We start from the raw sequence: 53,426 nt of genomic DNA on the forward strand, positions 1-53,426 counted from the left end.
GACCCTTATGCACAGGCGCTCCCGGAGTTGAACCCATGCCTGATTGGTTCGTCAATTTTTAATATGCCCGAATATGTTTTCTCTAACAAAATTATGGCCATCCATCAATGTAAGGACTCACTTACCGGATGAACCATGTTTTTTTATACTCACTGGCGGAGGGACGCATCGCCAATGTGAAACGCCGATCAGGGCTTGGGAGCGTTCAGGATGTTAAATGCCCACCTACTGATACTATCCATCCGCCTGATTCTGTCAATCGTGTGTTCTTCGAGGCCTCTATTATTACGCAAAAACAAACACGTTGCCGTCTGTGCAAGGCGCGTATAACCGTCCGTCCGGGCTGATGGCGGGCTGCGTTTCAAAGGCGCGAGTCCCTTCGAAGATGACAGTTCGTTGAAATTCTGAATCAAAGCGATAGAGGTTACCTTGGGGCGATCCCAAGTAGGCGTTGCCGCTCGCGTCGCAGACAGGGCTGGCTAAGTAGTATTCTCCATTGGCGGGGCTAGCGGTTGAATAATTGTTTATGTCTCCCTGGTCGCGATAAATCGGCAGCGCCGCGATGTCGCCGTTCATGGTTGCGACGAAGAGTTTGTCGATCCCATCTCTGAAAACGGCGGGGGTTGCGTGGATGCAGCAGTCTAAGTCCATCAGTTTTTTTGGCTCTGATTTTTTCTGATAGATGTATTTCAGGCTACAAGTGGTATTTCCATTGATGGGAACGATGACGCCATCATGCCATACCACGGGAGACGCGAAAGCGTTGACCGTGCCTTTGACGGCTTGCTGATAGAGGAGCGTTTCATCAAAACCGAGAACGGCGTTGAACACTTCGATTTGATTGCCTCGGTTTGAACTGGCAACTCGGATGCCGTAAAGGCCTCCATCCGGCGAGGCGGACATGGCCGTACGCGGATTGTCGCCTGCGTTCCATTCTTGGGTTTTGGTTCCGTTTTTTCCTGATAACGCGACGAATTTTCCGCCCCAGCTGCTGGTGATGACGGCGTCATGTTCATCAAGATAAAGCAGGTCGGATTGAATTCTCCGGTCGCGTCTCGCGGGCAGCATGACCTCCCAAACCGGTTGTCCTGTTTTGGCGTCGAGCGCATGAACGCGCCCCAACAACGAGCCGACATAGAGGACGGACGCGTCATTATTAATGGCGGGGGAGGCTTGGAAGCCGCCCGGCAGATCGCGCCGCCAGAGTAGTTTGCCATCGCTGTTATAGGCTTGAACGCCGCCCGCGCGGTCTGCAATAAACACCGAACCGCTTTGCGAAAATACGGGAGAGCCCACGACCGAGCCGCTGGCTTTCAGCGTATCGGTAAGTTTCGGTTCTTTTGAAAGCGACTGGGCGGAAAGCCCGCAACGCGACGGGTCGCCGCCCGCCATGCGCCATACGGTTACGCCTTGTGTATTTGACATGACAGCCCCCTAGCGTTGGTATGTCGGTTGAAAGTGATAACGAGCGGTTTCGATGGGGACGCCGACAACGTCCAGCATCGAGAGCCGGTTTTCGCCCAGACCCATTTCACGCGCCAGTTTCAGGCAGTTGATTCCATTGGCGAACGGCGGGGTGCGGTCGGCGGCGTCGGGGTCGAAGCCCATCACGGATGCGCCGACGGCGTCGGTGCAAACCGGGTTGCGCCCGACGAGTAACAAATTGGGACGACACACTTCGACCAGCGATCCGTTCCAGGTTCCTTCTGCGTTTGAGATGGTGCTGACGCCGTCAATGATTGTTAATTCCACAGGAAAGGCCGCGTTGAGATCGACGATAAACTGCGGCACGTTGAAGCCATGGTCTTGTTCGATGGATTTCCCGTTAAAAGTATCAATCGACGTCGAGGGCTTTTTTGTGCAATTGTGCATGGTCTGCCCACGGTAGCCGGTGGCGTTTTCGTTTGGAGCGTCAACGCCGTCTTCGCCGTACATGCTGCTGGGGGGGACGCCGAACATATTTTTCATCCCCAGGGTCACCCCGCCGGAGATATGGCTTTTCATTTTGGTCAACGAGACGATGACATCTGTCTTGGTATAACTCTGGTTGACTTCCCAGGCTGAGGCGAGCAAGCCGCCGTATGGAACTTTTGCGAGGTCGTAGGCGCCGTGGCGGCCTTTGTTGCGGGTGTTCTCAAACACGCATTTGCCGTCCATCGCCTTGTTGAAGTCGTCAATGTTATAGTCATAGTGCGCGAAGTCGGCGTCGTGATTTTCGCCAAAGGGCAACTGGTCGCAGAAGGTCACCTGTTTCGCGCCGTATTCAACCAACAGGCTGCCCGCCGCTTTGGCGACGATTGGGTGAACCACCGTCGTCATCCAGTAGGGGACGCCGCTCCAGACGTTGGCGGGCGAATTGACCAGATTGACTTTGATGGTGACGAACTGGTTCTTGACCAAACTGCGGACGCCGCCCACTTCATCAAACATATTGCCCAACAATTCGCGAACTTTTGCGTAGTCATATTGGTTGCAGATTTGGATCGAGGTCAGGGTGCGCGGAACCTGGGCGGGTTTGCTCCAACCTGGAACGGAAATGGCGGCGAGCGCTGCGGTTTGTAAAAACCGCCGCCTCGGCAGGGTGAAGGTTGGGGCCTTCGGAACTGATGTGTGCATTTGTTTTTTCATTGGCCTATCCTCTCTACATCTCTATCTATTATAACGGATGTTGGCCTCTACCCGTTAGAGTTGTTTGAGGGTTTGCCTGAATGTCTCGATCATGACGTGAAAATGCGCCTTGAAACAATTTTGCGCTTTTTTTGTGTTTGTTGGCGAAAAAGGGAAGACGAAGAGGGACGGAATACGTTACAATGGTAGACAACTGACGGGAAACGTAAAAACCCTATGGATTCGTTTCGAATACTGCATCCATATTACCTGTTGTTATTGCTGGCGGTCCCGCTGCTGTGGTACACCGCCCGGCAGGTGCGCGTGTTGGGGCGCGGGCGCAAGTCTCTCACCCTGTTTTTGCGCACATTGGTGATTTTGTTCTTCATTCTGGCGTTGTCCGAAGTCGAGATGCTGGACCGCGGCGATACGCTGTCGATCTTTTTTGCCATTGACCGCTCCTCCAGCGTTCCCCAAGACCAACAACAATATGCGCTGGCCTATGTGCAGGAGCAACTCAATCAATTGCCGCCCGAAGACCTCGCGGGTATTTTGTTCTTCGGCAAAGAAGCCGCGATCCAGGAAAACCCCGGCGAAAGCGTGACCCTGCCTGAATATCAGGCGCTGGTTGATGCGGAAGGCACCGATATTGAATCCGCCGTGGGGTTGGCGATGGCGGCGTTTCAAGAGGGGATGCAAAAGCGCATCGTCTTGCTGACCGACGGCAACCAGACCCAGGGCGATGCGGCGTCCGCCGTCCAACGCGCCAAAGCGGCGGGCATTGACGTTTGGGTGTTGCCGCTGGAATACGTGTATACCCAGGAAGTATTGCTCGAAGACGTGGTCTTGCCGTCGCGGATTCGAGAGAAAGAGCCGTTCACCGTTAAGGCGTTGGTCAACGCGCAAGAACAAGGCCCCGGCAAGTTGCGCTTATATGAAAACGGCGAACTCATCGCCGAAGAAGACGTTGAATTGGAACCCGGCAAAAACGCATTTCAATTCACCCGCGAAATTGAATACAGCGGCGTTTATAATTACGAAGCCCAAATCGAAGCCGAAAACGACAAGCGCCCCTCAAACAACCGCGCCCAAAACTCGGCCTTAATCAAGGGAATGCCCCGCATTTTGTTGCTGGAAGCCGAGCCGGATTTGGGGCAGTTTCTGGTTGCGGCGCTGCTTTCAGAAGGCATCCAAGTGGATATGCGCGCGCCCGAAGAGACGCCGCTGTCGATCCGTGAACTGCAAGCCTACGACAGCATAATCTTGTCGAACGTTTCGGCGGAGCGCATCCCGCCCTCGCAACAGCGCATGATCGAAACCGCTGTGCGCGACTTGGGCATTGGGCTAATCATGCTGGGCGGGCCGGACAGTTTCGGCGCGGGCGGCTGGCAAGGCTCGCCGATTGAAGAGGCGCTGCCGGTTGCGATGGATGTGAAGCAGCGCAAGGTTATCCCCAGCGGCGCTCTGGCGCTGATTATGCACTCGTGCGAAATTCCTCAAGGCAATTACTGGTCGCAAGAAATTTCGGTCGCCGCGCTCAACGTGTTGGGACGTAACGATTACATGGGCTTTTTGCGTTTCAGTATGCAAGCGGGCGGGCCTGCCTGGCTGTTTCCTCTGACGAAGGTCGGCAGCAAGCGCGATATGAAAAACAAGATTCAAAATTTGCGGTTTAACGACATTGGCGACATGCCGTCGTTTGATAATACCTTGCAAAAGGCGTATGACTCGCTGGTTGAAGTCGAGGCTAACGTCAAGCATATCGTTATCCTCTCTGACGGCGATCCGGCGCAACCCAGCCAAGGCTTGGTAGATGATATTATCGACGCGGGCATCACCATTTCGACGGTGTGCATCGCCCCGCACGGCATCAACGGCACTGCGGTCATGGAAGAACTGGCCGAGTATTGCAACGGCAAGTTTTATCATGTGAAGAACAACAAGAACCTGCCTAAGATTTTTATCAAAGAAGCCTCAACCATTCGCCGCAATATGTTGGTGGAAGAAACCTTTACGCCGCGTTTGCGTCAAATGAGCGAAATGCTGTTGGGGTTTGAGAGCGGGTTCCCGTCGCTGGACGGATATGTCGTCGCCGGGTTCAAAGACCAGGCCGAAACGGTGTTGACCTCAGACAAAGAAGACCCGCTGTTGGCGCACTGGCGCTATGGGCTTGGCAAGACGGCTGCGTTTACCAGCGGCCCCAAAGCGCGTTGGGCGAACACTTGGCTGAGTTGGGAGCAATACGCCAAGTTCTGGGGACAATTGGTGCGTTGGACGCTGCGCAGCACCGAAGACGATAACTTCGTCGTGCAGACCTCGGTCGAAGGCGACCGGGTGCGCATCGCCATTGATGCCATGACCGAAGACGGCGAATTTCTCAATGATCTCGATTTTAGCGGCGCTGTGTTGAACCCTTCGCTGGAACCGGTCGAGGTGGATATTCGCCAGACCCAGCCGGGGCGGTATGAAGCGGAACTGTCGGCCAAAGAAGCAGGCAGTTATTTGATGAACCTAGCGTACGAACAAAAAGGCGAACAACTCGAGGGGCGTTTGACGGCGGGAATCTCCGTCCCCTATTCGCCCGAACACAGCACGACCAAACAAAATGACGTGATCCTGAAACAATTGCAGGAACTGTCCGCCAATCCATTTTTGGAGCCGGACCAATCCATCTTTGAGCATAATTTAATCGCTACGGGCGATATTAAACCGCTATGGCCGCTGATGATTGCTTTGGCGATAATCTTTTTCTTTTTGGATATCGCCGTGCGGCGCGTCTTCTTTGAACTCACCCAGTTAGAGGCTTTGTTGGGGAGAGTGAAGGCCTGGCTGTTGTATCCCTTCACGAGGCAATTGGCGCCGGTTGGCCCTGCGACCGAACAACTGGGCAACCTGATGCAGGCCAAGCAGCGCGCGGGGGAACAGTCGTTGGCCCAGGCGGGACAAAAGGAAGCGCTGCTGCAAAAATTAGAATCGCAGGGCGACATTGACGGTGCGCCTGAGGTCGCTGGCGCAAAAGACGAAGCGCCGTGGCAGGAAGTTAAACCCGGACAAGACGCCCCGCAGTTTGAAGAAGAGAAAAACGAATATACCAGCGCTTTGTTCCGCGCCAAACAGCGAGCGTCGTCGCAGATGAAAGATCGGAAATGATTCAGGGCAATCAAGCGCATTTGGGTTTTATCAATCGGCGCCAAGCGCTCTTTGGCGTTGCGTCTGCATTGTTGGGCGCGGGGTGCAACACGGTTTCAAAAAAAAAACCGGAAGATGACCATGAACTCGACGCCGCGCCGCCGCCGTTTGAAATGGGGCTTTCGTACCATTACGACCATGTCGGCCCGCGTCCATTTGGTGAGGGCGACCGCGATTGCACCGGGGGGCGCGTGGTCAGCGTGTTGGGGCGCGACCCCGATTACCAGAACTTGTGGGTCGTCCAAGACCGCTTTGAATGCGAGCAGGGAATCGAGATCGGCTTGTATGACGACAAATACCGCCGTCATCGCCAGGGTCTGACAAGCGCGGCGGGCGTGATTCAAATCGAAGAAAAACCGCCTGCGCCAATTCGCTATCTCGAATTAAAAAAGAAAGACAAAAAGACCTTTGAGACCGAACAGGTTTTTATGACCGCCGCAGGAGAAGTCGTCGGCGCCGCGCACATGACCGAGAATGTTGAACGCCGATTTGACTATCGCATCATAAACCCGATTGGCGCGATCTTGTGCCGGTATTTTATCGTCGATGTTTCGATTGAGGCCGACCTGAACGGCGCCCCGGTGACGGTCGCTGCCAAAGTTGAATCCTACTGGTCGGACAAACTGCACTGGTTCGTCCAGATGGAATATGAGTTCAAACCGATGCAGCGCGGCGGTAAGGCCGTCGGCCCCGCTTATCGCGCCAAGAGCGTTCTTAAAGACATTCAAGAAGCCGAGGCTTAGTCCGCTTTGTTCCGTAATAGCAGCAGCGAGTTACTGACGACGCAGACCGAACTCATCGCCATCGCGCCCGCTGCGAGCATGGGCGTTAAAAAGCCGAGAGCCGCCGCTGGAACCGCACAGACGTTGTAAAAGAACGCCCAGAATAAATTCTGTTTGATCTTACGCAATGCGAGCCGACTGAGCTGAATGGCGCGTACGGCTTTGAGCGGGTCGTCGCCGATCAACACAATGTCGCCGCTTTCTTTGGCGACGTCCGTACCGCCGCCCATGGCGACGCCGATGTCGGCTTGCGCTAATGCGGGGGCATCATTGACGCCGTCGCCCGCCATGGCGACGATGCCGCCCTGCTTCTGTAATGTTTGGATAACGTCCGCTTTTTGTGTAGGGCGTACTTCCGCAAAAACGCTTTTAATTCCCAATTTATTTGCAACCGCCTCGGCGGTTTCTTGTTTATCGCCTGATAATAAATGGACGGTCAGCCCCATGGCTTGCAACTGCTGGATCGCTGGTTTTGACGACGTTCGTATCTGGTCGCGGAGCGCGAATGCGCCAGCGGCTTGTTTGTCGTTTGCACATGCAACGACGGTCTGTCCGCGTTGCGCCGCTTGTTGCGTCCATTCGGTCAGGGCGGACGTATCAATGTCGTTCTCGTTTAGGAACGCAATCGAGCCGATGTGGATTTGCGCGCCGCCCGCATCGGCGATGACGCCGCCGCCGCTTTGTTCGTTGACGGCGTGTGGTTCCTGAATGTGGAGTTGCTTTTCCTGCGCATGTCTCACAATCGCTTGCGCGAGCGGATGCCGCGAGGCGGACTCAACGGACGCAGCCAGCGCAAGCCAATCATCATTATGAAGCGAGGTCGAGTCAGAGACGGCGGGCCTGCCTTCGGTCAGAGTTCCTGTTTTATCGAACACGAAATCGGTGAGTTGTCCGGCTTGTTCGAGGGTATGGGCTTCTTTGATGAGGATGCCTTCGCGCGCGCCCTTGGCGGTTCCGGCCATGACGGCGGTGGGAGTGGCGAGTCCTAACGCGCAGGGGCAGGCGATAATCAACACCGCTACCGCATTCACCATCGCGGTGGTGATCTCATGCGGTTGCGCCCAGGCCCATCCGGCGAATGTGAGTGCCGCGACAACGATAATCACCGGGACGAACACGGCGGATACGCGGTCGGCGAGGCGTTGTACGTCGGCCTTCGATTCTTGGGCGCGACGCACGAAATCGACGATGCGTTGCAGGGCGGCGTCGGAACCGGTGTGGGTGACTTCGAGTTCGATCACGCCAGTTAGGTTTAATGTGCCGCCGACGGTTTCATCGCCGACGCTTTTCTCAACCGGCATGCTCTCGCCAGTCAGCATGGACTCATCAATGGTCGATTGGCCCTTGATGATGGTTCCGTCTAGTGGGATTGACTCGCTGGGGCGAACGCGGATGCGCGCTCCGGGTTGGATTTCTTCGACTGCGACCGTGCGTTCTTCTCCGTCTTCGAGTAGATGGGCAGTCGGCGGCGACAGGTCAAGCAAGGATTCGACCGCTGACGCCGCCGCGCCGCGTGCGCGGGTTTCGAGATATTTGCCGATAGAGATCAACGTCAAAATCATCGCGGCGCCGTCGAAATAGAGCGGCGCATCCGGCAAAAATAAACTGACGACGCTGAATCCATAGGCGGCGCTTGCGCCCAATACGATCAGGGTGTCCATTGTGGTCGCGCCGTGGCGCGCCGCTTTGAACGCCGCTTTGTAAAACGGGAACCCGACATACGCTTGAACAATCGTCGCCAGAATAAAAATGACAAATTCCGATCCGGGAAATGAGACGCCCATGCTCAACGCCATGATTGGAACGCAGAGCGCCGAGCCGACGATCATCCGCCGCAGCCATCCGCGTAATGCGCGTTTGCGTTCGGAGTCTTTCGCGTTGCGGGATTGTTGCTCTATGGGCGCGGCGTCATACCCGGCGTTTTTCACCGCTTGGACGAAATCGCTCTCGGAGACCGCGTCGTCTGGCGTGACAATTGAGGCTTGTTCGGTGGCGAGATTGACGCGCACTTGTGCGTTGGGCGCGGCGGATTGCAGCGCTTTTTCTACGCGGCTGACGCAGGAGGCGCAAGTCATGCCCTGGATCGATAAGCGTATGGTCGCGTTAGCGTCAATTGCTTGCGTTTCAGGCGGGCAATCAGAGGGCGCGTCTACGGTTTTTTTTTAACGGGGGTGAAATCGGCCTGCTGGACGGCGTCAAACAGCGCGTCCTCATTGGTCTGGCCGGAGTCATATTCAACAACGGCTTGTTTGCTGTCTAACTCAACCTGGACGGACGAAACGCCCGGGATAGATTCTAAGGCTTTGGTTGCGGATTTAACGCAATGCCCGCAAGTCATGCCTTCGATCAAGAATGTCGTGGAAGTCATAGAAAATCCTTAAAAAATCGAACCAGCAATTAAAAAGGCGGATATCGAAAGTATACCTGATACGCTCGATACCCGCCAAAAGTTTTTCGATGATAGAAGCAAAGGCTTCTTGTATTATCCTCCCGCCGTCTCCGCGTCCCAATCAGGGCCGTTGGTGACTTGGTCTTTTGCATTGCGCCGCAAATCTTCCTGGAACTCGAAGTTCGCATTTTTCTCGATGTACTCTTGTTGTTCCTTGGGAACTTCATCTTCCGGAAAAATTGCGTTGACCGGACACACCGGAGCGCAGGCGTCGCAATCAATACACTCATCAGGGTTGATTAAAAGTTGATCTTCGCCTTCATAAAAACATTCGACCGGACAGACTTCTGCGCAGTCGCCGTATTTGCACTTCACGCAGGGTTCGCCAACCACATACGTCATAATGGTTCTCCTTAAAGTTACGAGCTACCCAAGGCAAACGTCGCCGCTTCCCCCAGGCGTCGTATGGGTTTATACCGCGTTCCGATTCGACCTGCAACCCCGATATGCAAGTCTCTGCTCTTCCAATAGAACTACTAAAAGGCGCTTGTCAAGCAGTCTATCCCCCACAGCAGTTCGATCTGTTCATGCCTTCGAGGCGGTGAAGCGTTGTTTGTGTTGATCGAATCCTCTGTGGGGATTACACTTATTGAAGAGCGTCTTGGGGGATTTCATTTCTCTTTTATATTGTTTATTGGACAAACGTAGGGTCGTTTTTTACAGAACAAGCAATGGCAGCGTGAAACCAGCCGATTTCCGGGAGAAGCGAATGATTGCCCGTTACTGATTGGCGTGATTTGCGTTATGCACTACGGAGCGTAAATTCGAGCGGCGTTTTGATTGAGGAGCGCATCCCGTTGCGTCGGGCCTCAAACGCCGCAATAGAAATGAAGTAGGTTAGAATGATGAACCGATGGTTGTTTGTACTTTGCGCGACGTGGCTTGTTCTGAATGGTGCGGTAAACGCCCAGTTTGATTCTGCGGTGTATGAAACTTTTAATCGAAATGCGCCCGCCGTCTATTCGATTGAAGTCCAGGTCCCCAAAAATCTCATCCTGCAAGAATATGATAAATCCATTTCGCGTCTGCGGGAATTTCATGACCGCTACAGCGATATGGTGATGTCCGGTACACAGCCGATGGCGTCATTTTTTACGCTCAATAGCCTGATTGGGCGTTGGGAGCGTCAACTCGATTTTCTCAAAGAACAAATGTTGATGAACAACAGTATGCGCGGGACGGGGTTCGCGATTGATCCCCACCACATCGTCACGCTGAGTTCCGTTGTGAAAAGCGCAACGATGGGCGGCGAGATTACGGTGACCGATCACCAAAAAATTCAACACCGCGCTTTGTTGCAAGGCGTTGACCGCTTGACGGGCGTTGCGGTGTTGCGCATTCCAGACGCGACGTTTGAGCATTACGTTGACTTAGGCCGCTTATCGACCACCTTGCCCGTGTCGTCTTATATTATGACCATTCAATGTCCGTATGATTTGCCGCCGTCTCCCTATACCGGTATGATTGGCGGCTATCACCGCCAGTTAAAAAAATTTGAACTCGAACGCTATATTCAAACCAATTTGCCGTTATATCCAGGCAATGAAGGGGCGCCGGTGTTAAGCCCGTCGGGTCAATTGGTGGGGATGATGGCGGCGGAATTTAGTATTGGCGCGGCGCCGGGCGTTTCGTTTGCGATTCCTGCTGATTTCGTGGCGGAGTCGGCGAACCAGATTATCCAAAAAGGCGATTTGGTGCACGGCTGGCTGCCGGGAATCGAACTGCAACAGTCCGCGCAGGGTATCTTGATTCGTAATGTAGACCCCAATAGCCATGCGGCGAATTCGGGCTTAAAGCCCGGCGACGTGATTATCGGCTTTGACGGTCGGCAAGAGACGGAACTTTGGGACCTGTTGTCGCGCATTGTCAACGCAAACCCTGAACAATTTGTCCGCGTCGAAATTCTTCGCGGCCCAAACCGGATGCAGTTTCAAATTCAATTGCTCCAAAGACGCTAACCTTCAATCTGTTGGGGCGGCGCTAAAGCCTAGGATCATCCATCCTCTCATCTGTATACTATTTTTGCGTTATGGTGAATCAGAACTCGCGTTCGGTGTTTTCTGTTCGTCAGAACCGAATGATATGTGCAGCCGACAAGTATTTTGTTAGGGACCAAAGATGAGACACGTTTTGTTGATCGCGGCGCTGTTTGCTGCGTGTTCTTCCTGGGCGTTTTCCGCCGATGAAACGATTGGCTTTTCGGATTTATTAAATCAGTTAGTCGATCTTGAGACGGTGTATCAGCCGCCAATTTTTCATACGGGCATGGCGTCGAGTTTTGACCGTTCCGGCGGCGACCAGGACGACGTGGGATTTATTCGCAAAGAAGGCGACTGGTTCGTGGTCGCCGAATTGCCCGGCCCCGGCGCGATTACCCGCATCTGGTCGGCTAATCCGCAAGGCATGGTTCGGATATATGTGGATGACGGCGGGCAGCCGCTCATTCAGCGAAATTTTCGTGATTTGTTTCTCGATAAGATCGAGCCGTTTAAAAAACCGTTTGTGCGGGGCGCCCCGCGGATTTGGGGCGCTCATTGGTCGTATGCGCCGGTTCCTTTCGAGCAGTTTTGTAAGATTACGTTATCGGCCCAATGTTTCTATCAAATTGATTACATTACCTACCCGATTGACCAAAAAGTGAAATCGTTAACGCTGCCGCTTTCTAAAAGTGAGAAGTCAACGCTTACGTCCGTGGGGAAACAATTCGTCACGGCAAAGGCGGCGCCGTATAAAATCAGCAAGACAATCAAGCGCGAAAAATTTAGCGCTTCGCTCCCGGCGGGCGACCGCATTCAACTCGCAACCTTTGAAGGCCCCGCTGTGTTTCGTGGGATGAGAGCGCGGTGGAGCGGTGAAAAAGACGAGACCGGGCGCGAACTGATGTTGTATTGCGCGTGGGACGATGAAGACAGCCCCAGCGTTCAATCGCCGTTGTATGATTTTTTTGGCGGGCGGGTCAAGTCGCTGGCCATCGGACGGGATGAAGACGGTTGGCGCTATTGTTATCTGCCCATGCCGTTTGCCCGCAACGCCCGCGTTTGGATTGAGAACGGCGCGGAGAGCGCGACGCGGCGGATTGACGTCGAAATTGATTGGCAGCCGGACGCCGAATTGCCGGACAATTTGCGTACGTTTCATGCGTTATGGAAACGTGATAACGACACGCAACTGGAGCCAATCAAAACGAACCTCGAGACGGCGACTGTTGAGGCAGACCCTCGCCGCAATTACGCCGCCCTGTCCACAATGGGCGCGGGGCATTTTGTTGGCGTCACCTTGCATCGACTGCCCGCGCCGGAAAGCGACGCCATGTTGTTTGTCGATGACGACGAATGGCCGCCGGACGGCCCCGGCACAGGCAATGCCGGGTTTTTTAATCAAGCGGGAGATGCGCAGACCGTCAGCTGGCCGCTCAGCGCTGCTGCGTTAAAGCTTCACGGCATGAATGGCTTTCTGCGCTTGATGTTTCCGTATCCGGTTGATTTTCGCGAACGCTTGGTCTTGAGTTTTGAACAGGGCCATGCAAACGCTATGCGGCAGGATTATTCGAGTACGGTCTATTGGTATCAAGAAGAACCTCACCCGCCGTTCCCTTATCCCGTTCCCGCCGCCGCCCGGCAGTTTCGCACGGAAGTTTTGACGCAGCCTGAGTGGATTCTGCAAGAAGACCAGGCCGTGCCTGTTGTTCCGTATGAAGGCGAAGATGTGATGGCGTTGGCGGTGGGCGGGCTGTATGAACCGCAAGACATGCGCCCGTTTGGCCCGGATTGGAGTGGAAATAAGCAATTGCGTTTTGAAGCCGAAGCGCCCGGCGCCTACATTGAATTTCAGGGCGAACGCCTGGCGTATTCGGGATATTACAATGTCGAGTGCGGCGTCACCCAAGCGCCTGACGCGGCCATCGCTGAAATCTCATTGAACAACCGGGTGTTGTTTCCCTATGTGGATTTGTATGGAAACGAAACCAAACCCGCGCGGATGAAAACAACGCAGCCGGAATTTTTTCACGCGTCCGAACCGCCGATTTTGCGCTATGAGGTGTCGGGCCAAAATAATGCGTCGAAAGGATACGTCATCGGCGTCGACTCGTTCTATTGGGAAGAAACCCGAACGGTTCCAACAAGTATAACTATTCAAGGCCCCTATTGGTCTACGCCTGAGAGCGACCAGGATGTGTTTCAGGAGCGTGAAGCGCAGGGCGGCGATTCGATTGCGCTGGGCTATGAACCGTCGGGCGGCGTGTCGATCATACCGCTCAAGGCAAACGACGAGGGCTATTTTCAATTGCCTGAATCGGAGCGTCAGGACGGCGCGTATGTCGTGTTATGGAATGTGGACGCGCCGGAGAGCGGCATTTATCGGTTTGAAGCGGCGCCCTTCGAGGCGACCCCGTATTTATTCAAAAAAGACTCTGATATGATTGAGACAATGACGGGCTGGGTTGTGATTAATGGGATTCCGTTGCAAGGCGAAACTGAACTTCGAATGGACCCACGCGCACAACAACGCGCCGCTGTTCGGTTTTCGCTGCCTTTGCGAAAAGGCGCCAATGAATTGATGTGGATGGTCAATCAAAAATTAGAGCGCGGGTTTCAGCCTGTCATGTATGGGATATCACGATACTGAACTTGATTCGGGAGAAAAATGATGATGATGTCGCGATGGATTTATGCAACGGTATGCGTTGTTGTGTTCTCGTTGTCCGTCCCAGCCGAAACGGTCAAAATCAGCGAGGATGAATTGCTGAATAAAATCAAAGGCGGTTGGTTGGGGCAGATCATCGGAGTGGTCGTTGGCGGTCCGACCGAGTTTCGCGCACAAGCGAAACTGTATGAACAACCGTTAAACTGGGACGCGAAAGAAGTCAAAGACGCGATCAATCAAGATGACCTCTATGTCGAAATGACCTTCGCCCGCGTGATGGACGAGTTGGGGCTGGATGCGCCCATGTCGGCGTATGGCGAAGCGTTTGCCGACAGTGAATATTGGCTCTGGCACGCCAACTTTATGGGGCGCCACAACCTGCGGAATGGAATCACGCCGCCGGATTCCGGCCACCCAAAATACAACAGCCACGCAGATGATATCGACTTTCAAATTGAAGCCGATTTTATCGGACTGATGTGTCCAGGCTTAATTGCGACTTCTAACCGTTTTTGCGATACGGTTGGCCATGTGATGAACTACGGCGACGGCGTCTACGGCGGTATGTTCGTCTGCGCGATGTACGCCGAAGCCTATTATGAGAGTGACCCGCGCAAGTTAGTCGAAGCGGGCGTCGCCGCCCTGCCGCCCCAAAGTGAATACGCCCAAGCCATTCGCGACGTGTTGTCTTGGTCGATGAAGACCCGCGATTGGAAACAAGTCTGGCAACTCTTTGAAGACAAATGGGCCAATACTGACATCTGTTCGGAAGGGACTTTCCGCGATTTTGACATCGACGCCAAAACCAACGGCGCTTACATCGCCATTGGGATGCTGTACGGCGGCGGCGATTTCAAAAAGACCATTGAAATCTCAACCCGCTGCGGGCAAGATTCCGACTGTAACCCCTCCAGCGCGGCGGGCGTGTTGGGCGTGGTGTTTGGCTATGAGAAATTGCCGCAAGACTGGAAAGACGAACTGCAAGGCATCATCGACCAAAAATTCGCTTATACCGATTATTCATTTAATGAGATTGCGCAGAGCACGTTGAAACGCGCCAAACAATTGATTCTGAAAAGCGGCGGCAAACAAAATGGCGGCGTATTTTCCTATGAGCGCGAGGCGCCCGTCGCCGCGAAGTTAGAGCAATGGAAACAAGAACGCCCAACCAAAATCGTTGAAGTCAACAGTACGGATTTTGTCTGGTCCGGCGAATGGAACAGCGAAGACAATTCAAAATGGTCCGCCGAAAAAGGCGCGCGGGCGACGTTGACGTTTGAGGGGACCGGCGTGATGGTGAGAGGCCGCATCCGTAAAGACGGCTGCATTCTCAACGCATATATCGACGGAAAAAAACAGCGTACCTTTAACCTCTTTAACGCGACGGATGAACGCGGCGGCGAGAGCATCTTTCATGTGTTCGGATTGCCAAAAGGCAAACACACGGTCGCCATCGAACATACTGGAACCAGCGACCCGCAGTCAGAAGGCGCGGTCTTGCAAATTCAAAATGCGTTTCTATTTGACGGGCCTGAACAGCCCCGCGCCGTCAAACAGCAGGATAACTAATATGACTCATCGCGTACAAATCACCCTTGGCGAACTGCAATTCACGGCGCTCTTCGAAGAGAATGACGCCGCGAACGCGATCTATGACGTCTTGCCGTTTGATCTGCCCTATCAGACATGGGGCGATGAAATCTATTGCCATATCCCCGTTGAATTGAAGGCGCGCGGCGGCGTTGAAATTGTCAAAGTCGGCGATCTGGCGTTTTGGCCTCCTGGCAAAGCGTTCTGCATTTTTTTCGGTCCGACGCCCGCCTCCGAAGATGAACGCCCGCGCGCTGCAAGCGAGGTGATCGTCTTTGGCCGCATTGAAGGAGACGCCTCCGCCTTGCGCGGCGTAAAAGCCAATACCATTCGGGTGGAACCGATGCCGGACGAGTAAACCAATTTTGGGAGGATGTTATGCGCCGTTTGTTTTATCTTGTTTGCGTCTATTCGTTGTTGCTGCTGCCTGCATTTGCTCAAGAATCAATCAGTGATTTAACCGCAGGCGAAGTTCAAAAACTCGCAGGCGGCAACCAGTTTATCGAAGGCCCGGTCTGGCACCGCGACGGGTTTCTTTTGTTTAGCGATATCCCCGCTGAGCAAATCAAGAAATGGGACGGCGCCTCGTTAAGCGTTTGGGACAACGACAGCGGCGCCTCCAATGGATTAACCATCGACGAGCAGGGCCGCGTTATTGCTTGCGAACACGGCGGACGGCGCATCTCAGCGCATGAAGCGGACGGTTCGGTGGTTGCGATTGCAGACGCCTATCAGGGCGACGCGTTTAATAGCCCCAATGACGCGGTGGTTCGGTCTGATGGAACCATCTTTTTCACTGATCCTGACTGGGGCTTGTCAGGGCGCCCGCGTGAGATTTCTTTCAATGGAGTTTACCGGGTCAAGCCGGGCGGCGAGGCTGTGTTGCTCGATAATGATTATTCAAAACCCAACGGCATCGCGCTCTCGCCCGACGAAACCAAACTCTACGTCGCCGACGATACCCGCAATTTTATTCGCGTTTACGACCTGGACGCCGAGGGCAATGTCAGCAATGCGTCGCGGTTTGCCAGCGTCTCGAATCCAGACGGCATTAAGGTAGATGTTGACGGGCGGGTGTGGTCGTCGAGTTCTGCGGGGGTGATGGTTTACAGCACCAGCGGCGAGCGCATTGGCGTGGTTGCGTTTCCAGAACAACCAGCGAATCTCGCTTTTGGCGGCGCTGATTTCAAAACCTTGTTCGTCACGGCGCGGACGGGGCTTTACTCTATTGAACTGACGGTCGCGGGTCTTGATCCGTGGCGGATCGTACCGTCGGGAATTCGTTCCCGCTCGTTAGAGTAAGTCGAGGAACATCAAATTCGCTTTGGGAAATGCGTACTGGTCGAACTGCGAGCGCGGCGCCCATTTGAGCGTTTCGTGATACAGCGTTTGCGGTTTGCCCGACAGCCACTCGCATCGGTATAAGTGGATGGTAACTGTCAAATGCGTATAGGCGTGGTCGACGGTAATCACATGCTCGCCGACTTTGACCTCGCCGCCGAGTTCTTCGCGAATCTCGCGGCGTAAGGCTTCCTGGTGGGTCTCGCCGGGTTCGACTTTGCCGCCCGGGAACTCCCACAACCCGCCCAGCATTCCATTGGGCGGGCGCTTGCCTAATAGATAGCGTCCGTTTTTTTTGATCGCCGCCGCGACGACGTGCGCATGAGGCGGCGTCTTTTTTTCTTTGCGGACGGGCAACGTCTTTTCGATGTTTTGCAATCGGGCGGCGCAGCGTTTTGTTAATGGACATTCTCCGCACCGCGGTTGTTTAGGCAGACAAACGCGGGCGCCGAGTTCCATCATGGCCTGGTTGAAATCGCCGGGGCTGCGCGGCGCGACCAGTGCATCGGCGAGTTTCCACATTTGGTTGATCGTTTTTGCGTCGTCGATGGAGGCTTCAATCGCATACAATCGCGCCAACACGCGTTTGACGTTGCCGTCAACGACGGACGCGCGTACGCCAAAGGCGATGCTACACACGGCGCCTGCGCTGTAGCGCCCGATGCCCGGCAGCGTCATCCATTCTTCAACGCTCTTCGGAAAGGCGCCGCCAAATTCGGTCGTGATGATTTTCGCCGCTTTGTGAAGATTGCGCGCGCGGCTGTAATAGCCTAAGCCTTCCCATTGTTTTAACACGCGGTCGATGGATGCTTGCGCTAGCGCTTGTACGGTTGGAAACGCCGCCAGAAAACGGTGGTAATAGTCAATCACCGCTTCGACGCGGGTTTGCTGCAACATGATTTCCGAAATCCAAATGCAGTAGGGATCGTCCGTCCGTCGCCAAGGCAGGTCGCGGGCTTCGCGGCGATACCACGCGAGCAGTCCGCGCCGTATGGCTGTGATCGTGTGAGAAGAGGGCGGTTGTTTCATCGCGGGCTATTGCTTCCAAACGCGCAGCATCTGATTGCCGCCAATTTGAAATTCATAATCGACTTGCGCAATCTCAAACTCTACGTTGCGTTGCGGCAGTTGCTGTTGTAAGTAATTCAGATGCGGCGACGGGCGCCCGTTCAGCGTTAACAATGGAAAGAGGCGAACTTCCGGCGCGATGCGCAGCATCTCCAGCGTTGCGTTCAGGTGAAATTCCGCGTCAAGCAAGTGGCTGTAGGTAAACAGCAAGTGCGAACATAGCGCGAGATCAAATTCATTGTCTGAGAACGGGAGGTCGGGCAAGGTATGATTTTGATAGCGGCCTTGTTGCTTGCCGGTTTCATAATCATCAAGAAATAGAGTGAGCGCTTTGCGTCGCCGTCGGCCCATTTCGTTGGGAGACGCAATACTGTTCCAATGATACTTGTCTTGATTTTCCCGCGCGGCCTCCACCATTTGAGAATAGACTTCTTCGAAGCGCTGGCGGATGTCTTCGCCGGAAAATTCATAAACCGGGTCAACCGAAAGGACGCGCCCGCCTTGCGCGGAGAGTTCAGCGTTAAAACTGGCGGGGCCGTCGCCGCAGCCGACGATGCGTCTGGTTAAATCATCGTCGCTGAGCGCAAACATGCGGCGGTATTCATCCAGAGTGCGCCCCCAGGGGATGACCTCGTTTAACACAATCGGCGACGGCGCTTTGGGCGCTAAACTATCAGACGGCATTTCGGTCCTTGCTCCTGCATTTCAAAGATGAACGAAACGTATGATAGTGACTTGAGGGAGTATTTCCATCCCGGAGAAGGGCGCTATTGCTTGACGAACGGGCGGATTGTCCCGAAACTAGTTTTTTATAGTCAACAACAGATCAGTTTGAATAGAAGCAGGTGAGTTGAATGGACCCGGATACAATCTCAATCTCGGCGGCGGAACTGGCCGACCTCAAAGCGCGGCTCGAAGTCGCTGAAAATCATCGCGTAGGCCTGCTCGAACACGCGCACAATCTTGAGCACCTGCTCAAAGAAAAAGACAGCGATTTAAAACAAAGTAAAGAGATGCTGGATGTTTTAGAGGCGCGTTGTTACCGCTATGAACAAATGCTGCAAGACTACGGCTTTGATCCCGCCGGAAAGAACTGGTCGTGAACGCCCGCAACGCTGAGTATCAGCGTATGCTTGAACGCGAGGGCGAATTGTGGGGCCAGGCCAAACCGGGCGAGCGCACCTCCTGGCTTGAATCGCCGCTGATCTACCGCGCCGTCAATCTGCGCATCAGCGGCAAGCCGGATGTGGATTGCCTCGGGTATATACGGGAGAAATACTTTCGCAAACCTGCAACACTCGGCCTTAACGTCGGCTGCGGACACGGCGAGTTAGAGCAACTGCTGGTAAAGCGCGAACTGGTTGAAACCATGCACGGCTTTGATGTAAGCGCCGGGGCGGTCGAGGCGGCGCGCAAGGCTGCGCAGGAAACCGGGTTAGGCGACCGCGTCGAGTATTTTGTCGCCGACGCCAACCACTTAGATGACGCGCCTCTCGCAGCGCAATACGACGTGGCCTATGGGTTCATGGCGCTGCATCACATTGTTGATCTCGAAGCCTGTCTGGACGGTCTCAGCCGTCGGCTCAAGCCCGGTGGGCTGCTGATCGCCAATGAGTTTGTCGGCCCCTATCGTTTTCAATGGACAGACAAGCAACTCGAGATCGCCAATCAATTGCTCAAGTGTTTTCCGGTTGAATTGACCCGCAATATCCGCGAACCGGAGAAACTAAAGCGTATTGTCGAACGGCCTTCAATCGAATTTATGAAAAAGCACATGGCGTTTGAGTCGGTTTGTTCTGACCGCATCGTCAAGGCGCTGCATGACCGTTTTGATGTGCTCGAACAGCGAGACTACGGCGGGACCATACTTCATATTTTGTTTGAAGCCATTATGGGGAATTTTAAAGAAGAAACCTGCCGTGAACACGCCGCCCTGGTGAGGATGGCGGCTGCATGTGAAGAGACGCTGCTGCGGCATGGCGGGCTGGAACACGACCATACGTTTATGGTTTGTAAAAAGAAATAGAGCCTGAAACCCAGGCTCTATTATTTGTATCATTGATTAGGCGCTGGCTGGAACCGGCGCCTATTTTCGTTTTGCCCAGTCGATGTTGTGGATGGTGATATCCGGTCCGCAAGACTCATGAAGTTGCTTGCCAAATTCATCGGTATTGAATATGTTTTTGGCAATGAAAATACATCGAAAGCGCCCGCGCTCGTTATTGATTCTCTTGCGCTCAACGTGGTATTCGCGTTCTCTGAATATTTTTATACACGCATCATGAACGATTTTGGGGTTGGTCGAGTCGACGCGAATATCCCATTTCGCCAGCCGCGAACCGTTGGGAATGTCCATAATGTAGAGCAAAAGATAAATGAATCCCGTAATGGCTAAAGCGATTGAGTAATACTGCAACCCGCACGCCATGCCGAGGCCGATCAGGATGAAGATCATCGAAAGGTCCATCGGGTTGCTGAGCGCTGTGCGGTAGCGGACGAACCCGCCGAAGCCCGCGAGGCCAAACGCCAGCGCCAAATCGCCCCGAATGAGTGGAAAGATGATTGACCCGGCGACGCAGATCAGGATTTGTGTTTTTTTGACAACGGCGTCACTGACTTCGCTATTCAATTCATGGGCGCGTTTTGGATGATACGCTAACAATGCTCCCAGAATTGAAGCGATAGTCATCGCCAAAAATAATTCGTGAAATGTGTCCGCATATTCGACGGTCCCCTGGTGAGGAGGGGGGTCCGATAGAAATGTGGAGAAAAAATTCCACACTTCTGATTGCGCAACGCTATCGGTGACACTTTTAACGCCTTCTGCTAATCCAGGAGAACTCATGCTTTAAACAAATCCCTTTTAATGGTTGCTTGTACTGTGTGATAACAATTGAACCACGTTTAACAGTATCCTAATAATACGTTTTTGTCTGTAATTTCTCTAAAATTCTACAGTTAGGAGCAATAAAATTTCATTGTTGCTTGAGTCGGGGCCGCCTGTTTCTTCCAGGTTGAGGGCGTATTCGGTACGGAAAGATACGTTATCCGTGAGTTCTGAGATGACGGCGAACATCCATTGTTCACGGTCCCAGGTGAACGAACCGCCGAAGGAGTACGGTCTCGCTGTCAAGTTGGTATCCAGTGAACTGTAGCGCACCAGCGGACGGACGGCCTGAAGGTATTTGATATCATCAATATCAAATTTGTATGAGCCTTCCGCATACCAGGCAAAGCGCTCTAATTCGCCGTCGCGGGCACCAATGGCTTGCGCGAAGAAATCCCAATCGGCGATGTCATATTCGAGATTCACGCCCCACCAGCGGCGGCTATCTCTCTGTGATATTCCATAGCCGGGAACCTGGACGCGCAAAAAGTCGAGGTCGTCTTCGTCTAAATTGCCAAACACGCCGAAGCCGAGAATGTCGAGTTTTCCATAATCGTCGAAGTCTAACTTATATCCTACGCCGACGCTTAATTCTCTTGAACTGTCAAAATCCAACTCATCGACGTCGGTTCCGATAATTTCGTTTGAGTCGTCTTCGCCTAGCGACGTATTGTCGAGGGGAAATCCGTTTGAGACGCCTGCATAGACATTGACCGGGTCCCAGTCGCCTTTCCAGGTCACGCCCAAGTCGCGTTTCGCCCAGAAGGCGCGTCCATTGATGGGATAATATTTGGTGAAACGGTCGGGGCGCCAGAACGCGGGTTGAAGCCCGGCGCGAAGTTCTGATGAAAGAACCAAATCAGAAAAATCAACATAGGCTTCGACCAGTGCGTTTTCGCCTTTACTGTGCGAGGTGTCAAACTTGCTGGAGAAACTGATGTCGTTGGTGAAATCGGCGTCGAGTTTCAATCGAAAGTCATTCAGGGTGAAGCTGCCGCCGGGGTTTTCGGGGATGCCGGAGGGAAGGTCTGTCTCATTTTCTACATCAAAATAGCCGAAGCGCAGACGGCCTCCCAGACGAAAATATTCATTGTTAATTGACTGAAGCCAGGGGGCGTCTTTCTTGCGAATGCCGTCGTCTTCGCTTTTGTCTTTTTTCTTGTCGTCTGCTTTCGGCTCGTTATCGGTATTTTCAGACGCGTCTTTGTCTGCGTCATCTTTTTTCTTTTTTTTCTTATCGCTGTCTTTCTTTTTCTCTTCAGCCTCGCCGCCGCCGTCGAGTGCGTCGAGGCGTTTCTGCATCGATTCAATCAGCGATTTGAGTTGCGCATTTTCGGTTTCTAAGGTTTCAATGCGCTGGTTGACGTCAATATCTTCATCCGCATGGCTGGCGCTGGGTGTTGTAACCAGTGCTGCGCACAAAAGCAAAAATGCGAGCGCCGCAATGTGGATCGTTTGAAATGAGTACATGAGAGTTGTATCCACCCACTGAAGATTCAAGGAAAAAATGGATCGAATCACATCATACGGTTAAAGTTATGACATGCCTTGTTAAAACAAGTGCAATTTACGATTGTATTAGAATTCTGTTAGGAATTCAATAATTAGTACGACAATTCTGTCTATTTTGTTCCTTTTTATTCTTATTCAAGTGACACCGCAGCGATGATACAGTTCAAATAACGTGATTCCGGCATCGAAGCCAAGGCCGGATGGTCTTTGGATTGGCCGCGTACTTCGAGAATCTGCAAGCGTTTGCGTTCGCGGTGGGCGGCTTTTTGCAGCGCTCCGATCAGGTCGTCTTCTTTGACGAAGTACGAGCAGGAACAGGCGCATAGGATGCCCTGGTTTCTAAGCAGATGGATCGCCTGACGGTTGACGTCTTCGTAACCGCGCAGCGCTTTGTTGACTTGTTTGGCGCCCTTGGCGAAGGCGGGCGGGTCGACCACGACCACGTCAAATCGGCGTGAGGCGGCGCGTTCGCTTGAAAGCCATTGGAAGACGTCCGATTTCACGCATTCCATTTTGTCTGAAAAACCGTTGCGTTCGGCGTTTTGTTGGGCGGTTGCGATGGCGGGTTCGGATGAATCAATCGCAATGGCGCTTTCGGCGCCTGCGTGGAGCAAATGCAGCGCCCAGCCGCCGGTGTAGCAGAACAGGTCAAGCGTCTCTTTGCCTTTGGCGAACGGCGCCAGAGCGGCGCGATTTTCGGCTTGGTCGAAAAAGTGCCCGGTTTTTTGGCCGCTGGAAACGTCAACGCCAAAGCGGACGCCGAATTCTTCCATCTCAATGACGCCGGGTTCGTCGCCCAATATGGTTTTCGTATAACTGGGCAGGCCTTCAAGCCCGCGTTTGTCGTGATCGTTGCGCAGGACGATTGTGGTCGGGTTCAATACGACTTTCATCGCCTCAACCAGTTCGTCAATGCAGCGTTCCATGCCTGCGGAGAGAATCTGTACCACATACGCCGACTCGAGGCGGTCAATAATGACGCCGGGCAGCGCGTCCGATTCGCCGTAAACCAGGCGGTAGGAATCACGGCCCGGGTAAATCAATGTGCGCAACGCCAACGCCTGACGAATGGCCTGGGCGAACCAATCAACCGAGACCACCTCTTCTTTGGGTTTACGGGATAAAATACGGATAGCGATTAAACTATGCGGATTATAAATTCCGGTCGCGACAAAACGCCCGGCGTCGTCGATGACGCGCACGATGGATCCGGGTTCGGGCTTCGGGTCGGGATGTTCGATTTCGTTGCTGAACATCCAGGGATGTCCGCTCTTGGCGCGGCGCCCGGCGCGGGGTTTAATCGTAATCGTTATTACTGTTTCTGGTAGATTGGACATGAAATGCCTTTGTTTGAAAAATGGCCGTCGCGCAACGCTGCGCAACTCAGCCCGTATTATGCCGCCCTGGTTGAACCGGGCGGAGACTTGCGCGATGCCGCCCCGCCCAGCCTGGCGAACCTGGCTGAAACGGCGTCGTTGCGTCGCGCTTACATAGAGCAGTATATCGACCGTGGGCGCTTAACCGAATCGCTGCGTGCGTCTCATTTGCGTCGCGGCGCCCCCGGGGCGGTTTTGCAGGCGGTGGAACAGCTGCGCGGCGCCGACGTATTGTTGGTCGTGACCGGGCAGCAACCCGGCTTATTGGGCGGCCCGTTATTCACTCTCTATAAAGCGGCGCAAGCGATTGCGCTCGCCAAACAACTCAGCGCGGAACGCAACGAAATATTTTTGCCCGCCTTTTGGAACGCCAGCGAAGACCACGACTTCGATGAAATCGCTTCGGTGAAATGGCTCAATAAAGATCGCCAGGTCGAATCGTATACCTGGGAACTCGAAACCGGTCACAGGCCGTTATATCATATCGCAATGGATGAGTTGCCGCTGGATGATTTAATCACACGCATCGACGAAACCACGCACCCCTCGGATTTTAAAGACGAATTTTTTGCGATGTTGCGTGAATGCCGCCAGTCGGCGCAAACCTACCCCGACTTTTTTGACGCGATGTTGTGGCGAATGTTCGGCGAGGACGGGCTGATCATTCTGCGCCCGGATGATCGCTTTGCGCGTGAAGATGCGGTGCGCCTGATGGCGGATGAAATCAACCAACCGGGACAATCGTCCGTTGATATTTCTCAACGAGGCGAACGGCTCCAAGCAGCGGGCCTGCCGCAGCAGTTGCACAAGAGCGAAGACCGCGCCGCGTTTTTTCTCATTAGAAATCATAAGCGTGAGGCGCTGCGAATCACGCCGTCGGGTTTCCAAACGGACAGCGGCGAAACCATTGCAATCGATGCAATGCAGCAACTGTTGCAGGATGATCCCGGCGCGTTTTCTCCCTCGGCGATCTTACGGCCTGTGTTGCAAGACGCGGTGTATCCAATCGCGGCGGCGGTGTTGGGGCCGGGCGAAATGGGCTATCACTTTTTATTGGATGCAATCTATGCGCGACACGGCGTCCCGCGTCCGGTGTTGGTCCCGCGTATGGGAATCACCTGGCTGGAACCGCGTGACCGCAAGACGGTGGAGAAATGGAACCTCACGCCCAATGATTTGAAAAAAGACGCGGCGGCGTTGCTCAAACAGTTGGTCAGTGAAGGCGAGGGCGCTGCACCGCCGCGCGGTGATCTCGACCGTGCATTGAGCGCCTGGTTTGAATCAATGAAAGAACGCGCCGCCTCCGTTGACCCGACGATTGCAGGCGTCCTCGATAAAAACGCCGCCAAGATTCAGAAAGAATTAGACAACAGCGAGAACCTTTTGTTGCGCCGCATGGCCAATAAAGAAACTCAGACCCGCGAACAGATTGAAGCGTTGCAAGCGTCGCTCATGCCCGGCGGCGCGTTGCAGGAACGCAATTTGTCATTTATTTCATATTATCTAAAACATGGCACGGCGTTGATTGAGCAGATCAAATTCCTCGCTGAAACCACGTCTCCCGGCGCACATGTCTATGCGGAACTTTGAGGAATTCATTCAAGGCGATTCAATTTGTCGTGGGGAGGGCGAGTCTCCCGACGAGCCGCGAGCTATCGAACTGTTTGCTCTTTATTGCGGCTCACCAGGAGGTTCGCCCTCCCCTCGAATTAATGAGGCTCAATAATTCGATATTGTAGACGGTAGAGTGGTTCATGAAACATTCACTGATCGCTTGATTCATTTGAATCTGGCGGGTTGGGTAAGCGTTATTCGCCGCGCAGGCCGTAGCGTTTCATTTTTCGTTGCAGGGTGCGGCGGTCGATGCCGAGGGCGTCGGAGGCGCGTGAGACGTTGCCGTCCACTTGTTGCAGGGTGTGGTCGATATGCTCGCGTTCGACGTCGTCTAAACTCCGAAGCCCTGATTGCGGCGCAGGGCGCGGCGTCATCGGTTGGGGCGGCGTTGCGGCGGTGGTTTGAAACGTCTTCATCGAAAGCAGCGATTGCACCGTTTGCGCACTGATCATTGGCTCGTGGCTCAGCAAGATGGCGCGTTCGCAAATATTGAACAACTCGCGTACGTTGCCCGGCCAGTTGTAGGTTTGCAGAACGTGCGTTGCTTCAGTGGTGAAATGGGCCCCGCGGCGTCCGGCCGATGAACGCTTGAGATAGGATTCAATCAATTCGGGGATGTCTTCTTTATGCGCCCGCAACGGCGGCGTGGTAATCGCCAACACGTTGAGCCGATAGTAGAGGTCTTCGCGAAAGCGCCCCTTGCTGACTTCGACAGCGAGGTCGCGGTTGGCGGCGGCGATGATGCGCGTCTGGGTGGTGCGCACCTTGGTCGATCCCAAAGGGCGAAACTCGCCGGTCTCGATCACCCGTAATAAACTGGCTTGGACGTTGGGGTCCATGTCGGCGATTTCATCAATAAATAATGAGCCTTGGTCGGCGACTGCGAGCAGGCCTTCCTTCTGGTTGCTGGCGCCGGTGAATGCGCCGGAGACGTGTCCGAACAGCTCGTTTTCGAGCAAGTCGGGCTTGAGCGTGGCGCAATTGAGGTCGATGAACGGGTGAGTGCTGCGCTGGCTCTGGTAATGCAGTGCGCGCGCGACCAATTCTTTTCCGGTGCCGCTTTCGCCCAAAATCAACGCGGGCGCGTCGGAGTTTTTGACGCGGTCGATCAGTTCCAACACCTGCTTGACGGCGGGGCTGTCGCCGACGATGCCGTGTTGTTCCTGGGCGCGGTGCATGGCGTCGCGCAGGTGAATGTTCTCGCGTTGAATCTGGTTTTGCTGCACGGCTTTTTGCAGGTACACGTCCAGTTCTTGAATGTCGCAAGGCTTGGTCATGTAGTGAAAGGCGCCGTTTTTGATGGCTTCAATCGCGGTGGAGATGTCGCCGTGTCCGGTGAGTAAAATGACGGGCAGGTCCGGCGCCGATTCGCCCAGCCGCTGCAGTAGTTCGAGGCCGTCGATGCCGGGCATTTTCAAATCAATGACGGCGGCGAGGCACTCATTGAGGTTGGGCCGGGCAAGCGCCGCTTCGCCGTTTTCTGCTTCGGTTACTTCATAGCCCCTGCGTTGCAGCGCCCGGCAGGCGGTGCGGCGAAAGACGTCGTCGTCGTCAACAAATAAAATCGCGCGCGGGTTATCATTCATGGTTGATTGGCAGCGTGATGGCTGCTTGCGTTCCAACGCCGGGTTCGCTTTCGATTTCGAGGCGCCCCCCCAATTCTCTTAGGGACCCATAGGTAATATACAGCCCCAGGCCGGTTCCCTTGCCGACGGGTTTGGTGGTGAAAAACGGCTCGAAAATGTGCGGCAAATTTTCGTGAGAGATGCCGGGGCCGTTGTCGGTGACGCGAATACTGATTGTATCGTCGACTTGTTGAGTTTCAATCTGCATCTCAGGCTGGCTGGTTTCGTCCATGGCGTCGGCGGCGTTGATGATGAGGTTGCATAAGGCTTGCTGGATGCGGTTGGCGTCGGTGACGATGTCCGGCAAGTCGTCTTGCAGGCGCTGGTGAATTTGGATGCCGTTGATTTTGTGCCGGGTGATTTCCAGCGCTTGGCTGACCAATGGATTGACCGGGCAGGGTTGCAGGGTTGGCTCGGTGATGCGCGAATAATTGAGCAGTCCCTGGGTGATGTTTTTGCAGCGCGTGGTTTGCTCATGAATGGTTTGCAGCGCGTCGTCGAGTTCGGTTGAATCTTTGCCTTGGGGTTCGAGATGAGAAAGAATATCGCGGGCTTCTTCGGCGAGAATGCGAATGGTGCCCAGCGGGGTGTTGATTTCGTGGGCGACCCCGGCGGCGAGTTGGCCGATGGCGGCCAGTTTTTCGGCGCGCGCCCATTGTTCTTTGCGCTTTTTCTGGTCAGTAACGTCGAGGATCAGTTTGATTATCTGCACCAATTCGCCGCTGTCATTGATGATGGGCGTCACCATGGTGTCAAAGTTGCGTACGCCGTCGTTCTGCGTCGGCAGGCGCACCTCACGGTACAGAGTCGATTGTTCTAAATCGTTTTTTGTGGAAATTTCATGGAGCGCCTGAAACGCACCCGCGCAGATGCGGTAGTCGGCGTTGGGCGCGTCCGGTCCGAACCATTCGCGCACTTTATCGTTGGTCCATTCCACCTGACCGTTTGCGCTCATCACTAACATGCCTGCTTCGAGGCGGCGCAGCAGGTTGTCGAGTTTGTTGAATTCCAACTCGACCCGTTGGTGCGCTTGCAGCAGTTCGCCCTCGCGGCGGCGCAGGTCGCCCATAATGACCGAGACGAAATAAGCGGTCATCAATGTGGTCGCGACAAAACTAATGGGCGCGCCCACCACATGAAAGGGGATTTTCCCTAAGCCGAGAATGCCGTCTTCGCTCAGGTTCATATCGACGGAAACCAGGCTGGGCGCGAAGACTTGTATCGCGAAGCAAAAAAAGATAAGCCCGATTATAGCGACGCTCTGGCGCGGCGGCAGCATGATCCAGGCGATGATGACTTGAAAGAAAAAGAAGGTGAAAAATGGATTAATAAACCCGCCGGTCATTAACAAAATCAGCGTTAACGATAACACGTCGAGAACAATCTGCTGCAGCGCCATGCTGCGGCCCCACTTGGGCCGTTTGAGTTGGAACGCATAGTAGGCGTTATAAGCGAACATGAAAAACGCGATGGCGAACAGCGCCGTCAGTGAAAAATGAAGGCCAAAAACGAAATTCCCAATCAGCGCCGAGGCGATTACGCTGGCGGCGCCGTACCAGCGCAGGCCGATCAGCCATTCGAGCCGCTGACGTTGCAGCGTTATGTCTTCCGGCGGTAGTTGCGGCATAAGCGGCGCTGAGGCTCCCAAAAGAATTTAGGGTATTGTATCACATCGGGAGTAATCAGGCTTGCCTTGAGAACTCATGAGTTGCATGGGTCGTCTGGTTGAAGAATCGCGGGTATGCTTAAATGTTATCCTCTTGATCGAAGTCATAAAAGCGAGAAACAGAATGAGTACAGCAACAAAAACCATCGGCGTGTTGGGCGCAGGCTCATGGGGCGCTGCGCTGGCGATGGTGCTCAATGACAATGGACACCGCGTTTTTTTGTGGTCGAATGACGCCAACGAAATTCAGCGGATCGCATCGACGCGGCGCTTGCTGCATAAACTGCCCGATGTTCGTTTGCCGGACGCCATTCAGGCGGTCGCCGACGCCAATGCGTTTGCCGATGAGTGTGAACTTTTGGTGGTTGCGGTCCCGTCCAAAGTGATGAAGCCGTTTGCGGAGGGCTTTGCGCCGTTTCTGCGAGGTCGCCCCAAAATTGCGGTGAGCGCATCAAAAGGGATCCAGGCGCAAACGCTGCATACGCTTAGCGAACAACTGGAAGGTCATTGGCAGCCGTCTCTTCAATCGGGCGCATTACGCGGCGTTGCGGCGTTGTCCGGCCCCAGCCATGCGGAAGAAGTCGCCAATGGATTGCCGACGGCCATCGTCGCCGCTCACGCGGATGAAGCCATTGCACGCGAGATTCAAGATGCGTTTCAAAACCCACGCTTTCGCGTCTATCGCAACCATGACCGCCGAGGCGTTGAAATTGGCGCTGCGTTAAAGAATGTGTTGGCCATTGCGGTCGGCATCTCGGACGGACTCGGCTTCGGCGACAATGCGTGCGCGGCGTTGATTTCACGCGGACTGTTTGAACTCAGCCAAATCGGGCGCTGCCTGGGCGCTCAGCCAGAAACTTTCATTGGTTTGTCCGGCCTCGGCGACTTGGTCGTGACCTGCACCAGCCAACATAGCCGCAACCGGAAATTCGGCGAGATGATCGCCAAAGGCTACAGCCCTCAAGAAGCGGAAGAAGAAATCGGCATGGTGGTCGAAGGGGTGGCGGCGGTGCAAGCCGTTCCGAATTTGGTGCAAATCCATCAGATTGAATTGCCGATTTCGCAAGAAGTGTATTCCGTCGTCATACAAGGCCGCGATCCTAAACAAGCGGTCGAAAACCTCATGCAACGCGAAAGCAAACCCGAGGCGTTATAAGACGGGTTTTCGCTCTGGCGAAACGGGCTGGGTGGCGAGGTAAGTTGACGCGGAGCGACGACAGCCCTTGAGGAAAACCGAATTGTATTGCTGGTGGGTTAAGACCCCCCCCTACAACAATGTCATTGACTTAAGACTTTTAGCCCCCCTTTTTAAGGGGGGACGGCGCGGAAAGCGCCAGGGGGGATTCGGGCGCAGCGCGCTGCGCCCCTACGTTTGCGTGTATATGTATTTTGAGTTTTACGCAGCGAATTCAGCCTTTGATTGATTGTCTGCAAGGGCTGGCTTCGTTTCACTTCGCCTTGCCCTTGCCACCCCTTAAGTCAATGACATTGCACTCTTCAATCTTCTTCTTCCCGTGTGCGCGGGATGGTGAATGAGATGCAGGCGCCGCCTTCGGGGCGGTTCATCGCCTGAATGCGGCCATGATGAAATTCCTCAACAATCGACTTGACCCACGCCAGCCCGAGTCCGCCGCCGCTTGAGCCTTCCTTTGTACTGAACCCGGATTGAAACACGCGCTTGGCTTCTTCTGACGTCATCAGGTTTCCATCGGCGTGACGCAGTCCGGGACCGTTATCGAAAATGGATATCTTTACGGATTCGGCGCCGTTGGGTTCAAGGTGGATGTCAATTTTGCCTTTCACGCCCGAACGCGCAATCGCCTGTGAGGAATTTGCCAGCAGGTTAAATAACGCCATGCGCAACAGGCGCGGCTCGATCATTGCGGGGGTCGCGCCGGGCGTATGCGCGTCTAACTCAAACTCACGCGAAGTCGATAGGCGAAACAGCCCCGCCAGATCGCTCACCAGTTCTGATAGGTCGATTTCTTCATAACGGGGGCGGCGCGCATAGCCAAACGAGCGGTAGATGTTCACCATTTCCTGCAAGAAATAGAGATTGTTTTTTAGGCCGTCGATGGCTTCGACGAAGAAGGAACCGCGCTCGGGATTGAGTTGCACGATGCCCATGCTTTGCGCGCGCTGGATGGTGTCGAGGTCCCATTTGCCGGTGGCGACGATGTTGGTCAGGTCGTGGCCCATGTTGGTGGCGAGGTTGATGCCGAAACGGTTGCGTTCTTCGACTAGCGCCTGGCTGCGGGCGAACGCGCGGGCGAGGCCGTTCTCGCTTTGCTTTTGGATTTCTTGCGCGATTTGTTCCCATTCGCTTTGGGGGAGACTGTCCGGCAAGTCAATTGCGCAACGCAGGCAGCCGGCGAAGCGCTCGCCGATGCGCAACGGAATTTCAACGCAGTTCGCCTGAATCCAGCGGGGGGTGAAATTGTCAAACGGCTGGGGCGTTTCGATTGCGTCGGAAGAAACCGGAGTGAAGATTGCGTCCGCATTGTCGAAGTGAAACGGTTCGACAGTTTGGAACGGATAAACGTTGCCGATTGACGCGCCCGCGCCGCGCAAAAATTCATCGACCACTTCGGCGTCGTCGGCGCGGTCTTGCAGGCGTCCGGCGAGCTGTTCGATCTCGAAGCCGAAATACACTTCGCGCTGCAATCGGGCCAGATGGTTAAAAGCGTGTTCGATGTCGTGCTGGGGTTTTTGAATGAGACAGACCGCGCCGGGACGCGCCATCTGTTGCATGGAACTGCCAATGCGCAGCAATGGGTAAAGTACGTTGCGATAGAGCCAGAGGTAAACCAGCCCTGTCGCGCTAATAAAAAATACCGCAAAAAGCCAATACTGCGCGACCATGGTTTCGATGGATTTCCAACCTTTGGGGGAGGCGTACATCAGCGTGATTCTAAAATCGCTCGACACCATCGGCGCTTGAAAATCCCGCGAGAACAAGCAGTTGGTCCAGTCGTTGTACTCGTTTTGTTTGTCTTTGTTAATGTATTGCGCAACCACGTTTTGATTTTCGTCTTCAAGAATAATTCCAAACCAGGGGTGTTCTTTTTCTAAAAAAGTGTTTGCGTAATTGTCGAGATATTCTTTGGCTTTTTCGAGATAGGCGTCGCGATGGGTTTTTAGAATTAAATTGAGTTGAGCATGAATCGGCGCGACTTCGTCTTTAATTTCAGCAAACTCGACGCGGGAGTCTAAAATCAATGCGCGTTTTTTGTTGGCGAACAGCGTATCCAGCATCGCGAGAAACAACACGTTGATTAAGATCAACGAGGCGAATGGGACGAACTGCAACACAAATAAGCGCAACCTGCGTTGCGAGCGACGGGCGTCATGCCGGGCAGTATTCATTCAGGAACCAGCGCTCCTTTGTCGAGGCGAATTTCAAGCGGCTTCTTCATTTGCGTCTTCCAGTTCATCTTCAAAATCTACGGATTCGTCCGTCAGCGGTTCTGCCGGAAAAATACGATGCAGCCGCAAACAAGTATAGAAGAACATGGCCCCGCCCACGAACAGATACATGTGATAGGTGAAAAAGCGCCAAATCAAAATCACGACGCCAACTAAGTGCGGCGGGATGATTTTGCTTAACACAAAATACGACATCACTTCGACGCCGCCGCCGCCGCCGGGCAGTACGATCATCAACGACAGCGTGAACAACACGCCTTGCAGTAAAAAGAAAAACACCGGTTGGTGATGGATATTAAACGCAAACAAAATCAGCGGCAGCGCGCCGTAACGGCAGGTCCATTGAATGCTGGCGAATACGAAATTCAGAAATAAAACGCCGCGCTTGACTTGGTATAAATGAGTGATGCCTTGCTTCATTTTGATGAACTCTTTAACGAAACGCCATTCATACCAACGCACCCGGGCGGGCATTCGGTGTTTGTCCGCCCACTTCCAGCGCGCCAGTCCGCGAATCATGCGGACCATGAATCCTAAACGGACCGCAAGCGCCAGCCCGCCGATGATCGCCGCGATGATGAACAGCATGACCAGAAAGCGCGGGCCGTCGATGGGCGGTAGTTCGCTGCGCACCACGGGTTCATGCAGCAGCGCGTAAAACGTAAGCGGCAGCAACAATGCGAAAAAGACGCAATCGACCGCAACGTCAATCGCCAACATCGAAGCGCCGTGCGCAATCGGGACGCCGCCGCGATGCAGCAGCGACAGGCGAATGACAGTACCGCCGACGCCCGCCGGGGTGGCGGCGATGCCGAATTCAGTCGAGAGCGAAACCGACAAACTTTGTATGTATGTAAGTGGGTAGCCTAATGAGCGCGAGAGAATATATACGCGGGCGCCGTTGCACAACCACGCGGTGATAATCATTGGAAACAAGAGAAGCAAAAATCCCCAACGGAACGAAGCCAAGTCGGCGAAGGTTTGCGCTTCCTGAGTGTACCAAAACACGCCGCTGGTCGCGAGGACGCCCAACACGGCGCCTTGGATTCCATAACGAAGCATGTCGTTACGCGTCAGTTTTTTTTTGGTGGTCATGGGTTCGTCGAACTCATTGCATCCTTGGCTGAATTGCCTGTTGCCGGACGCCCTGTTTTGCGCGGCGAGCAGCCGTCGGCGACATCCGCGTAGGTCATTGGCTGCCGCGTCAAGAGCGCCTCGCGCGCCAACGCTTTCAGCATATCGCGAACGGCGGGGTATTTCAAATCGCCGGGATGGACCGCAAGGCGCAAGACCGGCGCGTTATGATTATAGAATTTCCAAAACCGCACCCAGGGCTTCGAAATGGTTCGGCGTAAAAGGGTGCGGCAGCTGAAGGTCAGCGTCGGAGCGTTAATGCGAATGTTTTGTTGGAGCGCCTCGACCCTGTTCCAGTATGTCGTGAACTCGAACCCGCTGTCGATCAGTGCGCGACGCGCGTCGGGGCTGAGCAGCCAGGCGGGCGCGACGAACCCGCGCGTCTTGAGGCCCATGCGCTCAAACATGTCTTTACCGCGTTGCAAATTGGCAAGCGCGTCTTCGTAATTGAGTTGATAAAACTCGCCTTCGCGGGCGGTATAGATATTGCCCATAAATTGCTGCAACAACCCGCCGTCGATCGAATCCGCGAGATGGGTGTATCCATGCAGGGTGATCTCGTGGCCTTGCGCGGCGCAGTCTCTCAGCCAGGCGGCGAAGTCGGTGTTCTGATCGGTGTCTTCTCCACCGTGCCATTGAGGCACCACTAGCAACGAGACGCGCTCGACGCCAATCGAATGCATGTCATCCAGAAATAGACGGCAGGCGTCCCACGAATGCGGCGCCAAATCATGAAACGAAACGACGAAGGATAATCGTTGTCCTTGCCAGATCATTTGAGCTCCCGCACAACGGTAGACACATAGACGCGATTGTCGTGAAAGGGGCGAAATTTTGTGATTTCTTTTTTGTCGTAAGTATGAAAGCCGAATTTATTAAATACCCGTTCGGTGCGGCGGTCATCCGTCGTCTGTATTTGTCCGTAGACGCGCTTGAGCCCGTTCTGCTGCGCCCATTTCACAAAGGGAACCAACAAGCGGGCGCCGACGCCGCCTGCGCCGCCTTGTGCGCGATACGCCGGCAGTAAGTTGAAATGCAAATGCCCGCCGTGTTTGGGCGCGTCAGGGGTTTGTTTGGAGCCTTCGGTCATACACCACCAGAGAAAATTGCGGCTGGCCTGATTGTATTGTCCGGTGAGCAAGCGCAGCAAGGCTTTTGGGGCCACCTGGGCGCATAGAATCCACGCCTGCGCCCATTCATGGCGCCGGGGGCGCACGGAACCTAAAAGATATCCGACTACTTCGCCGTCGTCTTCGGCGATGAAGGCCGATTCGGGTTCCCAGTCGGTATAGTAACGAGTGAGATAATCGGCGAATACGTCACGGTCGCAAAACAACGGATCGACCGGAGAGCCGGAAAAACCCGTATCGCAACAGATGCGCCGTACGGTTTCACGGTCGGTTGGAGAATAAGGTCGAATGGTTAGGCTCATGGGTCTCAATTGTATGAGGTTCAGATTTTACGGTGAATTCAGACGCGAGTTTTCCGTCTAATAAATGATGATATAGCATAACCAGACGGTCGATTGTCATTTCGATTGAAAAATTTTCAACCATGCGCTGGCGCCGTTGCTCGGACGGCTGCGAGTGGGGCAAGGCGCGTACCTTGCGCACCGCCTCCGCTAAATCGGCGGGATGAGGCGATTGAGCGGTAATCAGCGGTTCTTCGCCTTCGACGGTGTCTTCCATGCCGCCGCCGTTTACGATAATGACCCGGGTCCCGCAGGCCTGGGCTTCAAGCGAAGTCAGCCCAAAGGTTTCATACACGCCCGCATGGAGAAAAATATCAGCGGCGCTGTAGTACGCCGTCAGGTGTTCGGCGTCAGTGCAATAGCGGAACCACGAAATGGAGTCGTTTTTACTGAGCGCCCGTTCAACGATGCGCCGCAGTTCGCCGTCGCCGACCAGCAATAGATGACAGCGCCCTGGCCCGCCGGGGTTGTTCTTCAATTCGTCCATCATGCGAATCAGCGCCCTTATATTTTTCTCACGCGCTAAGCGTCCGACGAACAATATGAGGGTGTCGTTATCGCTGAGACCAAGTTCTTTACGAATTCGAGGCGCATTCGGGTTCGGGTGAAATTTGGTTACGTCCGTGCCAAGGGGGATATGGGCGACGTTGTTAATGCCGCAGTCCGTCAATATGCCGCGTAGACGCTTGCCCGCGACCACGGTTGCGCTCATTTGGTTATATAAATTAACGACATAGCGGTTAATCGGCGCCGAAAGCAGCGTTTGAATTGAACCTCCGCAAAATCGGCGGATGGTGCGCCCCAATGCACGGGGAAAATCGGAGTGATAAAAGGCGACAACCGGCGCATTCAGCCGTTTTCCACCCTCCAACGCGATCCAGGCGGAACGGTAAGGGTCTCCGACTTCGATAATGTCGGGTCGTTCTTCATCCAAAATCGCGAAGATGCGCTTCTGATTGAGCAACATGCGGTAGCTAATCGAGCCGATGAGAGGTAATGATTTGATATGATAGACTTTAGAGCCAAATTGGTATTCAACCGCATTTTGGTCGGAGGGGATAATGACCAAGTGTTCAATATCGGGCTTGTCTGCAAACCGACGCGATTTGTCTTCAATATATCGGCGAACGCCGCCGCCTAGTGGGCTATAAAATTGTACAATATCGCAAACCTTCATTAAACTCGCCCGATTGCGTGGAGTTGGTCAAGTTGTCGATTGTGTGTGAGATATGTTAAAGTAGAATTAATAGTCATTTCACGTTTTTCAAATTCTATGGTATACTGTTGCCTAGATTAATGCAAAGGTATTTCTTTTCTATATGAAACCACTCTCCATTCTTACGATCATCCTTGCGCTCAGTCTGTCAGCGCTTACCTCGCCATGCCTGGCGCAAGGAAAAGAAGCGCACGCCGCTGGCTTTACCTCAGACAATAAAATTGAACGCGCACAAAAACTCTTCTTCTCAGATCAATACGAAGAAGCAGAGAAAATCTTTAGAGAATCATTGGCCGCGAGCCCCGATGACGCCGAAATTATGGCATGGCTGGCCCAGACCCTGGCCTATAAAATGGGCGAGCAGGCCAAGCGGGGCGCTTCAAAATTATCACTGATTTCAGATGGGGCTGAACTGAAATCGCTCTACACCAAAGCCTATAAATTGGATCCAACAAATGAACGCGCTCAGTTGGGGTACGCCATCTTGCTTCGCGATCTGCCCGGCTTGTTGGGCGGCGACCTCGATCAAGCCGAAAATATCCTGTCAGACTTGATTGAAGCCAACCCCGAAAAAGTGCTGGCCTATCATCACTTGGGCAATTTGTATATTCGTAAGAAAGAAGACTATCAGAAGGGGCTGCATTTTCTAAAACGCGCATTGACGGTCGCCAAAGAAAAAGAGCTCACCGACGAAGAAGCCTATTACCTCAACCACACCTATCACTCCATCGGTAAGACTTACTTAGAAGAACTCGATGAACCCAAGCAAGCGTTGGATTACATCACCAAAGCCTTGGAGTTGAAACCGGAATTTCCACTGGCAATGTTAGACCTGACGGAAACCTACCGCCAATTAGACCAGATTGAAAACGCCAAGAGCGAATTGTTTAAGGCGGTCGCATATTGCAAAGAACACAAATATAAAATGTATTATTCCGATATTAAAAAGTCGGCCCGCCAATTGAACGTTTCAAAAGACATCGATCTGTAATCACAACACACACTAAATTGAATTGCGTTTTTTGACGCTTTTTCGTAAATCCTTGATCTTTCGCTGTATCAGGCATGGGTACAACTCTGCCCGCTTCAGTGCGGGCTTTCAAGCTCTTATGCACAGGCGCTCCCAGAGTTCCACCCATGCCTGATTGGTTTATCAATTATTGAAATACCGGAGCCTGTTTCTGAATAAAAATTATGGCCATCCATCAATGTAGGTACTCACTTACCGGATGAACCAAAAATTAGTATTTGAATGCGACTATTGTTCTGCAGGTTGGATTTCGTTGAGCACTTCATCCCAGGCGATAGAGAATAGCGATTCGCGGCTCTCCCAGAGTTGGTTCGATTTGAGCATTGTTTGGATTTCGGGCTTTGCGATTGCGATGGCTTCGATCTGTTTGCGGGCGGTGTCGGGAGATGTAAGCATGTTTTCAATAATGTCTGGGTTCTTCTCAATCGCGGAAAACAGAACACTTTTGAATTCATCAATACAAGCGCGCTCCGGGTCGAGATTTTGGGTGAGTATGATTCCCGTGATGATCGCGCCAAATACAAATAATCCCGCGATCAGAATAAAGAATATTTCTTTTTTTTGCACTGTTGCGCCCGTGGGCGGCTGGTTCGCCATATCCGTAGTGTTCCCTCCCATTTAGATCGTGACCATAGTAACCTGTTATCGTTATAACGTCATCCTCGCTTGGGTCAATGTAAACTGCATCCACTGAATCGACCGCCGGCCAGTTAGGCTTATGGAGTATAAATTCATGATGAACCCTATTCGTACAAGATTTTCTATTTTACTCTTAGTTGGATTGCTCGGCGCCAACGTCGCTTGGTCGGCGGGGCGCGGTGAAATCATCTGGCGTTCGTTTCTGGAAACGGGAGACGTCGCCGCCGCCATCGAAGGCTTTGACCGTACGCTCGAAGAAGACGCTGATGACTTGATGGCGCAAGCCGGGCGCGCCTATTTGTCTGAATGCCGCGTTGAGGAAGGCGAAACTCTCAGCGCATTTTTAGACGCGCTCGAAAACGGCGCCTCGTCGCCCGAAGCGCCTCTGTTTTTGCTGGAAGCGTATCACCGGGTCTCTGGACGGGAAGACGCCGCTGCGATGCTCGAGCGTCTCGGCGCCTTGTTGCAACGCGACGACCTCGTCAGCCACGTCAGCGACCGCGCTTTGTTCGCCCGCGCCCAACTGCTGCAAAAACTGGGCAAATGGAGCGATGCGGAAACGGCATTCGGCGAACTCAATTTTCTGACGCAATTTTGGGTCTGCGGGCCGTTCGACAACACCGAGAAACGCGGACACAGCCAGGCGTATGGCCCGGAAGAATCATTAGACCTATCGGCGACATCTCCCGGACGGCGGCGCGACGTGACTTGGCGCCCGTTGCTGGTTGATCCCTATGATGGATATATCGACCTTCATGCCAGCGTACAGCCAGCGCAAGAATCGACCGTTTATTTGGCGTCTCAGGTCAATTCGCCCAGCGACCAACGCGTAAAACTTTCGCTTGGATATGCAGGCGCAGTCAAAGCGTGGCTCAACGGCGTCTTGGTGATGGACGTGAACCGCTACCACGCGGCGCTGCCCGATCAGGCCGAGGCCGCGTGTGAATTGCGCGAAGGACGCAACACGCTGTTGGTCAAAGTTTCGGCCCCGAAAGAAGGCGCGTTTGGGTTGTATGCGCGGTTTGTTGCAGACGAAGAATTGAGCGAAGTTGCGCTGGCGACGGATGCGCAGCCTGATCTGAAAAACGATACGCCGAAACCAGACCAGCAAGTTAACGACGACGCCTTTTTGTTTGAAGCCACGTCCATCAAACAATTGAAAGCCTTCGGCGAAAACGCCGGACGCGACCCGCAGCGTACGCTGTTTTATGTGCGCATGTTGTCGCTGCTCGAAACGGCGGACCAAAACGACCAAAGCACTAACGCGCTGATGGGCGCGATGTGTAAGCGCTACCCCGGCAACCCGCTGTTGTTGCGCCATCTGGGAGACACCGAGCCGCAAGACAACCGCCAGCGGCTGGCGTATGATCTAGTGCTCGAAAGCGACCCCGACGACTTAGCGGCGTTTATGGGGCTGCTGAATTATTACCGAAATTCCGCCTATGCGACCAAAGGCTTCGAGCTGATTCGCGAATGGGAAAAAGACCATAAGGTCCCGCTTTCCGCCCGGCTATTGCAGGCGCAGATGCTGCGCAAACAAGGCCTCGGCGAAGCGGCGGCGGGGCTGTTGCTTCAATACGAAGAGAATTTGGGCGGCGAAGGGTTGATGTTGCTGCTTGAGTTTTTGGGCGATTCGGTTTCGCGCGAGCAGCAACTCGATATTCTCAAACGCGCATTAGAAGACGACCCGATGAATGCGGAAGTTGTGCATACCTTGCGACGCATCGCATTGCGCAACGGCAATCTTGATTCGGTGGATGTATTCATCAAACATGAGAACCGTATTGATCCCTTTTCCGTCACCGGGCTGATGGACTTGGCGCTCTATTATCAATCCAGCGGCAACGATGAAGCGGCGCTGCGGACGTTGGCCGACATTCAGCGCATCACGCCGGACGACTTTCAAACCCACCGTATGACCGCGGTCGCCAATCATGCCTTAGGCAATGAAGCCAAAGCCTTGCAGGCGTTGGCCCGCGCCCAGGAAATTTTGCCATCCGATCCGTGGTGCATCGACTATCAAGAAATGCTGCAGCCCGATGAAGAAAATTACGCGGCGCCGTATTTGCGCGACTGGCGCGAGGTGGAGCCGCCTGCGTCGTTAGACCTGTCCAAAGCGAATTATTTGACTTTGCTGAGCCAGACGATTGTGAAAGTGTTCCCCAACGGAAACTCCAGCCGCACCGTGCAAGAAGCGGTGACGGTGTTGACTGACACCGGCGTGCGCATGCAGCAGGTGCGCCCCATTTATTACGAAGCGGGGACGGAAGACGTCGTCGTGAAACGCGCGCGCGTTCATAAACCGGACGGCAGCGCGTTCGATGCGCCGCCCGCTCGCAAACAGAGCGCGTCTTCTGCGGCGGACGCCCAGGCGCGTTTATATATGGACTACATGGTGGCGGTGTTGCAGTTTCCGGCGCTGGAAAAAGGCTGCACCATCGAGTTGGAATATGAAGTGGTCAGCAAAAACGACAACATCTTCGCAGACTTTTTCGGCGACCAGTTCTATATTGGCGATGGACGTTATGAGCCGACGGCGGATACGGAGTACGTATTAATTACGCCGCAGTCGCGCGCTTTTTACTGGAAATATATCGGCCCCAATTATCCCGCCTCCGTGCTTGCGGGTTCGCCGCCGGAACTACAAGAAGAACCGGTTGTCAAAGAAGAAAACGGCGAGCGCGCCTACCAATGGCGTTATACCAACTTGCCTGCGTTGCCGCGTGAGCCGTTGATGCCCGCTGCGGTCGAGGTTCTGCCCTATATCAAGATATCAACGTTCGAGACCTGGTCGGATATGTCGGACTGGTATTGGAACTTGATTGAAGACCAACTTGAGCCAGGGCCGGTTGTGAAAGAGCGCCTGGAATTTGTGCTGCAAGAATACCGCCGCAAACGCGGGCTGGGCCAGGAACGCGAACTGACCGATTGGGAAAAAGTGCGCGCCGTTAATGAGTACGTTAACACCGGCATTCGCTACCTGGGGTTGGAGTTTGGCATCGACGGTTTCAAGCCGCACAAGGTCGATGAAATTTGCAACGCGCAATACGGCGACTGCAAAGACAAGGCGGCGCTGGCGGTCGCGATGTTGGGCGAACTCGGCATCGAAGCGCGTATGGTGATTTTGCGTACGACGGACAAAGGCGAAATTGATTATGAACTGCCCTCGCTCAATTTGTTCAATCACGCCATCTATTATTTACCCGACTTAGACGGCAAAGATTATTGGATCGACGGCACCGCGACCTTCTTTGATGCGTCGGAACTGCCGCCGGGCGACCAAGGTTCTTATAGTTTAATTATCGAACCGGGTGGTGAGTATTTCTTCAAACGCATTCGCTTTTCAGAAGCGGCGGACAACGGCGGCGAATATACCACCGCATTGCGCATCGACGAAGACGGCAACGCCGAAGGCATCCGCATTTCAGAATTTCGCGGGCTGTATAACCCCATCGTGCGCCGCACCTATGAAAACGAAACCAAGGCGAAAGAAGTGGTCGAGCGCATCTTGGTCAGCCGCTACCCCGGCGGTTCGTCATCGAATATTGATTTATCGAATCTCGAAGATTACGCGACTTCAGAACGCCTGGCGTATGAACTGGCCATCCCGCAGTTTGGGACAAAGCAGGCAAACAGTTTGGCGTTTCCGACCACGTTGTTTTCAGACGATCTCTCGCAGCGTTACGCTCAGTTGACCAATCGGGAATACGATTTGGTGTTGAGCTATCCCTGGACGCGAACCAACATCACCCGCTTCGAGATGCCGAAAGGCGGCGATGCGATTGAAGTCCCGTCGGACCGTACAATTGAAAGCGAGTTCGGCGACTATACCCGCGTCATCACGGTCGACGGCAACAACATTGAAATTCGCGAAGAGTTGAAATTTTTACCGGTCCGCGTTGAGAAAGATAAGTACGGCGAGTTCCGGGAATTTTGCCGATTGGTCGATTTGTATCAAAGTGAAAATGTGATTCTCAATCAATAAGGATGCGCGCCATGTTGAATATGATACGTACGATGTGTCTTGCTTGTTTATTCGTTGCGGCGTTGCAGCCGTGTTTTGCAAATTTAGAAGAAGGCTGGTCGCTGTTATTGCAGAACCGCTATGCGGAATCTGCGACGGCGTTGCAGTCGGTCGAAGGGCCGGAACGCGAAGCCGCGTTGCAGGCGCTGCTATTCAACGCCTGGGCGCAGGGCGAGTATCCTGACGCGGCGGCCCATACGGCGACCTTAATTGAAGAGTTTCCCGACAGCGCTTATTTGCCCGCTTATCTCGCCGTGCTGAGTCAGCCTGCTTTTAAAGGGTGGGCGCTCAAAGACCGGGCGATGACCTTGCGCAAAGCGTTGGCGAAAAATCCATCGGCGTCTCATCGTCAGCGTTTGGAATATGAGTTGATGCAGACGCTTGACCTTCTGCTGGATTCCGCTGCGGGCGCCGCCGCGCGTGAAGCGGGCGTGTTGATTGACCACTGGCAAGTCGTGGGGGCGTTTGGACGCTATGGCGCGGCGGATTTCGTGCGCCCCTTTGGGCCGGAAATCGAGTGGAAAGACGAGTATGAAAGCTGGTATGGAACGGCGGCGTTTCGCGCTGTGGACCCGCCGGATTCGACCGGTTCGATTGATCTAAGCGGATTGGTATACCCTGCCAACGGCGTGGCGTATTTGATGAATGTGATTGAAACAAACGATGATGCTGAAGCCGAGTTGCTACTGACTTCGCCCTCGGATTTGCGGGTTTGGCTGAACGGCGAACCCGTTGTTGAAAAGAACCATCTCGCGCTGCAAACCGCGCAAACCGTGTCCGCCAAAGTGACGCTCAACGCGGGCAGGAATTTGCTGGTCATAAAAACGATGTCGACTGGTCAATGGAGCGTCCGCGCGCGGCTTCATGCAATCGGCGACCATCCACTGACGTTTAAAACCGCCGCGTTTGATCGCAGCGAATGGGCGTCGCTTTATCTCAAGCCATTTGAAGGCCGCGTCCCGCTGCCGGAAATTAACCAGGGGCTTTTTTCGCGCTATCCATTTGAATTGCCCGAACCCGCTAATCCGTCCGCCCGGATTGGGCGCAACCTGTTGCAGGCCGTTTGGCACACAGACCGCTATGAACTGGATGCCGCTCGCACGTGGGTGCAGGACGTAATCAAAAAAGAGGACGCGTTTGCGTTCGCGCATTGGCTGCAAGGCGACCTCGCCCTGCGGCAAGCGCAAGCGCGCCCCGGTTCAGGCGCCCGTTTTCAACAAGAAGCCGAGCAAGCGTTTCAATCGGCGTTGGCATTTGATCCCGCCTCAAAACCTGCGTTGGTTGGATTGCAATCGTTTTATTTAGACCGCGACCAAACCGACCAGGCGTTAGAATTGACGCGCAACCAGTCGGCGGAAGCCCCCGCATTGCGCGGGCAAGGCTATCAGGCCCAACTCGATTTTATGGACGGCGTGTTGTATTCGCGCAAAGGGTTCGGCGCCGATGCGCGCCGCCGTTTTGAAGACGCGCAGGTCGAGTTTGTTCCGACCTTTGATGTATACACCCGGCTGTTTGACGATTATTACGCCCATCGCGTTGAAGACCGCGCGGGCAAATTGATTGAAGATTGTTTGGCTGCGTTTCCTGCTTATCTGCCGTTTATTCAACGCGCCGCCCAAATCAAAGGCAGCCCAATGGCGAAGCAGGCAATCCAAAATTTGGAGACGTTAATCCAAGCCCACCCTTACACCATGACCTACGGCCTCGAGCTGGGAATCGCCTATGAAAGACAAGGGCAGTCCGATAAAGCAATCGAAGCGTATCAATCGTTGAATAAAATGTTTCCGAACCATCCTCAGCCAATGAACCGCTTGGCGTCGTTGCAAATGCGCCAGGGTGAAACCCAACAGGCGTTGGCGTCATACCATGCCGTCCATCAACAGGAACCGCGTTGGATGGACGCGTTTCGCGTATTGCGCGATGTCGAAGGCAAGGATGATTTTCCTTATATGGAATATGACGTCTCCCTTGATGACATCGAAATCGACATGGCTGACCGTTGGGAAAACTCGCGCGGCGCCGGGGTGTATTTACTCGATATCATGGTGTTGGAATATCACCAAGATGGAACGTACGACATGTACGTTCATCAGGCGATTAAAGTATTGAGCCAAGAGGGCGTACGCAAATGGGCCGAAATGGTCATCCCCCAAGGCGGCAATGTTGAATTGATCCACGCGCGCACCATAACGCCGGACGGCATCGAATGGTCGATTTCTCATTTGCAGGATTTAAACAATCAGCAATCGCTTTCGATGTACGGCATCGAAGAAGGCGCCGTTCTCGAATACGCCTACTTACAGCGCAGCGGACGCAAGGAGCCTGGCGTGAGGCCTCACAGCGGCGGCTATTACTTCGGCGCTGACGACGACCCCATGCTGCTATCGAAACTTGCGATTGTTGTTCCAGACGGACTCCCGTTCAACACTGACAAAAACCCACACGATTTAGCGCCGCAGGTCATTGAGAAAGACGGCAAGCGAATCATGCTCTGGGAAAATTGGATGCAAGACGGGCTAAAACCAGAACGCTTTGCGCCGAATTTATATCAGCGGGTTCCGTCGGTGCAATGGACGACCGGGCGCGACTGGCTACCGTTTGTCGAACGTTATCGCGTTTCAAAATACGGCTACCAGGAAGATTCAGACCTCGTGCGTCAACTCGCGGATTCGTTTTTAGAAAAATCAAAGTCAAAACAAGAGTTGCTCCAGGCTGTTTATGATTGGATCTCAACCAATATCGAGGACGGCTCCGGCGGGCAGACCAGCGTTGATACGCTGACGCAAAAAAGCGGAGGCCGCTATCAGAAGATGCGCTTGATGCGTCACATTCTGCAACTGTGCGGTTTGAAAACGCAAATGGCGTTGGCGTTAGACGGCAAACGCGAGGAAGGCGTGAAGCCGCTGCCGTTCCCGAATTATCAAGGTTCGGTGTTGTTGCGCGTGCCTGAGCAAGCAGGCGTCGACCGGCCCATTCACATTGATTTTTCGAGCCGCTTTGCGTCGCTGGGCCAAGTCGATCCGTTCGTACGCAAGCAAGTCGCGTTGATTTATGACGGCCCGGTTCCTTATTTCACGCCGTTGCAAAGCGAACTGTGGGAGCATGGTTTGCTTGAACGCGATATCTCCGCCGTGCTGCGTGAAGACCACTCGGCGCAGGTTGAGGGAACCTACACCTATGGGAACCTGTTTGATCTTCAAATTCGCGAGGCGCTCACCAACCCTGAAATTCGCGACCGCCTGGCGGATGCGCAGGCCGCCAATGATTTTCGCGGCATCAAGTTAGATTCAACCCAACTCACCAATGTCGATGACCTTTCAGTTTCGCCGCAGTTGGTGTTTGCAGGCCAATTGCCGGACGTCGCACAACCCGACCAGGATGGTTCGTTGCGCATCGAGGCGGCGCCCATTCGTTCGCAAGCGGCGGCGTTGGTCAGCGAAGCGACCCGTCAGTTTCCGTTGGTGTTTTCCGCCAGCCCGGTTCAAGACCATTTGAATTATGAAATTGACTTGTCTCAACAAATTGACCAGGGTGCGCGGGTGGTGTTGCCTGAGAACGCTTTGTTGTTGACTTCGTTCGGCTACTACTCATTGTTCTTTGAGTGGGACGGAGCCAAGGTTCTTGTCCGGCGCTCGTTTTTGATTCCAAGCCAAACCATTCAACCAACAGACTACTCAGAATTTGTTGAGTTCTGTCGTGAAATTGACCAAGTGGAAAACCGGGTGGTTCGTATCTTTCCTCAAGGGTGAAATGACTGAAGGGGTTGATATTACAAACCTTGCAACTATGCTTTTCCTTTTTAGATACGCGAAATGCTAGTTGTCTCGTTTTATATGTATGTTTGCTATGAATACTTTGTTAATACCCCTTTATGTTAAAGTGGAAATCGTTTACTTATTAAACGTAACCATACATTAGATTATGCAATCTTAATTCAATCATCTTTTTGAACAAAAATTTTTAATAGATTATCAGTTTATGGCTAAAGATATGCCGAAAATCGGCGCACGGCGATTTGGCGATTTAGGAAGCCCTGATCGCGAACATAAAAGACTGGTAGAACTGCAGCAACATTTTTTGCCTCAATCGTTTCCTGAGATTGAAGGAATTGAATGGGCTGCACGTTATCACCCATCCAAATTGGTTGGGGGCGACTACTATGATGTCTTTCCGATGCAAAACTCTTGCTACGGCGTGGTGATGGCAGACATTTCGGGGCATGGATATTCTGCTGCGATTGTTATGTCAATGACCCAGTTCGCCGTCAAAGAGTTTGCGCCTGCTTGCGCTTCTCCTTCAGAGGCGCTGAAGATTATCAATGATAAATTACAGAAACACATGTTGCCTCACCACTTTGTGACGATGTTTTTTGGAATGTTGAATCCTGAGAAGAAGACGTTAACTTATTCGTCTGCCGGGCACATTCCGATGTTGCATTTTCAATCGTCGAGTAACTGCGCGAGAAGTTTAGACATCCAACCCAGTTATCCGTTATGCACGTTCCCCGTAGGCGAATATCCTGAGGCCCGGTGTCAATTAGACAAAGGCGACGGCTGTTTGTTTTTTACGGACGGTGTGTTGGATGCGCCCAATGTGAGCGATGTTTTTTATGGGGAGCATCAGTTGTTGCAAACCTTAGAAGCATTTTCCGGCTCAAGCGCTCAACACGTTGTTGACGCCGTGTACGCTTCGGTAGAAGAGCATCGGGGCAATGCCGACCGGCTTGACGACTTCACGCTTCTTTCCATGCGAATTCAATAACTCCGTTTAATTTCCATATTCCGAAACCCAACGTACGTTCTTGATGCGGTTTTTGAGCAAGCCAATCGCGGCTTCGGCAAAAATCGACTCGCTTACGTCATGACCAATGGTCATGACATTTAATCCTACTTCATTGGCGTTCCATAAGTCGTGATACCCAGCCTCGCCAGTTAGATAGGCGTCGACGTTGAGTGACGCCGCGAGCGGGATGCCGCTGGCGCCGCTGCCTGTCATAATCGCGATGCGTTGAATTCGTTTGCGAGGCTGCGGCCTGACGCCGCCAAGCACTGGAGGGATGGGCGCGTGTTTAGAAAGCCGCGCTTCAAACGTGCGCCAGCTGATGGGCTTTTTTAATTCGGCGATCCATATCGCTTGTGAAATGTCGCGAAAGTCTTCGAGCGCAATCAAATCATACGCGGCTTCATCGTAGGGGTGCGATTGCAGCAGAGCGCGCACCACGGCGATTTTTCGTTTGACGGGGAACACCATTTCGATGCGGTCTTCATCAACCTGTTCGAGCCGTCCCGCCTGGCCTTGATAGGGAACGCTGTCGCCGGAACCGAAAAACGTTCCAACGCCCGGCGTGGTGAATGAACACTGTTCATATTCGCCGATGCGTCCTGCGCCTGCTTTTGAAAGCGCCTGTCGAACGGCGGCGGCGTGTTCTGCGGGGACGAAAGTGATGATTTTCATCAGGCCTGCTTGAGGTTTCGGCGCTAAAGGGGATGCGGTTACAAAGCCCAGTTTCTGCGCCCACAGTTTTGCCATGCCTTGCGGATGTAAATCCATATTGGTGTGTGCGGCGTACAGCGCGATGTCTTTTTTGATTAAGGCCCGCGTGATCGACTGCACCGGGTCGCCTTCGACAATTCGTTTCAACGGGCGGTAGAGCAACGGGTGATGTACGAAGAGCAGATCGACGTTCTTGCGCGATGTCTTCTTTAATAAACGCGCACTGGCTTCGAGCGCAACCAAGACGCGTTTGACGTCTTGATCGGGGTCGCCCAGATGGAGGCCAATGGGGTCGTTGGGCAGCGCCCAGTCCGGCGGCAGAATGCGTTCAATTTCTGCAATGAGATTTTTTAGTTTCATTGTCGGCTCCAATCGGTTTAATCATGCAACGGGAAAACCTGCCATGTATATTTTTTCTCGATCAGTTGAAACGGATGCCCGCCAAGCGGCGGGTGAGAAGCGGACAAGGCGTCCAGGTTTTGAATGCGCTCCATCCAGTCTTGTTGCGTGAATCCCGCCCTCCATTCCTCCCAGTCTTTTGTCGGGAACGCATACACCGCCGTCTTCGATTCTTTGGGACGAATCATGTAGGCGCTAAACGATTCCCGCCCTTCGGCTAATACGCCCATCGTTGACGAAAACGGGCAGTCGAGGGTTACATCCAACCAAGTGGTTTGGATGACATTCAGCCGTTCGCGGTTGTGAAATAACAAGCCGCCTACCGTGTATGAGTTGCCGGTGCGGTAGATATATACATTTGAATCGGGATAGCGTTCGCAAAATTGGCGGATCAACGTGGAACTTAACGCGCGGTCTTTGACGCGGCAATTTTCTTCCATGCTCAGCACGATGGCGGGCTGCTCAATCGCCGCGACCGGACGAATGAAATAAATAAATGGGGGCAACAAGATACACGGAGAAGCGATCACCGCCGCCAGCGGCAGAGGCACCCATCCCCAAAAATGGGCCAGCCCGGTGATTGCGCTATAAGCGAGCAGGGCGCCGGTCGCAAGCGGAAGGTTGACGCTTGCGCCGGGGGAGGCTGATCGCGCAGCAGCGCTATACACCACATAGATAAACCCTCCCGCAAGCGCACAGAGGGAAATAAAAGCGATGATGGAAATTGAACGAGCGCCCTGCGCAAGATCAAACAAGCGCCAGTGGGCGCCGTAGAATCCAGCCAGGAACGAGAAGCCAAACCAGAGCATGTTTATCCACGCTTGGGCAGCAATACGCCTTTGCAGCGGCGACCCGGTTGAAGATGCGCGTCGTAGGCGCGGTATACGTCGTCAATGGTGACGGCTTCCATGCGGTCGACGTAATTAACGGCATGGTCAATGTTGATCGCCATGCGGCTATAGCCGAATGTTTGCGCGATCGAGACGGCTTTTTCGTTGGAGAATGGGTAGTCAGCGCGTTCCATGTTTTTGACTTTGCGCAGTTCGTCTTCCGTGATGTCTTCACGAATGCGTTGCAATTCCGCGTTGATCTCTTGTTCGACTTGTTCGAGTTTGTCTTCTTCTGTGACGGCTTCCATGAGAAATAGCCCCGCGTGTTTGAGGCTCCACGAAGAACAACTGATACTGGAAACCAGACCGAGTTCGTCTATCAAACGGCGGTGCAAGCGCGAAGAGCGCCCTTCGCCGATCATGGTCGATAATAAATCCAACGCATATTCATCCGGCGTCCCCAACACGCGCGTCATAGGAAAACCAATCAGCAAGTACGACTGGTTGACGTCTCGTTGTACGGCGGTCTCGTTGCCGGAGGAAATGATCGGCCAATCAATTTGGATGTCTTTAAATGGGGGGAAGGGAATCCCCTCTAAATGGTTGGCTAAAACCTCTTGCAGTTCGTCGCCGTCCAGATCGCCGACCGCGCACAGGGTAATGTTTTCGGGGTGATAGCGTCGCTGTTGATAGTCGCGGAACACGTCATGGTCAATCGTATGCAGCGACTCGACTGTGCCGAGCACCTTGCGGTTGTAATTGTTGTCGGCGAACGAAGCGGAGATGAAGTCATCGTATATTTTTGACCAGGGGTTGTCTTCGTGGCGTTTAATTTCTTCGGTAATCACTTCGCGTTCGCGTTCGATTTCTTTGGGGTCGAACAACGGGTTCAGTAAGGAATCCAGCAGCACGTCTAACGCGGCGCGCCAACCCGCGCTCGGCAGCGCGACATAGTAATGGGTGTAGTCGAGCGAAGTCGCGGCGTTGTTGTAACCGCCCAGCGAAGTGATGATGCGGTCCATCACGCCGACGCCGTGGCGTTCGGTTCCTTTAAAGAACATGTGTTCGTAAAAGTGCGACAATCCATAATGCGGCTCGGGGTCATGGATCGCGCCAGTGTGAATCCAAAAGTCGAGCGCGACGATGGGCGCGCTGCTTACGCGTTTATGCACAAGAGTGAAACCGCCGGGCAGTTGGGTTTGGGTGTACGGTAAAAGCGGGTTGCCGTTATTTGAGGATTGGATCACAGTTCTCCTGGGTTACTTAATTGTATTGGCGCCGGTTTGTTCTACGAGACAGGCGGCTTCGTGTAATGAGAAACGGGTCTCGCCGCAATCGGCCCACCAGCCCTCAAGAACATCATACTGGAGTTCGCCTGCTTTGAGGTAGGCGTTGTTGACGTCGGTGATTTCTAACTCGCCGCGCCCGGACGGCTCTAACTCGTCGATAATGTCGAAGGCGCGACCGTCATACATATACACGCCGATGACGGCCAGATTTGACGGCGGCGTCTTGGGCTTTTCAATGATTCCGGTCAGGTTTTTGTTTTCATCAAAACGGGCGACGCCGTAATGTTCGGGGTGTTCAACTTCTTTGAGAATAATTCTTGCGCCGCGTTCTTGTTCTTGAAACGCTTTGACTGAATCAACGATATTATTTTGGATAATGTTGTCGCCCAGCATCACTACGACGGGTTCTCCGCCGACGAAGTCGCGGGTCAATGAAAGCGCTTCGGCGATGCCGCCCTCGCGCGCCTGATAGGCGTAGTGCAGCCGCTTGAGGCCAAAGTCGCGTCCGTCGCCCAACAGCGGTAGAAAGTCGCCGGCGTGTTTGCCGCCGGTGATAATCATAATGTCGTCGATGCCCGCCTGCGCCAGCGACTCGATGGGGTAGAAAATCATGGGGCGGTCGTACACGGGCAGCAAGTGTTTGTTGGTCACTCGCGTCATCGGCAACAATCGCGTTCCTAAACCGCCTGCGGTAATGACCCCTTTCATGCCGTCCCCTTTGCTTTCGCCAGGCGTTCGCCGTACTGGCGTTTATAGTACGTCTGAAAATCGCCCTCTTTCAGTTTTTTCCACCAGTCTTTGTTCTTTTTATACCAATTCACCGTTCGCGCCAAGCCTGCGTCGAGGTCGGTTTCCGGCTTCCAGCCCAGCGCTTTCATGCGTGAACTGTCGAGCGCGTAACGGGCGTCGTGGCCGGGGCGGTCGTCAACATAGGTGATGAGGTCTTCTGGTTTCTTGAGATGATTGATAATCGTCTGGGCGACGTGAATATTTTGCTCTTCTGAATGCCCGCCGATGTTATAAATTTCGCCCGCTTTGCCTTTATGCAGCACTGCGTCGATGGCGCGGCAGGCGTCTTCAACATAGAGCCATTCGCGCATCTGGGAGCCGTCGCCGTACAAAGGCAGCGGCAGGTCTTCCATGGCGTTGGTGATGAACAGCGGGATCAGTTTTTCGGGATGTTGATACGGCCCGTAGTTGTTGGCCATGCGGACAATTTTGACGGGCGTTTTATACGTCGTGAAAAAGGCGCGGCAGAGCAGGTCGGCGCCGCCCTTGCTGGCGGAATACGGCGACGAGGGATTGAGCGGCGACGCTTCGGTCATCGGAGCGTCGTAGGCCGGGCCGTAGACTTCGTCGGTGCTGATTTGCACGAATGTCCCGATTTCAAATTGACGCACCGCTTCGAGCAGGCAAAACGCGCCGAAGATGTCGGTCTTGAGAAAATCGTCCGGCTTGGTGATGGAGCGGTCGACGTGAGTTTCTGCGGCGAAATTGACGATGGCGTCAATCGGCTTGCGCGACAGCAGGTCCATAATCATCTGTTTGCTGCCGATGTCGCCGTGGAAAAACGAGTAACGCGGTTCGCGTTCGATGGATTTCAGGTTTTCTAAGTTGCCTGCGTAGGTGAGTTTATCTAAATTGATGATTTCGATGTCTTCATAGGCTTCGAGTAGATACTGAATAAAGTTTGATCCGATAAATCCGGCGCCGCCGGTCACTAAAATGCGACTCATGAGTTGAAGGCCCCTCCTGTAACGGCAAAAAAACGTGGTCCATAATAACAAGCGAAAAGGCCGCCTGTGGGGACGGCCTCATTACGGACAATCTATACAGCAAATGATTTCATGCCGATTCTCATCCATATTCTAATGGATTGCCGCTGCAAGTCTAGCAGGTTTTTCATAATCCGGGCAATGCGCGATATTTCCGGCATCTTGCGAATGAACATCTATTGACTTGTCGCGATGATTTGTAATGATAATCGACAAACGATTTGGGCCCACTTAACGCACATGATTTTGACATCTGCTTAAATAAGAAAGCAATAAAATGAAAAAACTTGCCCTGCTGGTTGTTCTTGCCTTTTTCTCCGTCGCCGCCTTTGCCGAGACATTCGCTTGGGAGCTGCCGTTGCGCGGCGTCACCGGAAACCTGAGCCTGAACGACGACGACTTACGCCATCTCGCGCAAGATTGGAACGTGAATTCGGTTCGCCTGATGTTGATGAGCGGCGATGTCCGTCATCCCGAGCCGCCTTACTATATTCTGGACCACAAATTGGAAGAGATCGACCACTTTTTAGAGAGTTGCGAAAAATATGGCATCCGCTGCATTCTCGATGTTCACGAAACCCCGGGGCGGGTGGAATGGCGCGGTGAAAAAGACCGTCGGCTTTGGACGAGTTTTGAATTTCATCAATATTTAATTGAAACCTGGGAAGTCTTGGCCAAACGATATGCGGACAAAGGTCCGGTTATTGCTGGATACGACCTGTTCAATGAACCCAATATGTATGAAGAGCAGGCCGGCGCCCCCAGCGACTGGAACCTGCTCGTCAAAAAACTGGTGCAAGCTATCCGTAAGCACGACAAGACGCATCCCATTATCATTGAGCCGACGCGCTGGGGCGGCGCTGATGGATTTGAAACGCTCGAACCAGTGGACGACCCGCTGGTGATTTATAGTTTCCATTTTTATGTTCCCCATAAGTTCACCCATCAGCGTGTGGGCGACAACCAGGGAACCTACATCTATCCGGGCGAAGTCGAGGGAAAACCATGGGACAAGCAGGCGCTCTTAGACGCCATGCAGCCCGCGATTGAATTTCAACAGAAAACCGGAGCGCCCATGTACGTCGGCGAGTTTAGCGCTATTCGTTGGGCGCCGGATGGCAGCGCACTGCGGTATTTAAAAGAGGTTGTGGGTATTTTTGAGCAGAACGGTTGGCACTGGTCGTATCACGCCTACCGCGAATGGCAGGGGTGGAGCCTCGAACACCAAGGCCCGATTGATAAGCCCGAAACAGTCAAATCAACCCCGCGCCTGGAATTCATGAAAAAAATCTGGGCGAAGAACGAAATGGACGGCAAAGAGTAAAACCAGCAATTGATATTTATAATTCTGTTAGAATGAATCTCTTGTAAAGATTTTGTATTTTTGCTAATGTAAACGATATGGGGCTTAGGCATACTATGGATTAAGTCTCAATTGTCGATTATTCAAAATGTGATTTAATATAAGGGAGATTGCTATGGATATGGAGATGACAGGAGAGGCAATGTCTAAATCAGGCTTTCACCTCGTTTATGATATAGATGAAAGTGAAATTGATGCTAAACAATTATCATCAGCTTTGCTTTCAATGAGCGAATTACTTGAAGAAGCGGATAAAGTTATAAATGGTGGAAAAACTAAAACGCGAGTAAATGTAAAAGGCAGTTTTAAGACGGGTAGTTTTCAGGTTGATTTTAGCTCTTTTCAGTCAATCACAAAAGTGTTGCAAGACACGCTATTAAGTGATGGTTCGCAATCTCTTTTAGCGGCAAGTGGCTTGATTGGGATTCTTTTTACAGGCAAGAAAAGTTTGTGGAGATTACTTAAATGGTTGCAAGGTTCTAAACCGACTAAAATAATTTCAACGGATGATGGTAAATTTCGAGTTTACAAAGGAGATGAATTTATTGAAACAGAAAGAAAAGTGATCGAACTGTATGAAAACTATAAGGTAAGACAGGCGTTTGAAGATATTGTTACGAAACAATTAGTGCACGATCCTGTGAAAGGTGTTGCAATTATCGATTCTGAGAAAGAGGTTGTTGACGCGAGCAAAGAGGAATCTTCTTATTTTGTCTGCATGACACTGGAACAAAGTCTCCTTGAAGAGAATGTGCGTGAGACAAATATAAACCTTATCAACGTCTCATTTAAGGAAGGGAACAAATGGAGAGTTACAGATGGTGGGAATACATTTTATGCCATAGTTGAAGATAAAAAATAGTAACAGTTTAGCCGTTTGAAGAGATTTGGGTTGTTTCCTCTTTACAACTCACTCTATTTTAGCTTCCCTGATTCTGTATTCATTTGATAGCGTCACTTGATAATCGGGTTGAAGGATCATGTTAC

The 53,426-nt window shown here is 53.4% G+C and carries 40 protein-coding genes; 17 read left to right on the forward strand and 23 right to left on the reverse strand.

Annotated features, from left to right (window positions below):
• Positions 1-285 precede the first annotated feature (285 nt).
• Positions 286-1,425 carry a PQQ-binding-like beta-propeller repeat protein gene (locus P9L94_10500; GenBank protein ID MDP8244499.1) on the reverse strand — a complete coding sequence of 380 codons (1,140 nt, stop codon included), beginning with the start codon at positions 1,423-1,425 and terminating at the stop codon, positions 286-288.
• A gap of 9 nt (positions 1,426-1,434) precedes the next feature.
• A complete protein-coding gene (locus tag P9L94_10505; protein MDP8244500.1) occupies positions 1,435-2,628 on the reverse strand; it encodes a DUF362 domain-containing protein in 1,194 nt (397 codons plus the stop codon).
• A gap of 216 nt (positions 2,629-2,844) precedes the next feature.
• Between P9L94_10505 and P9L94_10510 the strand changes: the two genes are divergently transcribed.
• Positions 2,845-5,757 (forward strand): VWA domain-containing protein, encoded by a 2,913-nt coding sequence (locus P9L94_10510; GenBank protein ID MDP8244501.1) that lies wholly within the window; start codon positions 2,845-2,847, stop codon positions 5,755-5,757.
• Entirely contained in the window at positions 5,754-6,539 is a 786-nt protein-coding gene (locus P9L94_10515) for a hypothetical protein (protein ID MDP8244502.1), read from the forward strand. The genes P9L94_10510 and P9L94_10515 overlap by 4 nt, the downstream gene beginning before the upstream one ends.
• Here P9L94_10515 and P9L94_10520 read toward each other — a convergent pair.
• The 3 genes from P9L94_10520 to P9L94_10530 all read right to left on the reverse strand — a co-directional run bounded on the left by P9L94_10520 (position 6,536) and on the right by P9L94_10530 (position 9,369).
• Positions 6,536-8,662: a heavy metal translocating P-type ATPase gene (locus tag P9L94_10520; protein ID MDP8244503.1), complete on the reverse strand. Its 2,127-nt coding sequence runs from the start codon at positions 8,660-8,662 to the stop codon at positions 6,536-6,538. The genes P9L94_10515 and P9L94_10520 overlap by 4 nt on opposite strands.
• A gap of 65 nt (positions 8,663-8,727) precedes the next feature.
• The gene (locus P9L94_10525) at positions 8,728-8,946 is read right to left on the reverse strand and encodes a heavy-metal-associated domain-containing protein (protein ID MDP8244504.1); all 219 of its coding nucleotides are present in this window, start codon (positions 8,944-8,946) and stop codon (positions 8,728-8,730) included.
• Between the two features lie 114 nt (positions 8,947-9,060).
• A complete protein-coding gene (locus P9L94_10530; GenBank protein MDP8244505.1) occupies positions 9,061-9,369 on the reverse strand; it encodes a ferredoxin family protein in 309 nt (102 codons plus the stop codon).
• A gap of 500 nt (positions 9,370-9,869) precedes the next feature.
• Here P9L94_10530 and P9L94_10535 point away from each other — a divergent pair, with 500 nt between their 5' ends.
• From P9L94_10535 to P9L94_10555, 5 genes are all read left to right on the forward strand, one after another.
• Entirely contained in the window at positions 9,870-10,985 is a 1,116-nt protein-coding gene (locus P9L94_10535; protein MDP8244506.1) for a S1C family serine protease, read from the forward strand.
• 160 nt (positions 10,986-11,145) lie between these two features.
• Positions 11,146-13,653 (forward strand): DUF2961 domain-containing protein, encoded by a 2,508-nt coding sequence (locus P9L94_10540; protein ID MDP8244507.1) that lies wholly within the window; start codon positions 11,146-11,148, stop codon positions 13,651-13,653.
• A gap of 18 nt (positions 13,654-13,671) precedes the next feature.
• Entirely contained in the window at positions 13,672-15,240 is a 1,569-nt protein-coding gene (locus P9L94_10545; protein ID MDP8244508.1) for an ADP-ribosylglycohydrolase family protein, read from the forward strand.
• A 1-nt stretch (position 15,241) separates the two neighbouring features.
• A complete protein-coding gene (locus tag P9L94_10550) occupies positions 15,242-15,619 on the forward strand; it encodes a cyclophilin-like fold protein (GenBank protein ID MDP8244509.1) in 378 nt (125 codons plus the stop codon).
• A gap of 20 nt (positions 15,620-15,639) precedes the next feature.
• Positions 15,640-16,563, forward strand: coding sequence for an SMP-30/gluconolactonase/LRE family protein (locus P9L94_10555; protein MDP8244510.1), 924 nt, complete (start codon positions 15,640-15,642; stop codon positions 16,561-16,563).
• On the opposite strand, the gene mutY is transcribed toward P9L94_10555, so the two are convergent.
• Both mutY and P9L94_10565 read right to left on the reverse strand, forming a co-directional pair.
• A complete protein-coding gene (gene mutY, locus P9L94_10560; GenBank protein MDP8244511.1) occupies positions 16,555-17,631 on the reverse strand; it encodes an A/G-specific adenine glycosylase in 1,077 nt (358 codons plus the stop codon). The two genes, P9L94_10555 and mutY, sit on opposite strands and share 9 nt — an antisense overlap.
• Before the next feature lie 6 nt (positions 17,632-17,637).
• Complete coding sequence (locus P9L94_10565; GenBank protein ID MDP8244512.1) at positions 17,638-18,354, reverse strand: hypothetical protein; 717 nt, start codon at positions 18,352-18,354, stop codon at positions 17,638-17,640.
• Between the two features lie 170 nt (positions 18,355-18,524).
• Between P9L94_10565 and P9L94_10570 the strand changes: the two genes are divergently transcribed.
• Positions 18,525-18,773 carry a hypothetical protein gene (locus tag P9L94_10570; protein MDP8244513.1) on the forward strand — a complete coding sequence of 83 codons (249 nt, stop codon included), beginning with the start codon at positions 18,525-18,527 and terminating at the stop codon, positions 18,771-18,773.
• Positions 18,770-19,696, forward strand: a complete 927-nt coding sequence (locus tag P9L94_10575; GenBank protein MDP8244514.1) for a class I SAM-dependent methyltransferase — start codon at positions 18,770-18,772, stop codon at positions 19,694-19,696. The genes P9L94_10570 and P9L94_10575 overlap by 4 nt, the downstream gene beginning before the upstream one ends.
• 60 nt (positions 19,697-19,756) lie before the next feature.
• Here the strand turns inward: P9L94_10575 and P9L94_10580 are convergent, their stop codons facing one another.
• The 3 genes from P9L94_10580 to P9L94_10590 all read right to left on the reverse strand — a co-directional run bounded on the left by P9L94_10580 (position 19,757) and on the right by P9L94_10590 (position 23,406).
• A complete protein-coding gene (locus tag P9L94_10580; protein ID MDP8244515.1) occupies positions 19,757-20,515 on the reverse strand; it encodes a DUF4956 domain-containing protein in 759 nt (252 codons plus the stop codon).
• 99 nt (positions 20,516-20,614) lie between these two features.
• The gene (locus tag P9L94_10585; protein MDP8244516.1) at positions 20,615-22,027 is read right to left on the reverse strand and encodes a hypothetical protein; all 1,413 of its coding nucleotides are present in this window, start codon (positions 22,025-22,027) and stop codon (positions 20,615-20,617) included.
• Positions 22,028-22,200: 173 nt separating this feature from the next.
• Complete coding sequence (locus P9L94_10590; protein MDP8244517.1) at positions 22,201-23,406, reverse strand: class I SAM-dependent rRNA methyltransferase; 1,206 nt, start codon at positions 23,404-23,406, stop codon at positions 22,201-22,203.
• A gap of 3 nt (positions 23,407-23,409) precedes the next feature.
• Here P9L94_10590 and bshC point away from each other — a divergent pair, with 3 nt between their 5' ends.
• Entirely contained in the window at positions 23,410-25,035 is a 1,626-nt protein-coding gene (bshC, locus tag P9L94_10595; GenBank protein MDP8244518.1) for a bacillithiol biosynthesis cysteine-adding enzyme BshC, read from the forward strand.
• A 218-nt stretch (positions 25,036-25,253) separates the two neighbouring features.
• Here bshC and P9L94_10600 read toward each other — a convergent pair whose 3' ends face one another.
• Both P9L94_10600 and P9L94_10605 read right to left on the reverse strand, forming a co-directional pair.
• Entirely contained in the window at positions 25,254-26,645 is a 1,392-nt protein-coding gene (locus tag P9L94_10600) for a sigma-54 dependent transcriptional regulator (GenBank protein MDP8244519.1), read from the reverse strand.
• Positions 26,638-28,311 carry an ATP-binding protein gene (locus P9L94_10605; protein ID MDP8244520.1) on the reverse strand — a complete coding sequence of 558 codons (1,674 nt, stop codon included), beginning with the start codon at positions 28,309-28,311 and terminating at the stop codon, positions 26,638-26,640. Before P9L94_10605 ends, P9L94_10600 begins: the two co-directional genes overlap by 8 nt.
• A 163-nt stretch (positions 28,312-28,474) precedes the next feature.
• Between P9L94_10605 and P9L94_10610 the strand changes: the two genes are divergently transcribed.
• The gene (locus P9L94_10610; protein MDP8244521.1) at positions 28,475-29,506 is read left to right on the forward strand and encodes an NAD(P)H-dependent glycerol-3-phosphate dehydrogenase; all 1,032 of its coding nucleotides are present in this window, start codon (positions 28,475-28,477) and stop codon (positions 29,504-29,506) included.
• 341 nt (positions 29,507-29,847) lie between these two features.
• On the opposite strand, the gene P9L94_10615 is transcribed toward P9L94_10610, so the two are convergent.
• From P9L94_10615 to P9L94_10635, 5 genes are read right to left on the reverse strand one after another with little or no spacing between them, the layout of a single operon-like run.
• Positions 29,848-31,716, reverse strand: a complete 1,869-nt coding sequence (locus P9L94_10615; protein MDP8244522.1) for a HAMP domain-containing sensor histidine kinase — start codon at positions 31,714-31,716, stop codon at positions 29,848-29,850.
• Positions 31,717-31,749: 33 nt separating this feature from the next.
• Positions 31,750-32,871 (reverse strand): lysylphosphatidylglycerol synthase transmembrane domain-containing protein, encoded by a 1,122-nt coding sequence (locus P9L94_10620; protein ID MDP8244523.1) that lies wholly within the window; start codon positions 32,869-32,871, stop codon positions 31,750-31,752.
• Positions 32,868-33,686, reverse strand: a complete 819-nt coding sequence (locus tag P9L94_10625) for a polysaccharide deacetylase family protein (GenBank protein ID MDP8244524.1) — start codon at positions 33,684-33,686, stop codon at positions 32,868-32,870. The genes P9L94_10620 and P9L94_10625 overlap by 4 nt, the downstream gene beginning before the upstream one ends.
• Positions 33,683-34,342 (reverse strand): GNAT family N-acetyltransferase, encoded by a 660-nt coding sequence (locus P9L94_10630; protein ID MDP8244525.1) that lies wholly within the window; start codon positions 34,340-34,342, stop codon positions 33,683-33,685. The genes P9L94_10625 and P9L94_10630 overlap by 4 nt, the downstream gene beginning before the upstream one ends.
• Complete coding sequence (locus tag P9L94_10635; GenBank protein MDP8244526.1) at positions 34,302-35,558, reverse strand: glycosyltransferase; 1,257 nt, start codon at positions 35,556-35,558, stop codon at positions 34,302-34,304. Before P9L94_10635 ends, P9L94_10630 begins: the two co-directional genes overlap by 41 nt.
• A 142-nt stretch (positions 35,559-35,700) precedes the next feature.
• Here P9L94_10635 and P9L94_10640 point away from each other — a divergent pair, with 142 nt between their 5' ends.
• Entirely contained in the window at positions 35,701-36,588 is an 888-nt protein-coding gene (locus P9L94_10640; protein ID MDP8244527.1) for a tetratricopeptide repeat protein, read from the forward strand.
• A gap of 267 nt (positions 36,589-36,855) precedes the next feature.
• Here the strand turns inward: P9L94_10640 and P9L94_10645 are convergent, their stop codons facing one another.
• Positions 36,856-37,224, reverse strand: coding sequence for a hypothetical protein (locus tag P9L94_10645; GenBank protein MDP8244528.1), 369 nt, complete (start codon positions 37,222-37,224; stop codon positions 36,856-36,858).
• Positions 37,225-37,360: 136 nt separating this feature from the next.
• On the opposite strand from P9L94_10645, the gene P9L94_10650 reads away from it, so the two are divergent.
• The 3 genes from P9L94_10650 (at position 37,361) to P9L94_10660 (ending at position 46,051) form a co-directional block, all read left to right on the forward strand.
• Complete coding sequence (locus tag P9L94_10650; protein MDP8244529.1) at positions 37,361-41,251, forward strand: DUF3857 domain-containing protein; 3,891 nt, start codon at positions 37,361-37,363, stop codon at positions 41,249-41,251.
• 11 nt (positions 41,252-41,262) lie between these two features.
• The gene (locus P9L94_10655; protein MDP8244530.1) at positions 41,263-45,039 is read left to right on the forward strand and encodes a DUF3857 domain-containing protein; all 3,777 of its coding nucleotides are present in this window, start codon (positions 41,263-41,265) and stop codon (positions 45,037-45,039) included.
• Positions 45,040-45,268: 229 nt separating this feature from the next.
• Positions 45,269-46,051, forward strand: a complete 783-nt coding sequence (locus P9L94_10660) for a PP2C family protein-serine/threonine phosphatase (GenBank protein ID MDP8244531.1) — start codon at positions 45,269-45,271, stop codon at positions 46,049-46,051.
• 6 nt (positions 46,052-46,057) lie between these two features.
• Here P9L94_10660 and P9L94_10665 read toward each other — a convergent pair whose 3' ends face one another.
• The 5 genes from P9L94_10665 to rfbB are packed head-to-tail and all read right to left on the reverse strand — an operon-like array spanning position 46,058 to position 51,037.
• On the reverse strand, positions 46,058-47,143 hold the full coding sequence (locus P9L94_10665) for a Nif3-like dinuclear metal center hexameric protein (protein MDP8244532.1): 1,086 nt from the start codon (positions 47,141-47,143) through the stop codon (positions 46,058-46,060).
• A 17-nt stretch (positions 47,144-47,160) separates the two neighbouring features.
• Complete coding sequence (locus P9L94_10670) at positions 47,161-47,991, reverse strand: hypothetical protein (GenBank protein ID MDP8244533.1); 831 nt, start codon at positions 47,989-47,991, stop codon at positions 47,161-47,163.
• Between the two features lie 2 nt (positions 47,992-47,993).
• Positions 47,994-49,259, reverse strand: coding sequence for a pitrilysin family protein (locus tag P9L94_10675; protein MDP8244534.1), 1,266 nt, complete (start codon positions 49,257-49,259; stop codon positions 47,994-47,996).
• A 12-nt stretch (positions 49,260-49,271) separates the two neighbouring features.
• On the reverse strand, positions 49,272-50,009 hold the full coding sequence (locus P9L94_10680) for a sugar phosphate nucleotidyltransferase (GenBank protein ID MDP8244535.1): 738 nt from the start codon (positions 50,007-50,009) through the stop codon (positions 49,272-49,274).
• Positions 50,006-51,037 (reverse strand): dTDP-glucose 4,6-dehydratase, encoded by a 1,032-nt coding sequence (gene rfbB / locus P9L94_10685; protein MDP8244536.1) that lies wholly within the window; start codon positions 51,035-51,037, stop codon positions 50,006-50,008. Before rfbB ends, P9L94_10680 begins: the two co-directional genes overlap by 4 nt.
• 316 nt (positions 51,038-51,353) lie before the next feature.
• Here rfbB and P9L94_10690 point away from each other — a divergent pair, with 316 nt between their 5' ends.
• The gene (locus P9L94_10690; protein ID MDP8244537.1) at positions 51,354-52,400 is read left to right on the forward strand and encodes a cellulase family glycosylhydrolase; all 1,047 of its coding nucleotides are present in this window, start codon (positions 51,354-51,356) and stop codon (positions 52,398-52,400) included.
• Positions 52,401-52,554: 154 nt separating this feature from the next.
• On the forward strand, positions 52,555-53,301 hold the full coding sequence (locus P9L94_10695; GenBank protein ID MDP8244538.1) for a hypothetical protein: 747 nt from the start codon (positions 52,555-52,557) through the stop codon (positions 53,299-53,301).
• Positions 53,302-53,426 lie beyond the last annotated feature (125 nt).

Source organism: Candidatus Hinthialibacter antarcticus (assembly GCA_030765645.1).
Taxonomy (GTDB): domain Bacteria; phylum Hinthialibacterota; class Hinthialibacteria; order Hinthialibacterales; family Hinthialibacteraceae; genus Hinthialibacter; species Hinthialibacter antarcticus.

What these genes read in the sequence shown, in the direction of transcription:
- P9L94_10505 (MDP8244500.1), bottom strand. Translation starts at nt 2,628, where the DNA reads ATGAAAAAACAAATGCACACATCAGTTCCGAAGGCCCCAACCTTCACC.
- P9L94_10610 (MDP8244521.1), top strand. Translation starts at nt 28,475, where the DNA reads ATGAGTACAGCAACAAAAACCATCGGCGTGTTGGGCGCAGGCTCATGG.
- P9L94_10655 (MDP8244530.1), top strand. Translation starts at nt 41,263, where the DNA reads ATGTTGAATATGATACGTACGATGTGTCTTGCTTGTTTATTCGTTGCG.
- P9L94_10630 (MDP8244525.1), bottom strand. Translation starts at nt 34,342, where the DNA reads ATGAGCCTAACCATTCGACCTTATTCTCCAACCGACCGTGAAACCGTA.
- P9L94_10635 (MDP8244526.1), bottom strand. Translation starts at nt 35,558, where the DNA reads ATGAAGGTTTGCGATATTGTACAATTTTATAGCCCACTAGGCGGCGGC.
- P9L94_10580 (MDP8244515.1), bottom strand. Translation starts at nt 20,515, where the DNA reads ATGAGTTCTCCTGGATTAGCAGAAGGCGTTAAAAGTGTCACCGATAGC.
- P9L94_10670 (MDP8244533.1), bottom strand. Translation starts at nt 47,991, where the DNA reads ATGCTCTGGTTTGGCTTCTCGTTCCTGGCTGGATTCTACGGCGCCCAC.
- P9L94_10680 (MDP8244535.1), bottom strand. Translation starts at nt 50,009, where the DNA reads ATGAAAGGGGTCATTACCGCAGGCGGTTTAGGAACGCGATTGTTGCCG.
- bshC (MDP8244518.1), top strand. Translation starts at nt 23,410, where the DNA reads ATGCCTTTGTTTGAAAAATGGCCGTCGCGCAACGCTGCGCAACTCAGC.
- P9L94_10570 (MDP8244513.1), top strand. Translation starts at nt 18,525, where the DNA reads ATGGACCCGGATACAATCTCAATCTCGGCGGCGGAACTGGCCGACCTC.
- P9L94_10515 (MDP8244502.1), top strand. Translation starts at nt 5,754, where the DNA reads ATGATTCAGGGCAATCAAGCGCATTTGGGTTTTATCAATCGGCGCCAA.
- rfbB (MDP8244536.1), bottom strand. Translation starts at nt 51,037, where the DNA reads ATGAGTCGCATTTTAGTGACCGGCGGCGCCGGATTTATCGGATCAAAC.
- mutY (MDP8244511.1), bottom strand. Translation starts at nt 17,631, where the DNA reads ATGAAACAACCGCCCTCTTCTCACACGATCACAGCCATACGGCGCGGA.
- P9L94_10525 (MDP8244504.1), bottom strand. Translation starts at nt 8,946, where the DNA reads ATGACTTCCACGACATTCTTGATCGAAGGCATGACTTGCGGGCATTGC.
- P9L94_10500 (MDP8244499.1), bottom strand. Translation starts at nt 1,425, where the DNA reads ATGTCAAATACACAAGGCGTAACCGTATGGCGCATGGCGGGCGGCGAC.
- P9L94_10510 (MDP8244501.1), top strand. Translation starts at nt 2,845, where the DNA reads ATGGATTCGTTTCGAATACTGCATCCATATTACCTGTTGTTATTGCTG.
- P9L94_10555 (MDP8244510.1), top strand. Translation starts at nt 15,640, where the DNA reads ATGCGCCGTTTGTTTTATCTTGTTTGCGTCTATTCGTTGTTGCTGCTG.
- P9L94_10545 (MDP8244508.1), top strand. Translation starts at nt 13,672, where the DNA reads ATGATGATGATGTCGCGATGGATTTATGCAACGGTATGCGTTGTTGTG.
- P9L94_10645 (MDP8244528.1), bottom strand. Translation starts at nt 37,224, where the DNA reads ATGGCGAACCAGCCGCCCACGGGCGCAACAGTGCAAAAAAAAGAAATA.
- P9L94_10625 (MDP8244524.1), bottom strand. Translation starts at nt 33,686, where the DNA reads ATGATCTGGCAAGGACAACGATTATCCTTCGTCGTTTCGTTTCATGAT.
- P9L94_10605 (MDP8244520.1), bottom strand. Translation starts at nt 28,311, where the DNA reads ATGCCGCAACTACCGCCGGAAGACATAACGCTGCAACGTCAGCGGCTC.
- P9L94_10665 (MDP8244532.1), bottom strand. Translation starts at nt 47,143, where the DNA reads ATGAAACTAAAAAATCTCATTGCAGAAATTGAACGCATTCTGCCGCCG.
- P9L94_10640 (MDP8244527.1), top strand. Translation starts at nt 35,701, where the DNA reads ATGAAACCACTCTCCATTCTTACGATCATCCTTGCGCTCAGTCTGTCA.
- P9L94_10585 (MDP8244516.1), bottom strand. Translation starts at nt 22,027, where the DNA reads ATGTACTCATTTCAAACGATCCACATTGCGGCGCTCGCATTTTTGCTT.
- P9L94_10600 (MDP8244519.1), bottom strand. Translation starts at nt 26,645, where the DNA reads ATGAATGATAACCCGCGCGCGATTTTATTTGTTGACGACGACGACGTC.
- P9L94_10650 (MDP8244529.1), top strand. Translation starts at nt 37,361, where the DNA reads ATGATGAACCCTATTCGTACAAGATTTTCTATTTTACTCTTAGTTGGA.
- P9L94_10690 (MDP8244537.1), top strand. Translation starts at nt 51,354, where the DNA reads ATGAAAAAACTTGCCCTGCTGGTTGTTCTTGCCTTTTTCTCCGTCGCC.
- P9L94_10590 (MDP8244517.1), bottom strand. Translation starts at nt 23,406, where the DNA reads ATGTCCAATCTACCAGAAACAGTAATAACGATTACGATTAAACCCCGC.
- P9L94_10535 (MDP8244506.1), top strand. Translation starts at nt 9,870, where the DNA reads ATGATGAACCGATGGTTGTTTGTACTTTGCGCGACGTGGCTTGTTCTG.
- P9L94_10550 (MDP8244509.1), top strand. Translation starts at nt 15,242, where the DNA reads ATGACTCATCGCGTACAAATCACCCTTGGCGAACTGCAATTCACGGCG.
- P9L94_10615 (MDP8244522.1), bottom strand. Translation starts at nt 31,716, where the DNA reads ATGAATACTGCCCGGCATGACGCCCGTCGCTCGCAACGCAGGTTGCGC.
- P9L94_10620 (MDP8244523.1), bottom strand. Translation starts at nt 32,871, where the DNA reads ATGACCACCAAAAAAAAACTGACGCGTAACGACATGCTTCGTTATGGA.
- P9L94_10660 (MDP8244531.1), top strand. Translation starts at nt 45,269, where the DNA reads ATGGCTAAAGATATGCCGAAAATCGGCGCACGGCGATTTGGCGATTTA.
- P9L94_10530 (MDP8244505.1), bottom strand. Translation starts at nt 9,369, where the DNA reads ATGACGTATGTGGTTGGCGAACCCTGCGTGAAGTGCAAATACGGCGAC.
- P9L94_10540 (MDP8244507.1), top strand. Translation starts at nt 11,146, where the DNA reads ATGAGACACGTTTTGTTGATCGCGGCGCTGTTTGCTGCGTGTTCTTCC.
- P9L94_10695 (MDP8244538.1), top strand. Translation starts at nt 52,555, where the DNA reads ATGGATATGGAGATGACAGGAGAGGCAATGTCTAAATCAGGCTTTCAC.
- P9L94_10565 (MDP8244512.1), bottom strand. Translation starts at nt 18,354, where the DNA reads ATGCCGTCTGATAGTTTAGCGCCCAAAGCGCCGTCGCCGATTGTGTTA.